A 47912-nucleotide genomic window follows, 5' to 3' on the forward strand; every position below is an offset into this window, starting at 1 on the left:
AAAGCCGGGTGTATGTTTATGAACAAAATAATGCCAATACCCGATAGAAGCAAAATGCAGAATATATATGCCGCAGATTTTTTAATTTTGTTCATTCCCCACCTCTATAAACTCGTTAATCTCTGATCATTTTCATTATTATTCCTGCTTACATAAAAGCACTAACATATTTCAAATAACAAAAATTGGTTCAATACCCAGAAATCTGCAATAATCTATTATGAGCGCACAGTTTTCTAGTGAGGTTGCAGAGTCTTTCAATTGGGTTCATATTCGGGCTGTGCGGTAGAATAAATAGAAATCTTCATCGATGGATCTCTATTCGAATATGCTCAATTGCTTTGGAGAAATCGCCAATAGTTAAACGTTTCAGATTGCTGATTATGTGTGCTCTTATTAGGGAGTATTGATGTCGGATTCGTAGCAATAAATGTCTGGTTAGTGACATAGCTGATTGTGCAAACGAAACCTTGGTATAACCACAGGGAACACAGGAATCGGGCCAAGGGGGCCGCTTATTTCTCTTGGCATTTTTTCCTTCTCTGTTATTATGTATTCCCTGCGGTCCCGGCTAGATAGCTGCCTGAAAAACCCAAGTATGAGAATGCGAAACAGGCATTTGAAAAAGGAGTAAACAGTTTCCTTTAGAGAAATTCACCTGTACACTACAACAGTTTTGGCTGCCATGTCATAGATTCCCTGCTTCTTCTCGGTGAAAATGATAGTCAGGTAACCAATCAAGAACACGCCGGTTATAAGTTTCAGGAAATATCTCAGGAACGATCTTGCAAAAGATATTCTATTGCCTTCAATATCTGTCACTTTTATCCCGACTATTTGTTTTCCTGGAGTTCCCTGATAGGCTGAACTCTCAAACCAGATGTAGTAAAAAGCGGAAATAGCCACGGCAATCAGATCTAATGTGAGATCTGAGATTGGCAAAGTAATAAAAAGTGAGAGTATGCCTGTAGATATGCCATAAATAAAAGAAAAAACGAACACTATTAGTGTATCAAATCCCAAGGCAGTAAATCGTTTCCAAAAGGTTGCGTAAGGTGATGAATCCGAGTTCATCTCAGAAGCAAACCTCATATTCTTACCACAATTGATACATGAAGTCGCAACATCTGCATTTTTTGCACCACAGTTTTGACAATACATTCGAAAAACTCCTGCAAAGGAGTAGAAATAATCTTATATAAACTTTATCATTTTATTCTATGCTTCAAAATAGAATCTCATGTAACCTGTGAGAAATATTCATGTGATATAATAATATTGATTGTCTTGTGTTCCCAAAACATCCCATACCCTGATTCCTGTGTTAAGGGGGCGGTTTTGTGGGGAAGAGAGGAAAGGATTATGGATTTCAGGAGGTTCCTGACACAATGTCAGTTCTGATGTAAATAGCAAATGCAAAACATTATATTTTATTAAATAAATATTAATTGAAGATATTTCTAATCTGTTATCTGAAAGGCGATATTATGTCAAAATACGCAATAATCTTTGCAGCAGTCTTTGTCGGGGCTGTGTATCTGCTTACACAAGAACCACTCGCTGCCCTGGGAGCCGCAATTGCATTATCCATCGGGGTCCTGCTCTATTACAAGAACCTCAACGACAGCTGGAAAGGCACCATTACGGAACTGAAAGAGGAAAAATACCTGCAGAAGGAATATGATTCCAATAACAATGCCACAACTTACGAAGCATACAAGACCTATGCATATATCAGGCAGGACAACGGCAAGGTCAAAAAAATGGAACTCGGCCCGGAATGGAAAGCAGGCGACATTATAGAGAAAAGAAAAGGGGAATACAATTTCAGGAAGCTGAACTGAACTACTCTTTCTGTATTCATGCATATCTTTTTTCCCTAAAGCACATCCCTGCTTCTCTTATTCTCGGCCTCAGGCATATCAGACAGAATCCGGGTAAAACAAAGATTATTACGGAAAGTCTGTAAATAATCATTTAATAACCAAGAGTTACTAAGTCTCAGTAAATAATGAACGGGAACAAGAATATGTTATACAGGACAATGCCAAAGAACGGAGACAAGTTATCAGTGCTGGGTTTTGGCGCCATGCGTCTGCCAATGAACAAGGACGGGAGCATCGATGAGGAAAAGGCCATGGCACAGGTGCGTTATGCAATAGATCATGGTGTGAATTATATTGACACTGCGTGGCCATATCACATGGGGGAAAGTGAGCCTTTCCTTGCACGTGCACTTGCGGATGGTTACAGGGAAAAAGTGAGACTTGCAACAAAACTGCCCCAGTGGATGGTTCAGAAGCATGAGGACATGGACCGCTTCCTTAATGCCCAGCTTGAGAAACTCAATACCGATCATATAGATTATTATCTAATCCACAGCCTGGTGGGCAGCAGCTGGAAAACTATCCGGGATCTGGGTGTTACCGAATTCCTTGACCGGGCAAAAGCCGACGGACGCATCATCAATGCAGGTTTTTCCTACCATGGCGCTGCTGAGGATTTCAGGGAGGTTGTGGATGGCTACGATTGGGATTGCTGCCAGATACAATATAATATCCTGGACGAGAACATCCAGGCAGGAAAAAAAGGACTTGAGTATGCTGCTTCCAGGGGTCTGGGTGTCATCATCATGGAGCCTCTGCGTGGCGGCAGTCTGGCAGGAGATGTACCGTCTGCAGTGGAAGAGATATGGAATGAGGCGGATATCAGGCGCAGTCCTGCGGAATGGGCGCTGCTCTGGGTATGGGATCATCCGGAGGTCACGGTCGTGCTTTCAGGTATGAATGAGCAGTCACAGGTAGTGGAGAACCTGAAGGTTGCTGATATGGCTTATCCGAACACTCTTACCGGGAAAGAGCTTGAGCTCATAGAGAGGGTGGCTAAAAAGTACAAGGAGCTCATGCAGATCGATTGCACCGGGTGTGGATATTGTATGCCGTGCCCTGAGGGAGTGGATATCCCCGGCTGCTTTGAAACCTATAACAAACTCTACATGTTCGGTGATGAGGACAGGCTGAAAATGATGTATGTAGCCAAATTTGGCGGCATCTTCAGGGGCAATGATACTAATTTTGCTTCACAGTGCGTGCAATGCGGAAAATGCCTGGACATCTGTCCGCAACATCTGGATATACCCGCTCTGCTTGGGAAGGTCGCGGAGGAGTTCGAAGGGCCGGGACTGGGAGAGAGGATGGAGCTTGCAAGGCAGCTGTTCATGAAAGAATAAAGGATGGATTTATGAACTACACCATCGAGGAAAAGCTCCCGTCAGTTGAAGAGTACATCCACCTGCGGCAATCGGTAGGCTGGCCCTGCCCCGGCAACAGGTCAATAGAGAAGAGTCTCAGTAATTCCATATATTGCGTTTGCGCTGTTGAGAATGACAGGGTCATAGGTATGTCCCGTCTGGTAGGAGACCACAGTTTTATCTATTTCGTTGCAGATGTCATCGTATTGCCTGAGTATCAGAACCAGGGAATCGGCACCTCTCTGATGGAGCGGATAATGTCCTACCTGAAAGGGAACGTGCAGGAATATTCTTACATCACCCTGATGTCAGCAAAAGGAAAAGAGGCCTTTTACGAGAAGTTCGGATTTTTCAAAAGGCCGACTGGTGATTATGGTTACGGAATGATGGTGGAGCTTTAAGAGGCTAGAGTCCTGTTCCTAGGACCTTGACCTGATTCTTCTTTTCTCCCATAAGGGCAGACATACAAACACAACCCGCACACAGGTATCTTTCCTTTGTCCTTCATCCAGTTGAAGTAGTCTTCACACTTCCTTGCATCATACCTGTACTCCCTGCTCTCACTTTCGACAAAGTCCCTTCCGGTGAAAGCCTTAACAGGACAGATCTTCACGCATTCATTGCAGGTGCCGCACTTGCTCTCTATTCTGCTGCCGGTGGGCGTGAGGGGAGCATCCGTCAGTATCGTTACCCATCTGACTCTTGGCCCGTTCTCCGGGGTTATCAGGAGGCAGCTTTTGCCTATCCAGCCCAGACCGGCCAGGTGAGCACCCAGCTTGTGGGAGAACTGAGCGCAAATCCTTTAGTCATCGATCCTTTCAGATGCCGGAAGAGGCAATGCCCTGTGACCTCTTTCCTGGATATGGCTGCTCAGGACCGAAGCTATCAGGTCGAGCCTTGAATTGATCACGTTATAGGCGTGATGCCTGTAATTAAGGGCCACAGACCTCTCTTTCCTGTGCGGGAGCCTGTCGACTATCGGATCTATCAGTTTTATTCCAAGCGAAACTGCATAAGGGTATGCGCGTAACTCCTTTCCTCCCTGCTCTACGATAAATTCTTCTGCATCTGACAGGTCCGATACACCAAAATAGTAGACGCCATTTTCTTGGGCAATTTTGTTTAGCTCTTCCTGGAGATTCACAAATCTACCTCCAATATGGATGACATTTATTTCTTAATGTTTATATCATTAATACCTACAGCCTTTACAAAGTTTTCTATAAGCAGTTCCCCAAAAAAATAGAGAGGCCTTTTTGAAATGAACTCTTTCAAAGGCCTGTGGATGGAAATTTATCTGGTAATTGTTGAGTTGTGAGCTGAAACAGCATCTGCTGGTTTCAAATCGGAGCCACTTTTTCAGTCCCCGTTCTCTTTCTTCAGATAGGTGAGCGCTTCCTGCGTGCTATCAAAGATAAGGACCTCTTTATTCTTTATCAGTTTCCTGAACTCCTTGTCAATATCCAGCTTGCTCATGACCTTGGGTTGTACCGACGTGATGTAAACCTTCTGTTTCATCTTCCTGCTGGAGTGGATGAAACTTCTCAGCCGCTCAAGACCGGTGGTATCTATGAACGGGACGTAACGCATGCGCAGGATAATGTGGGGTTTGCTGATGCTGATGTGCTCGTTGATCTTGCTCTCAAACACGTTCATGGCACCGAAGAAGAAGGGGCCATTAATTGTATAGACCGAGACGTTCTTCTCAAGATACGGATCTGCAAAGATGGTTGCATTGATTCCTTTTGTCCTGTCGTAGTTCTCCATGCTGTGGATGTCGATGATATTCGTCATTCTGATGAAGAGCAGGATTATTGACAGGAACATACCCATCTGCACGGCAAATACCAGGTCAGTGAACACGGTGAGGAGGAAGGTGGCAAGCAGTACGGCTGTGTCCATCTTACTGATATTCATAATGGTCTTGAACTCGGTCAGGTTGATCATCCTGACAGATACCAGTATCAACACACCTGCAAGATACGCCTTTGGTATGAAAGCAGCTATCGGCCCGAGGAAAAGCAACACTGCCAGCAGGATCAATGCGTGTATGATACCTGACATCTGGGTTTTTGCACCTTCCCTTATGTTGACAGCGCTCCTTGCGATGGCGGCCGTACATGGGATACCTGAGAAAAAGGGCAGTATTATGTTCGCTATTCCCTGTCCCAGTAGTTCCCTGTTGCTGTCATGCCTGGTATTCGTCATACCGTCACAGACAACCGCACAAAGAAGAGCCTCTATGGCACCAAGCAGTGCAATAGTAAGAGCTGCGGGCAGTACGGCCATGACAAGGTCAACATTCAGAGCTATCATATTTATGCTGGGAAGCTCTGTGGGTATCGTTCCGACAAGGGGCACTTCCAGGTTAAGATTGTATGTCAGTACCACTGCCAGGAACAGGGCTATTATGGAAGCAGGCAGACTGCTCAAGTATCTCAATTTTGACAGGAGCCCTGGCAGACGAATCAGGAGCAGGATAGTTCCGATGCATACCAGCACCGCTGTCATGTCTATTATATCAAGCCTTGTGTATATCTCATAGGCAGTTTCCCAGACACGCTCTCTTGCCGGAATGACCATGCCAAGAGCATTGGGTATCTGTCCTATGAGTATTATCGCACCGATACCGCTGGTGAATCCCGAAATAACGGGCAGTGGTATGTACTTGACGACCTTCCCAAGTCTGAGAAGTCCGAAGAGTATCTGGAAAATGCCTGCCAGGAACCCTGCAAGCAGCAGCCCTTCAAGTCCGAAGCTGTGTACTGTTGAAAGGATGATGACTGTCATGGCACCGGTAGGCCCGGTGATGGAGTATCTCGAACCGCCTACGGAAGATGCGAGCATTCCCGCTATCACGGCTGTGTATAGGCCGAGAACAGGTTCGACACCTGAAGCCATAGCAAAGGCAATGGCAAGAGGAAGCGCTACGATGGCGGTAATGAAACCGGCCTTGAGATCGCTGGAGAACGACTCTTTGAAATATCGGGTAATTGTTTTTGTTGTTTGCATTATATCAAGCCAGCTGACCTGAAGTCAAAATTCGACTGATAGAACGCATTAGAGACAAGACCCTGTATATATACTTTGTTACATATGAAAATTTATGATAAACTGCCGTGTCATTATTGGATGGCTGAGCTAGGTCAAACAGCTTTGAACACAGATTTAAACCCTGCTCGAAGGACACAACCTGTTGACCACACATACCTCGCACTTTGGCTTGCGCGCCACACAAACACTGCGCCCATGCAGTATCAGTGTCATGGAGAGCGCCTCCAGTTCTTCTCTTTTTGCGATGGCCATCAGGTCCTTCTCGATTTTCCCCGGGTCCTCGTGCCGGGTGAAGCCCAGGCGGCGGGACAGGCGTTTGACATGGGTGTCCACTGCAATGCCCTCTATCTTGCCAAAGGCCCTTGAGAGCACTATATTAGCGGTCTTGCGGCCCACCCCGGGAAGCTTCAGCAGGCTTTCCATGGTATCTGGCACTTGGCCGTTGAAGTCTGAAAGCATCAGCTGTGCGCTGGCGATGATGTGCTTTGCTTTCTGGTGGTAGAAACCTGTTGAGTAGATTTCCTTTCCGAACTCCCGGATATCTGCGGCGGCATAATCTTCTACGGTGTGGTAATTCCTGAAAAGGGATTGTGTGACGACATTCACCTGGCGGTCTGTACACTGGGCCGAGAGGATGGTAGCCACAAGCAATTCAAGCGGGTTGCTGAAATGCAGAGCTGGAGCCGCGCTGGGATATTCCTTTTTCAGCAGCTCAAAGATACGGTCAAAGTTGTCAGTATTGTCAGGCACATTCGTCGGGAGCTCAGAAGTCATGCATCCATATAGGAAACAATAGTTCTTATGATTTTTTCAGAACCCTCTTACTTCCACTCGAAAATAAAATAATAATGTATTAATAGAAATTCTCTGAATGGCATGTAGAATAAAGTTGATCTAAAAAAAGTAGTAAAGAAGAGCGGGTCGATTACAACCCGAACTCTTCAATGTTCTTATCCGCAAGAGCCTGTATCTTTGCAATCTCTTCAGCCCCGCCTTCCATAGTAAAGAGATGTTTGAAACGGCGCTGCATCTTTAGATATTCCTCGACAGGCTTTTTATTATTGCCTATCTTGCGTACCTTGGTCATTTTGCCGTCTTCCACTTCGAACAAAGGCCACAGGCCTGTCTGCACAGCCATCCTGGCGACTTCGACAGTCTTGGAAGTATCGAATCCCCAGCCAGTTGTACATGGCGCATGGCAGTGTATGTATGTCGGGCCTTCGATCTCGGTCGCTTTCTTGACCTTGGCGATCATGTCCTTGGGGTATGCAAGGGACGTTGTGGCAACATAAGGTGAACCGTGCGCAAGGATTATTGCAGGCATGTTCTTCTTTGGCCTTGGGTTTCCAAAAGAAACCTTACCTGCAGGACTTGTAGTTGTGGAAGCGCCATAAGGGGTGGCTGCACTTCTCTGCACACCTGTGTTCATGTAGGCCTCATTGTCTATACATACGTAGGTGATGTTATGCCCTCTCTCAAAGGCACCGGACAGGGCTTGCAGCCCGATATCCATGGTAGCACCGTCGCCACCCATTGCGATAACTTTTGTGCCCTGTTTGCCAAGAGCTTTAAGTCCGGCCTCTATGCCTGAGGCAACAGCACTTGCGTTCTCGAAAAGTGAGTGTATCCAGGGTATATCCCAGGAAGTCTCAGGGTAGGGAGTTGTCATAACTTCAAGGCACCCGGTGGGGCTTACTACAATACAGTCCTCTCCGGCGCCCATGAGGGTGAACTTTGCGGCCATTGCATCACAGCAGCCTGCACATCCCCTGTGTCCCGGGGCTAACAGTGATATTGATTTCATATCAGTTCCTCCTTCAGGTCAGTGAATTGGCTTTCTATCTTGATACCCGATCTCATTACTTCTTCTGCATCAGATACGATCTTTTCAATAGTGCTCATGGGTATGTCACGTCCGCCCTGGCCTATCATGTAGCCGATAACAGGAACATCGATATCGGTGTTGTAAAGGACCGATTTAGTTTCAATGAACAGGGCGCCTGCATTCATACCAAGCGAGATGTTCTTGTCAAGCACAACAACTACCTTAGCATCCTTAATGACATTCATTATGTCCTGGGCCGGGAAAGGTCGGAAAGCCCTGACCTTGAGCAGTCCTATCTTAACGTTCTTCTCCCTGAGGCGGTCAATGACATCCTTGATAGTTCCGATAATGGAGCCCATAGCCATTATTATGATGTCTGCGTCCTCGGTCTGGTATTCATCGATAAGCCCTCCGAAGTACCTGCCGTACATGTCGTAGAATTCGTTTGCGACATCCTCTATTTTCTTGAGTGAGTTCTGCATGGCACGCTCCTGCTGGTATCTGAACTCAGTGTAGAAGTGCGGGTCTGCGAATGCACCGAATGTCATGGGATTCTTCGGGTCAAGGATACGCTCCGGCCTGAAAGGTGGCAGGAACTCGTCAGTGATATCCTGTTCAAGGAGCACCAGAGGCTCATAGACATGTGAAAGGATGAAACCATCCATACAGGTCATTGAAGGCATCATTATATCCCTGTCTTCGGAAATCTTGAAAGCCTGTGCGGTCATATCGGAAATTTCCTGAATGTTTTCGGCGTAGAGCTGGATCCATCCCGTGTCCCTCTGGGATATGGAGTCCTGGTGATCATTCCATATGTTGATCGGAGCACTGACTGCCCTGTTTGCAACTGTCATAATTATCGGAAGTCTCATACCGGCCACGTTGAACAGAACCTCGTGCATGAGTTCAAGTCCCTGGGACGTTGTGGCTGAGTAGGACCTTGCTCCGACTGCTGATGAGCCCACCAGTGCTGAAAGTGCTGAGAACTCAGACTCCACGTTGATGTACTCGCAGTTTGGTATCTCTCCATCTGCCATGAACTTGGAAAGATCTTCCACAATATGTGTCTGTGGGGTGATAGGATATGCGGAGATTACATTTGGCCTGCAGGTCTTGACTGCATGTGCAACAGCATAGGAACCTTCGACAACGACCATGTTTTTCTTATCCGTCTTCATTTCATGAGTCATTATTTTTCCTCCAGGACCATTGTGATAGCGCTCTTGGGACACTCGTTGGCACATATACCGCATCCTTTGCAGTAATCATAATCAAATTCGAAGTAGCCGTCTTCTCTTGGTTTCACTGAACTGTCAGGGCAAAGCAATTCGCATAACTTGCATTTTATGCATTTGTCGTAATCGTAGACAGGCTTGAAGGTCCTCCATCCACCGGTCTTATTGACCCTGCTGGTACCTGCCTCACAAACGGCTCCGGGAACTATTTTCACTTCTGACCCTCCATCATCTTGTACGCTTCCATAATCGCCTGTGCGTTCCTATCTCCGACTTTGCCCGGGAATCTTTCCCTGACCGCTTCCATAATTGACTCGGGTCTTATCTCACCCGTGGCACCGGCAAAAGCGCCAAGCAGCACTGTGTTAACGATTGGCATTCCAATGATATCGAGTGCTATCTTTGTAGCATTCACTGTCATTATCTTTGCCTTTGTATCAAGCTTGAATGTTTCCGGATCAAAGTCACTGTTAATAATAAGGATCCCATCAGCCTTCAGGCCACTGGCCACATCGACAGATTCCAGTAATGTGGGGTCCTGTACGATTACGTAATCAGGCTCGTAGATCTGGCTTCTAAGTCTTATTGGAGTATCATTTATCCTGGTAAAAGCCTGGACAGGTGCTCCCCTTCTTTCCACTCCGAAAGCTGGGAAAGCCTGGCTGAACTTATTGTCCGCAAAAGCAGCAACAGCTAAAAGCTCAGCAGCTGTGACCGAACCCTGACCTCCCCGGCCGTGTATTCTTATTTCTTTCATTGTAGAACTCTCCATACTGGTATGATGACAAATCAGTGATATGGCAAGGCAATTTTTTGGAAGTTGCTCTCTTCAAGCTTCCGCACAATGACAGTTTTTAGGCAATGTGACTTCCTGCACATCTTTTTTTCGCCATCTGTCGCCAAATGCCATGTTTAATTGTGTACAATCGATTAATGACTATTTAGTCTTTCGGTAATTTACAGCGTGAATTTAATTAAAATCATTTTTATTTATATAAGGTTAAAAAGACAATAATAAATTTTCATTATGCATCGGCACACATTTCTCTCACACTTTCTATGATTCCTTCAATATCCTTTGCATCTGCAATCCTGTTCCTGATGTTCTTACCCCCGCGAATTCCCTTTGTGAACCATTGGGCATGAGACCTCAGATTGACCGTATCTGTCAGATCATATTCCTCAAGAAGTTTCAGGTATTTCTCAAGGTCCGCAGTCCTCTGACTGCACTCATTATATTCCAGTATTTCCCCTGTCTTCAGGTAGTGAGAGATCCTCCTGAAGAGAAAAGGATTCCCCATTGCCGCCCTTCCTATCATAATTCCGTCACAGCCGGTGTACTCAAGAGTTTCTCTTGCAGATGTCTCATCAATGATATCACCATTGACGATAACAGGTATGGCTACTTCGCACTTGATTCTCTTAGCATATTCATGGTTGGCTTTTCCGGCGTACTGTTGCTGTTGTGTCCTGCCATGGACAGTTATTGCACATGCACCTGCTTTCTCGATAAGGCCTGCTATCTGTACCGTTCTCTCTATATCTTCCAGCACGCGTATCTTTGCTGTTACGGGCGTGGAGACTGTTTCGCAGAGCTCCTTCACGATACTGTATATAAGTTCAGGTGATTGTAACAGGGCTGCCCCGGATCCGTCTTTTACGAGCAAATGGGCAGGACAGCCGAAATTGACATCTATTATATCGGGCTGGTATGTTTCCTCTATCTTCAGGGCTGCCCTGGATATGATGTCAGGAGAATTGCCGAATATCTGTATCCCGAAAGGCTTCTCGTCCTTACAGCTTAAACCCCGGCTGAAGGCTTTTGAGCTTTCATGGATAACAGCATCAGAACTTATCATTTCTGAATAGGTCATTGATGCGCCGTAGTTCCTGCACATCAGGCGAAAAGGAATGTTTGTAACATTTGCCATGGGGGCAAGAAAGATATTTCCGGGAAAATGCACTTTTTCTATCTTCATGCGGTCCTTCTTGGTCCTTTATTTTTTCATAGTAATGTCATTTGTAACAGTTTCATGACAAGATCGCAGAGTATCTGTGAATGTTGTATCGATGGGGATACTAATATATAAGTAGAATGTATGGGAAAAGACCTATACAACAGGATATCGAAAAATTCTTTTACAAATTACTATCTACAAATTATGACAGGTTATTAAATGACGAAGATTTTAGCTTTTGTAGGTATGCCGGCTTCAGGAAAGTCAGAGGCATCTTCTGTATTGCGCAATAAAGGTATCACCGTGATAAATATGGGTGATGTCATTCGGGAGGAAGTAGTGCGCAGGGGCCTTGAACCGACGGATATGAACACAGGAGGTATTGGCACCGAGATGCGTGAAAAGGAAGGCCGTGCAGTGGTAGCCAGACGCTGTGTCCCGAAGATCAGGGCTACAGGCGAGGATCTCATTGCTATAGACGGTGTAAGGAGTGTTCCTGAGGTCGAATGCTTCAAAGAGGCCTTCGGAAATGATTTCACACTGGTTTCCATTGATTCCGACCTTGATACGCGCTTCATGCGGGTGAAAGCACGTGGCAGGAGCGACGATATGCAGGATATCAGTGCCCTGAAAGTGAGAGATGAGCGCGAACTTGGCTGGGGTATGGGAGAAGCTATGAAAATAGCTGATGTGGTGATCACCAATAATGATACCTTGGAAGAATTCAGGGAAAAGATCGCAGCACTGGTGGGACGGGCACAATGATAAAAACCACAGTTACGGCAAAGGCCAATCCAACTGAAGACAGGGAAGTGGTGTATGAAGCTATAAAGAAGATGTTCCCGGAAAATGAGCCCATCTATGAGGAACTGTCCGAGCACAGCGGCACCTTCTCACTGGTAGGCGATATTCATTCTCTTGTGAATATCCATTATCAGATAAGACAGGAACAGATCATCGACACGGCACGCACCCAGTTGTCCAAGAGCGTTTCAAGAGATGGGAAATCGACCTTTTTTATCCTCAGCAAGCAGGTGGCTACCGTAGGGCGCCTGAATTTTCCTGCACAGAAGGAACCACTGGGTTCAATAGAAATAAGCATCGAGGCAGACTCACCTGAAGAGCTTGTGAGGTTCTTTGACTGGCTGACGCCTCCCACGGAGAACGGCATACCCGATTTTGAGTTAGATATAACAAGTGTTTGAGGCTTACTGATCATGAGGATAAGGAACCTGAGCTTCTCAACCCGTTCGATTGTGGGCCCGTCCTTTGAATGGGTAGCTGAGCTTGAGGATATGGGTTATTCCGGCTGGGAGATGGTCCAGGAAGGCTCCCAATGCCTGACTCCCGGGAATCTCGGACACGTCCGGAATATCCTGGAAACCACAGGCCTGCAGCTGAGTATCCACCTGCCTTTTTCCGATATGAACCTTGCAAGTCTCAATCCCGGCATCCTGGCTGAGATCATGCGCCAGATGCAAGGTCACCTGGAACTTGCTTCCGGCCTTGCCGGGATTGCCGTACTGCACCCCGGCTACCTTTCCCCATACGGTGCAAGACTGCCTGAGAGATGCTGGCAGACAAGCATATCCTCCATGCAGGCCCTGTGTGATTTTTCAGCGGATCTGGATATTGTTATTGCTATTGAGAATATGCCAAACCTCCCCAAGATATTTGGCAAATATCCCGACGAGATGGTGGATATGATCGACCAGGTGGACAGGAAGAATGCAGGCATGACCCTTGACCTTGGACATGCCAATACCATGGGTCTGGTAGACGAGTTCCTTGAGAAGTGCCTGGATAAGATAAGCCACGTGCATATCCATGACAACCATGGCAGCCATGATGAGCACCTTCCTCTGGGACAGGGCAGCATCGACTGGAAAATGGTCATGGAAAAACTTTCCGACTATAAGGGACTCATGGTCACTGAGATGAGCAGCCTTGAGGAAGGTGCACAGTGCATAGAATATCTCAGTAACATCAGTTAATAAAAAAATTCACCTGTTAGCTTATTTGTTCTCCTCTTCCAGCCTGCCGTGCCTTCTGTCTATCTCATCCATCATATCCAGCATCTTACGTACGGCTGTCCTTATGGCATCTGCCTGGGATACGAATTTCTTATCATTGCCGACATGACGGTTGAGGTCGTCAAGGAGTTCCTGAGGAATATCAAGACTTACTTTTGGCATGTTCTCACCTTTTTCAAGAAAATAAACCACATTGAACTGATTGGATTTAATGCTTTAGCAACCACGTTCAGAGATCATAGTAGGAATATCACTAAAGAAGAAAACAAAGAATGGAATAAACAAAAATCTAATACAAATCTGATACTGTGTATTATAATTTTAATGCGAGCCGGAAGGGAGTTGAACCCTTGGCCTACGGATTAAGAGTCCGTCGCTCTGCCTGGCTAAGCTACCGGCCCGCGTTGAATAACTAACTGAGCGAGACTTCCATACGTACTTTCCTCATATATACGTTTCGGTGAAGATGAATGAGGCATGAATTTCAAACATGCCTCACCACACACTTTGACAGTCCGATGATCTCCACCATGTCACTGTTGTCGGGGCTCTGCACTATCATCTGCCCTTTCTTCAGGTATGGGATGCGCTTCTCAAACTCTTTTTTGACCTTCATTGTACCGATGGCTGCGTCATTGCTGAGATTAAGGATGATACGCGTGTTAATTTGCTTGAAGACGGTATCATCGATGTCCTGTGGATCCTGGGTAATAAGGAAAAGTCCTAAACCTTCCTTTCTGCCCTGGCGGGCAGCATCGGCAAACTTGGAGATGAGTTTCCTTGAATGCTCACCGGATGCGCCGGCAAGGTAGCGGTGGGCCTCGTCAAGGCCCAGGATTATGGGCGTTTCCTTGACCGCAGCATCTCCGGATGTGCTCAGTTTGTTATCCACTATCGTGCTCATCAGGGTGAGTGTGATCAGGTCGCGTATCCGGGAGCTTGTAATGTATTCTGTTGGGAAGACGCTTACCTGGCCCGGCTTGAATATCTGGCCCAGTATCTCGCTGATAGGTCTTGCCGGCTGGTCGAACACCCTTGCAAGGGTGCGGTTCTTCACCCTGCGGACAATGCCGTCAAAGGAGGATTCGTGTATCTTACCGCTTTCCACGTAATGGTCCCTGGTTCTGTCGTCCCCGATAAAGTCTGTGAAGCCGTTGTAAGTGTGCTGACCAGTCTTCTTGAAGTAATCGTCCAGCAGCAGGTCAACACCAACGTACTGGAGCTCGGTCATGCCCACCGGTGCAATAAGCCATGAATTGTAGCGTACCATCTCAAAAGGTATAGTGAACTCTACCTGCTCCGCTCTAGACCTGCCTTTATAAGCCTCTCCATCCACCTTTGCAACAAAGGTCCGCGTGTTTTTGCAGGCCCCGAAATTAACCTTCTCTGCCCTGAAAATGAAATTATCATCTGTGGCCAGCTCGGGATTGTCTTCGAACATCTGGGAATATTCATCCTGAGGGTCCATGATAACAAGACAGGGATTCTTCCTTTCCTCTGAGCCCCGCAGTTTGTACCTGTTATCATCGTTCATGAACTGGCGCAGGATGTTCTTCGTAAGGAAGGTCTTTCCGGTACCGGTACTGCCACAGACCAGCATGTGCCTGAATATCAGGGGATCGCCCATGGAATAATCGTTCCTGAGATAATAAGGGACAGTGGGCGGTACTGCATGGGTTTTGACAAGCTCCCCGCCCACGCTCAGGTGTCCAAGGAATATTCCTTCCCCGGGAATGTTAAGCCCGGTCTGTATCTTGGCCTTCTCGGTAACGGGCATTATGGGTGTGTTAGGACGCGGTATCCTGTCCCCCATCCTTCTTGCAAGGAAACTGCCATTCTTTGTTTTCTGCTCGTAGAGTATGCATATAGGATCAAGACAGGCCAGGAATTTGTAGTCGACTTCGTCCGTATCGTTGAACTGAAGCATTCTCCGTGAGTGGATCTCAGTGGCATCATCCACTGAATATTCCTGGACGTATTGCAGTTTCCATATCCTGGCAAAAAGATCCTCGTCTCCGTAAGGTACTATGACATAGGTCCCAAGGCGCACGTTCCTGCGACAGGAAGTTGTGATATATCCTGTTATCTTTGCCCCGGTGTCTGTTATTTCCAGAGGCTCAAAACCGGTTGTGATAATCCCAAGAGCGCTTTCGGATCCATTGCCTGATGCACTTTCTGTGACACTGTCGCAGGGCTCATAATCCTCAAAAGGGTGCTGTTTATCCTCAACGGGAAGATTTTTTTCCCCGGAATTGTTTTCATTGGTCCTTATAACCACTTTTGTTGTTCCGGTGCCGCTGCTGACCCTGGAAACAAAAGAAAGTATATCCTCATCTCTCATCCGTTTTGCCCCATCTTATATCGTTATAGGTTGTGTCTATCCTTGAATTCCTGAATCTGTCTATTATCAGGCGTTTCTCAGATATCTGTATCTTTGCCAGGGAATCAGCCTTTGCCAGGGTCCTTGGTATGCCGTTCAGTGCTATGTCATAGAGTACTTTTCTTGTGATAAGGTTCCTCATTTCCTCGTCCTTCACAAGGCCGTAGGGAGACTCTATCTTGAATATCGTGTTCATGGAAGGCACCAGGACCATAAAGAACGCAAGTGCATAGTCCTCTGCAGGGAACTTGTGGTTAAGCTTATCCCTGACAAGAGGTGATGTGGCATTCAACATTTTCTCATAGAACTGGTTTGGCTGCATGAACCAGTTAGTATACATTATATATTTTCTTGCATCAGAGCCCCTCATGCCTGCTCTCTCCGGGGACAGCGCATTCTTGAAGAATTGCGCATCCAGCAGCCAGGGCAGATCAAGTTCCTTTTCCTGTTTTTTCAGGGCCTGCATCACCTGCATGTCCTCGGGGTTCTTGACAAAACCCACCAGAGGCCTGCGCTTTTCCATGTGGTGATCCATGATGTCAATGTAGTTCTGCATGATCTTCGTGCAATGGGGATCGGTGCGTACCTGAATATCTTCCGATGGCACAACCATCCAGTACATCAGTCTCTTGGGATATATGGGGCCGTCCATTATGAAGAAACTGCCATCCTCCATCCGCTCACGCATCCATAATATATGCTCGGATTCGCAGAGATACAAAGCGATATCATGCAGCATATCGTTGACTTTCTTATTCAGTGTACCCGGCTGGATGCGTATTATCTTCTTGCGTCCCGCCCCGGAATCGAAATATTCCCATCCCGGGATAGTACTGATCGCGACCTTCTGGCTGGCAGTGTATGTAGCTGCCACTATGGTGCGCATATTATGTGTATCCAGGTTTGTAGGTGTCGATGTCATGGCGCAGTGACAAAAATCAACGTACAGTCCGTTATCGAATGTTTTTGCGGTCGTACTTCCACTGTCACAGGCATAACAGATATTAAAAGGGTCTTTGGAGCCTGTCATCCTTTCGATACTTGCTCTCCCTCTTTTCACTTTTCCGATGGCCTTAAGGATGATCTTGCCGTCGTACCTTAGTTCCTTAAGCAGTCCCAGGATATCGGATACAGAATCATTGTCATCACTCTCAGGATCCTCCTTTTTAAGACAGGAGTCTATACGTGACACAAGATCATGCATCTCTTTTATATGAACCGGCTCAAGGGTCATGGAATAGGATAGTTTCCGCGTAGTATAATATCATTGTGGCCCGGCAGGTGGATATTCCTTTCAGGGAGGTGTCCGGGTGAGATTGTAAACTTAATTTAATATTTTTCATCATTCCATAGTTTTAATTTAGCTCCATTAAGTGCTCTTCTCTAAAAACAAATCAAGTTAACTTACTTGCTGATAAAGTCCATTTTTTAAAAACTCTTATATAGGAACCTTGATAAGATATATCAGTTATAAACACGGCTTCTATATGTCATTCTACAGAAGCCTCATAGATAAAAGAGGTTGTAGTTATGCAGAATTATCAGATATTCCTTTTATTGATGGTGATTTACCTTCTTGGTCTTATCTCCATCGGATTGTACTTCTCAAAAAAACAAAAGTCTGTGACTGACTTCTGGCTTGCAGGGCGCAGGATAGGCTCGATAGCTATAGGTTTCTCAGCGGCATCCTCGTGGATGACAGCAGGTGGGATACTTGCTGTCATTGGCCTTTACATGGTGCTGGGTATGGGCTCCATCTGGAGTTTTGTAGCCCCCAACATCCTGGCACTACTGCTGATAGCCCTTCTTGTAGGTAAGATTAAGCATCTGCCTGCCATCACACAGCCGGAACTCCTCGAACAGAGATATAGTGGTGCACTACGTGGTCCTGTAGCTCTCATTATTGCAATCGTGATGATTCTCTTTGCTGTTGCAGATATCAGAGGTCTTTCACTGGTTCTGGAAATATTCTTCGGTATGCCACCTATCTATGCTGCTGCAATCGTGGCTGTTGCTATCTCCCTGTATGTGACCCTGGGAGGCTTTTCAGCTGTGGTATGGACAGATATGGTCCAGTTCGTCTTGCTCTCTACCTTTGCGCTTATAATGGCTCTTGTTGTGGTGAATGCGGCTACCGCCGGCACTGCCGAAGCTCCGGCGATCAGTGCATCCGAGCTCTTTGGAACTGTTTCTTCCGATTGGTGGAATCCGCTCATTATCGGTATACCTGCTGTGATGATCTTTATCTTTGCCATTATTCCGGGATGGGTAACAGAACAGGACCCATGGCAGAGGATCTGGGCTTCCAGGGATGAGAAAGCAGCACGTAACGGTATGATACTGGGTTCGTTCCTGATATTCCTGGTCTTTGGTGTGGCATGTACGATCATAGCTATCGGACTTAGCTATCTTTATCCTGAGATCCCTGCATCGTTTGCAGATATCGGCATGGGTGCCATGGCGCAGGCTGAGCCGGCACTGCTGTTCTTTATAGTTGAGAACCTGTCTCCTCTTGCACTTGGCCTGGCAGGTGTGGGTCTTGCTGCAGCAGCAATGTCTTCCGCAGATACCTTTGCAACATCCGGCGGCTCATGTCTTTCCCGTGACATCTACCAGCGGTTCATAAAGCAGGATGCAACAATGAAAGAGATGATGGCTGTCAACAGGGTCAGTGTACTGATAATTGTGCTAGCGGCAACATTCTTCTCATTCTACATCACGGGCATCATAGAAGCCATCCACATTGCGACCTTCATTGCCAGTGCTTCCTACTTCTTCCCGCTCATGGGTGGCCTTTACTGGAAGCGTGCAACAACGGAAGGTGCTATGGCAGGACTTATAGTAGGAGCAGTCGCACAGATATCCTTTACTATAATCGACTACACAAGCACTCCTTTACAGTCCATAGCTTTCCTTGCACCTATCAGCCCGTTGCTATCAAACCATGGTGTCATTCTTGGTATGCTTCTCAGCGGAGTAGCATTCTTTGGTGTCTCGCTTGCAACCAAGCCTTCAAGCCTTGTGAACCTGGCTCCCTTCTTTGCTGATGAGGCAGAGAAGCTTATCAAAGAAGAGATCACTGTCCCGGACTCCGACACCCAGTACAAAAAGCTTCTTGGCAGCCTTGAAAAGGAGATCACCGGTGACCGTGCCAGCCTCAAGCTCAACCTCGAGGCATCTGCAACCGTCAACTGGGAAAGGTTTGTGAACGAGCTCAAATCCGTGCACCCCTCCTGGGTCACACCCACAGGTGTCAATGCTGTATACTGGCTGACAAAAGGCGATATGCTTGCATGTGTCTCCCTTAGCCGCGGGCACACGGAAAAAGAGATATGGTTCTCTTCAGAACCAAAGACAAAAGATGTGGAAGATGCCTCAAAGGAATTCTTCACAGCTTTCAAGCAGGTTGCCGAGGCTCTTGACAATATCGGCATTATGCTGACACTGCCAAAGCCCCAGGAAGCCTGAATTAAGCACAGGAATGAGTTATGCTGCTTTGGAGGCCAGTCCTCCAAAGCTCTTATCTGTTTTTAGCCTGCCAGTTTTAATTCCCCAGATATCCTTCCTTTTTCCAAAATATCTTACATCGGTAAGTACTTCTATTGTTGACCACATAATATTTTCAGGTGGTATAGTGGAAGTACAAAATATTTTTTCTGATAGTGAAATGACTGGTGAGCACAGCAAGAACATCCGGTCCATGGAGGAAGAGTTCGACAGGCTGTCCGGTAAAGAGAAACTGGATGTGCTGGAACTGCAGGGCATTATGTTGCAGACGGTTTCCAGACATACGGATATATGTTCCCTGAAGCACAGGCCTGTAAAACCTTTAAGGACAGCAAACGAGATCATCTCAGGAATGTCCCCGAGATCCCTGGATTATTCCCAGCAGTGCATCAATTATTTTGTAGCAAGGATAGCTGAAAAGGCCAAGCGGTAAAGTCCTGCTGCTCCCAGGGATTTGATGATTTTGTAATGATGCGAAGCAAAAAGAGGTAATGTCATGGAAGCAAGGATTAATTTGATCACGATATGGACAGACAGTATGGAGGCAATGAAAGGGTTTTATGCCAATTCGTTGGGATTTGAAATCGCAAACGACCTCGGGAATTACGTTGAATTCAAGAATGAAGGTGTCAGGTTTGCTCTGTGTATGAGAGAATCCATGTACGAGTATAGTGTGGAATATAAGAAACAAAGTGTCGGTCAGTCTTTTGAGCTGGCTTTTCCGTGTAAGGGTCCTGATGATGTGGACAGATCGTATAAAGATCTAATTGCAAAAGGCGGAAATCCTGTACAGGGGCCACAAAATATGCCATGGGGCCAAAGAGCGGCATTGTTTTCGGATCCTGACGGAAACATACATGAGATCTTTGCAGATATGGAATAACTGTAATCTTCAGGCGCCGTAATTTCATCAGTCAAAACTTATAAGTGAAATACAGGACAATCAACCTTTCATGACAGGGATACTTTTTGACGACATCGGCAGTTTTCCCCTGCCTCAGGGCAGATCCAAAGAATGGATAAAGGAGAGCTTCTCCGGGGGAAAGAATAATGAGGAATTGTTTGCGGTCATCAGTGATGCCTTCAGGCAGAAAGTGGAAGCAGGTGTGGATGTGCCCACTTATCCACAGTATCAGGATATGAACGAACAGTTCTTCTCTGTCATAAGGAATCCGGAGAAGTCAGAAGAGCCTTTCAAAGTAAAGCAGTCTGCTGCCCGCATAATGGAGCTTGAGGCCATTGAGGCGGTCGCCAAAGAGTACAGGGAGGAGCACGGCAAAAAGCCGGATGTGCGTGTCTGTGTCACTGGTCCCCTGGAACTCTATCTCAAGGAATTCGGCGGCACCGAGTATACGGATATCCTCGATCTGTTGGCAGAGAGCGTGGACCGTTTTGTCAGTAATTCCATCTCTAATGCCCGCAACTTCAACATAAGGACAGTCTCAATAGATGAGCCCAGCATAGGCATCAACCCGCAGGTCATGTTCGATAACAATGAACTTATAAAGGCAATGGATATCGCCTGCAGGTCCGCGAAGAAGGGGGGGTGTGATGTGGAAGTGCATCTGCACTCGCCCCTTCACTACACCCTCGCATGCCAATCTGATAACATAGGGGTCGTAGGCGTGGAATCCGCGGCAACACCATCTTATCTTGATCTTATAGACCGCAAGGAGCTTGAGGACAGTGACACATTCCTGCGCGTGGGCATTGCCCGCACTGATGTTTTCAACCTTGTTGCCACCCTCAACGAAAAATATGACACCAATGTCTGGAAGGACCAGGCCCACATGACGGATATCGTGACACAGATGGAAACCCCTGCAGTGATCACAAAGAGACTGGAGAAAGCGTATTCCATGTTCGGTGAATGCATCAGGTACGCAGGTCCGGACTGTGGTCTTGGTTCATGGCCAGGCCAGGGGATAGCTGCACAATTGCTGAAAAATGTGGCAACATCGATGGCCGGTTTTAACAAAGGGCTGTAATTCTTGGCTAACAGGCCAGTTCACAGTAAATCCTACTGTTGTTCTAAACCGGGAGGTTTTCGACGATCGCGTCAAGTTCCTTCATTACTATGTCCACGATACCTGATGTCAGATGAGCCTCGATGTATGCAGCAGCCAGCAGTATCATAATAATAAATGCAGAAATCTTCCACAGGTATCGGGAAGTGAGATACAGTTTGGCAGTTGCAAGGACCTCGGATACATCTCTCTTTAAACTTTCAGGACTGTCCCCGAGAAATAATCCTTTGCCTGTCACTTCAAGGGACTGGACCCGGGCAAATCTGTAACCAAGTGCTGCAGCCAGTAATATTGCAGGTATCTCAATGATGCCGTGAGGCACTATAGATATGAAGAAATAGATTAGATTGTAGTTTATCCCGATAAATATTCCTTTGACCCCGAACAGTTCATAGCCTGTTAGAAACCCGTTGAAAAAGAAGAAGGCCAGCAGTATCCCTATGAGCAGACCGTTAACTATCATTATCATAAAGGGTATCGTGTATGGGAGCATATAGGCGAACATCCGGTAGTCTTCCCGGGTATATCCACAGTATTTCCAGACACCTTCTTTTGCAGGGTCACTTATTTCGGGATAAGGGAAATCATCATCCAGACGATGTGCAAGTTTCTGGAGCAGTCTGTTAGCAGGCATCAACACCCTTTCAAAAGCAATTGAAAAAGATGCGTATATACGGTTATTCGGCCTGAGCCGGATATCTGATGCCATCAGGAGGTGAATAACTAGGAACAGACCTGTACCTACGGATGCACTCAGGGCAGCTATAGTATTGAATATAAAAATGGCCCACATCGGACTGATGTACTCGGCGGTTACAACAACCTTGGCTGTTGCGACAGTGGCTGTGGAAGCTATAGCCTCGCTCACCGGGGCAGGCTCTGCTACGATAAACATGAAGGTGTAAAGAAGCATACTGCAGATGAATGCAGTCACCACTGACAGAGAGAAGGTCTTTACCGACCACAGGAGGTCTTTATACCTGATGGAGAAACAATGGCTGGTGTTGTCTGTCATGTTTATGCAATTAATAGGAGTATTTACGGGCATATTTATTTAAGTACGTTTTTATAAAATCCAATCGATGCATTAAAATATATTGCAGTTTTATAATACTCATAAAAGTATATTATCCTACTTATATACAGAGGTAGTATCTATGAGAATACCTACAGGAATAGAAGGATTTGATGATCTGGTACAGGGCGGTTTCCTGTCAGAAAGGGTCTATGTACTGAGCGGCCCGCCCGGCAGCGGGAAAACCACATTTGGTGTACAGTTCCTTGCACATGGTGCTTCCAGGGGTGAGGTCGGGTTATACGCGACACTGCTTGAATGTCCGCAGAACATCATCAATGACATGTCCAATTATGCAATAAGCATTGCTCCTCTCATCAAAATGCAGAAACTTCTCTTTGCAGATCTTGGTCCAAGGATGGAGTACGGATACATGGACGAGATGAACGAATTTGTGACAACGGACTATAACATAGGCCGGGCATCCATTGAAAGTGAGGCTCCGTCTCCTTCCATGGTCTTTAAGGAAATAGCTGCATACGTTTCAGAATATGACGTCAAGCGCCTTGTCATTGATTCAGTATCAGCCATAAGGTTCACTACAAACGATTTCTCCCTTCAGGAGAAGGAGATGAGCAGGTTCATACGCAACCTCAAGAAACTTGGCTGTACTACCGTACTGCTGTCTGAGATGACAGATCCGACTGCGTATTCCACAGAGCAGTTTGCCGCGCATGGTGTCATTTTCATGCACAATTTCCTGTATGACAAGACAATGACACGTGCCATCCAGGTAATCAAGATGCGTGGTACAAGGCATGATTGCAACATGCGCTCTGTAAGTTTTACGGAAAAAGGCCTGAAGATCGAAGGTTATCTGGAATGATGGTGTCCTATGGTCGCACTATTCAAAAAAGAAAAGCATAGTAAGGTAATATCCGAGGCCGACAGGGCTCATCTTGCTGAGGTTTCCCGGAAACTTGGGTTTGAAGTGGGTTACCACAGGCACTCGGAGATAGGTTGGGTCCAGGAGCAGCTCACAAGGCTTTATGGATTTGCCGATGAATATGATCTCCGGGATTTTGCACGTGAGAATTATCTACGTGGGAAAGAAGAAGGATCAAAGGCAAAAGAAAGAGACACTAAATCAGGATTAGCGGGTTCTAGTGTGGACAGCAGGACCGAAGATACGCCCGTGGCCTTTTCGACGGATCGCCCGGCTACAAATGCACCTGCATCCTTTTCAAGAAGTGACTCCGGCTATAAGGTCCAGAGAACGACTATAGAAGCGTCCCCTGCTGCAATACAACAGCCCACTATGGTGGACCTGCCGGAAAACGTGAAGCTCACAAAAGCAGTTGAAATGCCTTCTATGCTGGAAGGCTCCAAACACCTTCTGCCCAAAAAGTAGTTTACTGGCTATATCCGAAGGCAACGAATCTCTGCTTGCCATCAAGATTTGCCAGGACGAACCTGTCATTTTTGCTATATGCTAGTTCCTTTGTACCTGCCAGTTCCAACAGGTACTTTTTCCCGGGCTTTGCTTTTTCCACATTTTGTCCTTCGTATTTTATACTCTTCACTTTTAGCGGTGCCGATTGCAGGCCAACGTAGGCGTGAAGCATATCCCCTACTGCAAATTCCTTTGATAATTGTGAAAGGGTACACTCAATAATGAGGTCCTCCGAAACATTTTCCCCTGCGGACAGGATAAAACCTCTGTCTATATCTTTTGACTGTACGTTCTTGAGGGCAAGACCGACCCTTGCACCAGCCGGAGCTGTCTTAACGTCAACATCATGCATCTGGATGGAGCGGATCTCCAGGTCCTTTTTGGCCGGATATGCAACCATCTTATCCTTGGCATGTATGGTTCCCTGGGAAACGACTCCCAGCACTACGCATCCTATTCCGGTGACATTGAAGGACTGGTCGATGACAACCCTTGCCGGAAGACTGTCCAGGTTCCTTTGCTCGGAGTCCACCATGTCTCCCATGGAGAAGATCAATTCCTTGAGCTCTTCCATGCCCTCAAAGCTGGTTGTGGAAACGGTATGGTATTGCCAGTTCTCAAGCGTTGTTCCTTTTGTTATTTTTTTGAGTTTTTCTTTCATTTCCTCAAGCGCCAGAGGATATGACAGATCTGCCTTGGTCTGGACAACAATGCCATGCTTATACCCTAAAAGGTCAAGGGAAATGATGCATTCGGCTGCAAGAGGGTCAAGTCCCTGCGGTGGTATACAAAGCAGAGCTATGTCTGAAAGGTTAAGTGCTGTCAGAAGGGATTTCACGGATGCCGGATACCCGGTAGCATCAATGGTTGTGAGCACCCGGTCGTTCTTGGCATAGTCATACATCGTGATGTCAGTAACACTGCCCTTTTTGCCCAGTTTCCCGGCAAGAGTGGTCTTCCCGCTCTTCTCACTTCCAATGATGGCAATTTTAGTCATGTGATAATCCTCCAGTATGGTCTTACGAATAAATGTTTATGCATATATTTCTTTTTCACGACCAGAGCTGGCCTTCGATTATACCAAGAGTCTTATCTGTCGTGCTCTTGTTCATCTTCCTGATCTTGACCACGTATTCATCCCCGATAGGCTCTGGTGAGCCGAAGATGACATCAAGACCAAGCCTTTCAAGATACATTCTGAATTTGCCGATAGTGCTCACTTCTCTCACTCTTATTTGCACATCCTCCCATAGGCGCTCGCCTTCCTGCACATGCATAATCGATTCTCTCATGGGCATGAGTATGCTTTCACCGAGCATGAGGCATCTTCTTTCAAGATCTTTCTTGCTATCGTTCCATTCCACTGATTGGAAACCTTCTCTTACAACTCTTGCAAAGAGGTAATCCTTACCAGATTCGTTATAATACCTGAACCCATGGCGCAGATCCGCGCAATTAGTTTCTGAGGTTGTGTATTTCAATGGTTGCAATACCATTGCAGGATCTTTGATTATTACGCCTTCACGTTCCTTTTTACCCAGTTCCGGAATTATATCCCGTATCCCTTTAGCAGCTTCAGATACTGCGAACTCGCCAAGAAGTTCGACTTGGGTCAAACCATAATCCGCAGCAAGAGACCTTCTCTCATGAACTGGCAGGGGAATCCCTTCCTTGGACCGGATGTCAAAAGCAAAGAACTCGAGCGAATCAACTTCATAAATATGCTTTGGTACATAGGGATTATCAGGTCCCACCATCTCACCGTAGACCACGTATTCAGGATGGTCTTTAAAAATATCATGTTCAAGCAGGTGGTTGGCACGCTCGCTGGAGTATGGGCAGACGTGGCCACTGCGAGTAAAAGCAATCAGTTCTCCTTTATGTTCGATGACACGGACATTGTAGCCATTCATCTTCTCTTCAACAACAACAGTATCAATACTCGCAAAATGGCTCTTGATGGCAGGAGCAAGCATAATGGCCCTTTTAATCTTCGGGAAGCCCTGCACGAACTCAAAGCCATTCCCTTTTTTTACCAGTACACTGCCTTCATCAATTTTTCCCACACTGCTGCTGAACCGGAAAAAATCCTCATATTCTCCCCACTCCTGCAGTAGCACCTTCTTTTCAAGAAGTTCTGAACATCTGGAAGGCGACAGGTCTAAAGCCTCTGCCGCCTCTTTTATATCCATTTCAGTCCCATTGTCCATATATTTTCTTCAGGCACTGCTTACTGCGCAAGCCCGTTGACAATGTTTCTCCTTGTAACAAGCCCTACCATCTGCTCCTCAAGGTTTACGACTGGCACGCCGCCTATATTCTCATCAAGCATGAGTTTTGCGACATCCTTTACGGGAGTATTGGTATAGACGGTCTTTACACCCATTTTCATTATGTCTTCGACAATGAGGTTCTTGATACGTGCATCCTGCTTGTTTCCATCTACAATGTCACGGAAGGACCTCATTGCTTTAGCAATGTCCTTCTCTGTGACGATACCTACCAGTTTGTCATCATCTATCACAGGCACTCTTCCAATATCATTGTCAAGCATGAGACGCCTTATATGGCTCACACGGTCAGCAGGGTTTGCGACAATAGGGTTCTTTTGCATCACTTCAGCCACATACCCCTTCAGGTCGTTATTCCTGAGAAGTTCTGTCGGAGTAACCCAGCCAAGTACTTTTTCGTTCTCTACTACGATCATCACTCCGCCGTTGCGTGCCATGAGAGTGACGGCATCCGTTACCTTTGTATCGGCTAGCACTTTTACATAATTATCAGAGACTGCTGTTGCAACATGCAGGGCAGAGGCAGGCATGCTTCCCTTCTTGCGGGTCCCGAGCTCCTTTGTAATGTTCCTCATGGTGAGCACGCCCATGATCTTGTTATCATGTGTTACAAGAAGACGTCTTGTTCCTTTCTTCTCCATGATGTCAAGTGCATGAGAGATGGTGGCTGACTTATCAATATTCACAGGTTCTGTCATTATGTCTTTTACTTCCATAATTCTTCCCTCTATGTATCAGATTCTTTATGCTCTTACATTTTTAGCTTGTACACTTCTGTTCCGGCGTCTATTGAGCGGCCCGAAGTATGTCTTTTCTGCCTATCATGCTCACGATCTCATCCCGATTAACAACAGGAAGGCTGATAACATGCTCATCCAGCATGACCTTTGCAGCATCTACCAACAGGTCATCGACAGCTACGCCGGATGGCAGCTCCATCATAATGTCTTCGGCTACAAGGGGAACATCTTTGATGTACCTGTATGTCTTCTGGCCGGCGGGAGTAGATCTGCGTGCCATTTTTATGCTCTTTGATTGCATATTCCCTTCATTATCTACCATGATGTTCAGTGCCACGCTGCTTGTAGTGATTATCCCGACTGCCTCGTTGGAATCATCAGTGACGATCACCCTGTTGACTTCGTACTTTTCCATTTCCTGGACAACATGGTTTATCGTGTGGTGCCTGTGCACAAAGATAATGTCATCGCCCATCACATCCGATACCCGCATTTTAATATCCGGTTGTTGGGATACATATTTCATGATGTCTGTACCCGTAACTATCCCCACAATATTATCCTTCACAACCACAAGTGAGTTGATGCCGTTCTCAAGCATCAGGTTGCTTGCCTGGGATACCGAAGCATCCGGGTAGATGGATATGGGAGCATCATTCATTACCATATTAACCGGGATCTTGTCTATCGGTCTTCTGCGCCACATAGGTTCTGCCTGTGCAAGCTTTCTGCTCAGATCGGTCTTGGTGACTATGCCAACCATCCTTCCGTCTTTGGCCACCACAAGGGTGCTTATCTTATGCTTCAGCATTAGGTTTCTTGCATGTGCCACGTTCTCTTCCGGTGCTATAGTGAATACCGGTGAACTCATAATGTCTTCAACATTCATGGTGTTCCTCCATCTAAATGTTTTGAATTCCTTATTCTTTCTCATATCGCGCGCAGAAAACACCGACATTGGTTTTGAAGGTGCTTCTTATATCATTTTGTTCATGCACTGACAGGCAGATCCTTTCTCATCGATCCTGTTAAGGGCCATGACAGATCCTTCCCAGACAGTTTGATCCTGGGATTGTTTTTGATTTACAACAGTACGACCTCCAATATTCTCATTAAGTATGATCACACGAGATTAGATAGCCACAACAGATTCAGTGCATCAGCAGTTGCCGGCATGCTTCTCATCTTTGGGAATATAGTTAACTCTCCGGAGTTTCTTTATCTATTGCTTAAACCAGCATTATCAGGCAGTTTGGTATCTCATGTGCTTTCAAATGGCTAATTCCTTGAGCAGACTATCGGAAATTAATCAGATATCTGGCGTATAATATTGCACTGTCTTGTCAACGGCAATCCAGACATCAGATAGTTCCTGTGGTCCCGGGCCAGCGGCCTTTGCTAAAGAACACTTTTAGCATGCATTTGAATAACAATGCCTGTCTAAGCATGTGCTTTTTGTAAGCATGAATAATACTGCTTTTCCTGTAAGGTCCGCAAAGCTACTTTCCATTGCTTTAAAAATCGATACATATCTTTTTCCATCATATATCGGGACAGACATTCATTTCACCAGCTTTCTTGTGTCCTTATTTTCTGACCAGTATCAAACTAGTCATAGTAACCTTCTTCCTCACTGCAGTCCTCGCACAAGTTGAGCCCGTTAACCTCTGTCAGGTTGTCAGCCATGGCCCCGCAACGCTGACAGATGCCACGTTCTACATCGGTCTCCCTCAGGAAATCTCCTTCACGGTGCAATTCGATCAGGTTCTGGAGGATAGTATTCAATCCCGGTGAGATTGCCATGATATCCCGGTATGTGATCATTCCCAGTACTACGTTACCATCCATCACTGCGAGCCTGCGTATGTCTGATTTGACCATGAGCTCAGCTGCTTCGATTATTCCAGTAGAGGGTCTGATGGATATTATCGGGGACGACATTATGCTCCTGGCATCCATCTCTCCGGGCAGCCTGTTCCTTGCAACAGTCTTGGAAACAACATCCTTCTCTGTGATTATACCGATAATGTCTCCCTTATCCACCACAATAACACTGTCCGTATTACGGTCAGTCATCTCCCGGGCTACTTCAAGTACAGTAGTGTCAGCATCTATGACAAAAATATCCTTTGCCATCAATTCTTTGACAGACATCTCGTTTTGTATCTCTTTTATCGAGACGTCGGTTTCCAAATCCCTCTGCGTGTTCAAGACCCTTACCTTCCTTTAAAGCCAGGAGTAAAGAATTGGTCACTAATAGTCCACAGTTAAAATGTCGAGTTAATTGTATTTATAGATGTTCATGCACTTCTTTACATGGTAAGGGTGTTGAGAAGGAAATAATAACTATTCCGCCGGTGCAAAATAAGGAGGCAGGAGGCATAGGAACAAGGTTCAGGCAGATATTATCAATCAGGAATGCTCTCCATAAATATTTATGGAACACCCAGTCCTGGCCGGTGTTCCATCAGGCAACCGCCGAGTCTCTTGATCAAAGGACTATTATCCTTGTCCGGTTTCCTGCGCTGAGCTCGATCTCATCATTGAAACCTGATTTTGAGAAGGCATCGATTATCTCGATTTCTGTGTCAATATCAACCTCATCTATAAGGCCGGCATGCTCGCCCCAGAGTGCTATCCTTATCCTGCCGGTATCATCGGATACATAGATGTTTGAGACGCTGTTCTCGGTACCGTCATCGCGTGTGAAATCCCGGCGATCCCCTATCCCGGAGACAGATCCCTTGACAGAGTATGATTCTCCTGGTATTATGTCGGATATGGGTGTGAAGTTCTCTGAGTAGTCGACCTCCTTGTCTGTCTTCTTCAGAATAGTACGGTTACCTACCTGCACTTCGACCTGCTGGCTGAAGTTATTCTCCCGGGCGTAAGCATTGATTATCTCAATGGAGTCGTTGATGTTTAATTCGGGGAGCAGGTCTGTTTTCTCGTCCCATAGGGTGACTCTGATCTTCCCGGTGTCGTCTCCTACAGTTATATTCGAGACCCTGCCTGTTGAGCCATCCTTGCGGTTAAAGGTCTTTATATCGGCTATATCAAGTACCCTGGCTTTGAGGTTAATGTCACCCATGCCATTCTTTATATCTGTGATCTTAGTAGAGGCAACAGAGGCTTCAATCTTTTCATCTGTCTCGCACAACACTCCATTGTTACCTATATTCACTTCCACACCGGAATATCCTTCTTTCACATAACCGCTTATCTGGAATGTCTGTCCGACCGTGATATCCCCTGTCTTCACAAGATCCGCCTTATCGTCCCATAGTGTCAGGCGTATGGAACCTGTTTCATCAGCAACGAGAAGATTTGCAACTCTCCCGATGGTGCCGTCATTACGGTTGAACTCCTTGGCCGGGAATACGGACATGACCTTGGCAATGAGCCTGACATTTCCTGTGCCGGGAGTGATATCTGCTACTTTTTGTACCTCATTTCCGGCGCCTTCTCCACGTGTGTCACCGGCTCCAAGGTCATGTGCGACAAGCATTGCTGCCGTTTTCGTATCACATAGTCCGCCCATCTGGTTCACTTTTTCCCCTACCCTTTCCAGGAAGTCCTCCTGGCTGATGGTCCCGCTAAGCTCTTGCTTTTTGTAAATTTCTATAATTTCATCCATGTTAATACCTGAAAGACTTAGATACACAATACATCTTAAATCATTTGTTCTACATTGAGGTTAACTGCTGGTTTAAGTGAACTGTGCATAGAAGTCATTTTAACAACTTATATTAATTATAAGATATATCTGACAGATATCATGATCCGTAAATGTATACAGCATGGGTACTTCAGAGGTGATGTCTGCCCGGAATGCGGCGAAGAAGGACGTTATGTGCTGGATGATGACCGGGAAGAGAGACTCGGAAGATTTATTTCCGGTGCATTGAGGCATTTCCCGGAAGACATTGGCCTGGAAATGGACCAGCAGGGCTGGGTTGATATGGATGTGCTTTGTGACATTATGATGAAGCGCTACAAATGGGGCACCATGGAGCGCCTTGTGTCTCTGGTAGAGTCCGACGTGAAAGGCCGCTATGAGATAGACGGGTCTTTTATCAGGGCGCGCTATGGCCATTCAGTAGAGATCGATCTTATATCGGATTATCCTGAGAATGAACTTCCGTACCTCTACTATGGTGTAAGCCAGGAAGAAGCGGACATGCTTCTTGAGAACGGGATCACTCCTATAAGGCAGTGTTATGTACATCTGAGCAGGTCACTGGAAAAAGCAATGCAGGCTGCTTCTATTCATACTGACAACCCTGTGATATTTGAAATTGATGCTACATCGGCACAGGATGACGGAATCGATATTGTGGTTGTTAATGAGGATATTGTGCTTGCAAAGAACATCCCTTCAGAGTACATAAGCATCGCTGATGCTCAGGAATGATCATTGTACGTAAATTTCGAAGATCTTATCCCTTCTTTTTATGCCGAACCTGACATCAAGGAATTGCTCAGTGACCCATATATTGGTTGTTGTGTGATCTGACAGGGCAACAGTTGTGAAAGAGCCGCTGCCTGCAAGTCCCATGTAAGGTATTAGCTGGTCTGCAAGATGCTGGTCAACAGCCGCATCTGACTCCAGGCATGTTATCATTTCCTCTGCAGCCCTGGCTCCTACCTTCTCTGCAGGCAACCCTTTTTTTCCAATGGAGACTGCACCCTTGAAGCCGGACCACAGGGTTATCCCGCTTCCAGTGGAAACATATTGAGAAACTTCTGTCCGGATATCACACCCATATCCCTTTTTATCCATAATCTCTTTTGCAGATGCAGCCTGTCTCTGCGCTACATGTTCGGGCAGCCTGGAGCTATGGGAGATGCCTGAAACATCCATGTCCTCTCTGACGAAATCATATCCCCTAAGCCTTGATGGCTCGATTGTCAGCTCTATAAGCCCTCCTCCCCTGGGGTAGTATCCCCTGCTGATAGTTTTCAGTTGTGAGATATAGCCCATTCTTGACAGGGCCTTGAAAGTCACATTCTCAAGATAGTCTATAGTAGGGGACCATATGACATCAGTCCCTCCCTTAATCCGGAGCCTGACGGTACCGCTTGAATAAGCGGCAGCAGGCATGATACTCTGGATAAGCAATGGAATGCTCCCGGCTGTACCAATGTCTATTTCGGTACTTAACCCCTTTATTTCCAGTGGAGTGAATGTGATCTCAGTTGAACCAGGGAAGAGGCCTCCTACCTTTGCATCACATAAGAGGGCGGCCGCTTCTATCGAAGTGAGATGCTGCATCTTAAGCCCGGGCTGGGGCCTTGCTTTGCGGATATTGGTAACAGTTACTTCTTCCCCTATCACTGCCGAGAGGGATACAGCAGTCCGCAGTATCTGTCCTCCTCCCTCTCCGTATGAGCCGTCGATGATTATCATTTCCGGACCTTTGACATTTTCCGGAGTGCACCTTTTGCTGCATAGGTGAGCGGATCTACAAGTGTTCCAAGTGGTGGTGTGTAGCAAGTTTCCATGTTAAGTATTTCGTCCACTGTAGTTCTTTTGCTGATAGCAAGGGAGAATCCGTCAATCCTCTCTTTGACACCCTTGCCGCCGATAGCCTGTGCTCCTACGAGAATCCTGTTCCTGAAAAGAAGTTTGATGTACAGTTGGGTTGAGCCGGGATAGTATCCTGCACGAGTGGTGCCCGTAGCAAGGCCACTTACTACGTCTATTCCATTAAGGCGAGCTATCCGGGTGGTAATTCCCACTGTACCTACTTCCAGTTCACCGATGAGAGCCACCCATGGGCTGATCACCGGACCGAAGCTGCTCTGCTCATCTATCAGGTTATCCCGTATCACTCCTGCCATTCTTCTTGCTGTGCTTGCAAGCTGGCTTAACATAGGTCTGCCTGTTATGAGATCCTGAAGTTGTACGCACTCTCCCCCACAGTAGATATCATGATCAAAAGTTCCGTTAGTTAGCTTTACCTGCAGGTCGTCGTTGACAATAATCCCTCCTGTGGGGCCTATTGCTATCCCAGCATCAGCGGCAAGCTTTGTTTCAGGATTTACCCCTGCGGATATTATGACCACGTCAGCCGGAAATTCCTTTTCTCCAATGGTCACGGATCTGACGCTACCTTCCCCATTGAGAGCTTGCGGGGTATAGTCGGTAAGTATCTGCACTCCCAGAGACTCAAGGTGTTCCCTGACTATATCCGCCATATCCGGATCGATATTGTGTGACAGCAGGGAACTGCTCCGGTTGATGAGGAGTGTATTCAATCCTCTTTTAGAACATGCCACAGCAAGTTCAGCTCCTATTGCCCCTCCTCCTATTATTGCTACACTGGATGCTCTCTGAAGGGCTTTCTCAAGCCTCATGCCGTCTTCAAGGGTACGTACAGTGAATACATTTTCCAGTAAAGCTCCACTTTTGAGCTTTTCAGGGATGGACGGAGTGCTGCCTGTGGCAATCACAAGCTTGTCAAATCGATATTCTTTTCCTTCAGCAAGGACCGTGCGGGATGCAAGATCAATAGATTCGACCACGGTGCCTATCCGGAGGTCTATTCCTGCTTCCTCGAAGAACTCTTTGTTCCTTTGAAGAAGGGAATTGAAACCGCTGATCTCCTTTGCTATTACAAATGGTATGCCGCACTGGCTATAGGATGCATGGGAGTCCGAAGAGAATACGAGGACATCATGGTCACTATGGCGTTTTACACTTGTTGCCACAGCCAGTCCCACTGCCCCTCCACCTATAATTATAAGTTTTTTCCTGTCAGCTGGATCTCTGTCATTCATATTGTTACAAAGGCAGTTAATTTATATGATAGTTCCTTGCATGAGAATCTTTCTGTCCGATCTCTCACTGCACCTCGCTCAAAGAATGTGAAAGTATTCTGGCCGGAAGACTAAATCAAGTTCACTTGCTTTATTAGTTTCAAAGGCTTCCCTGCCCGTGTTACCCATAAGTTTATAAGAGTTTGAATGATATTACTTTATGTAACCGTCATGTTATGGTTGCAATCCATGCTTGAAATTCGATCAAGATCACAGAAATGCTCTTATGCAAGAGTATTTCCACTAATGCAAATATAGTTTAATCATAATCCTTATTCATTACATGTAAAACCTATCTCACAGATAAAGGAGTAGCGAAAAATAAAGGTACAAGGCATAGTAAAGATTGATTGAGAATCAGATAAGGGGTTTGGAAAACTGCTAATCATGTCTGCCAGAAGATGTTTGAGTGGTCAGAGCAACGGGCTGGTGCCCGCGGGAAATTGCTTGCTACATATCGGCACACCTATTAGAGGATGTAGTCTTACGGTCATACCTAACACTGCATTTTATAACACCTGATTTATATTTTAAATCACGGATTCCCTTCCTGATGTCATTACTGCCTGTCCCCAGTACATGTAGTGTAGCGGGTAGTATTCTATTTTTGCATTGGGCTGAAGGCTTGAGAGGCTTTCGACGATACGCATATCATCATAAACTTTAGGAGAATCCAAATGCAAAATGCAGACACTACTAAATATATCATTCATTCAAAGATCAGCGCTGAAGGAATAATCGAACGTCCCGATATTGTAGGTGCGATATTCGGCCAGACGGAAGGGCTGCTTGGTTCTGACCTTGACCTGCGCGACCTTCAGAAGACAGGAAGGATCGGAAGGATCGAGGTTGTCGTAAGTGCCAAGGCCGGGAAGACCAAGGGTACTATCCTTATCCCTTCAAGTCTTGACAAGGTCGAAACTTCCATTCTGGCAGCTTCCCTTGAAACCATTGACAGGGTCGGTCCCTGCAGTGCAAAGATAGAGATAACCCAGATGGAGGATGTCAGGGCCACAAAGAGGCACCAGATAATCGAGAGGGCAAAGTTCATCCTTACAGGCATGTTCGATGAGAACCTGCCGGAGTCCCAGGAGATTGCAGACCAGGTGCGCCAGTCTGTAAGGGTCGAAGAGATGGAATACTTCGGAAAGAACAAGATTCCTTGCGGTCCTGCAGTATTTGATTCTGACGCCATTATAGTTGTGGAGGGCCGTGCTGATGTACTCAACCTCCTTCGTTACGGTATCAAGAACACAATCTGTGTGGGAGGCACTAATGTACCTCCTGAAGTTGCGGAGCTTACCAAGAAGAAAGAGACAGTCACAGTCTTCACTGACGGTGACCGCGGTGGCGAGCTCATTGTCAAGGAATTGGTCCAGGTCGCCAATGTAGATTACATTGCACGTGCTCCTGATGGGAAGAGTGTTGAAGACCTTGTGCAAAAAGAAGTCATAAGAGCGCTCAGGCAAAAAGTTCCTGTTGAACAGGTGCTCGATAAGTATAGTATAAGGGATTCTGAATCAGATAACGCATCCCACATGGCACGGCTGCCAAAACGCAAGGAAAGAAGGACCTCTGATATAAAAAGGATAGTTCCGGCGGAAGTTCCAAGGGTGAGTCCCACTGAAGTAAAAAGGATAAGCCCCGTAAAAGTGCAAAAAGCAGATGAGAAAGAGTCTCAGCCTATTGCAGAGAGTGAGAGGTCACCACAGTCCCGTGAGAGACCCTCTGCCGAGAGGTCACAATCACGTGAGAGAGCACCTGCCCGTGAAAGGCCGCAATCCCGTGAAAGAGCACCGTCCCGTGCAACTCAGGGTGAGAGGCCACAGTCCCGTGAGAGGTCACAGCCCAGGGACGATTCGGAACCATCTGCCGTAAGGCCTGAGATTGCAAATAGATCATCTCCTATAGGCAGTAAGTTCAAGCCTCATGCAAACGACCTCATAGGCACTTTCAGTGCCCGCTTCCTGGACGGGAAGGATAAGGTTGTCAATGAGACTGCGGTCAGAGACCTTGTGAACACTCTCAAGGATTACCAGAATGAGGTAAAAACAGTTGTCTTCGATGGAGTTGTCACGCAGAGAATACTTGACATAGCAGCTGACAAGGGGATAGAGAACCTTGTGGGTGCAAAAGTTGGAAGCGTTACCAAGAGGCCTGCATCAGTAAGAATATTCACAGCAGATGCATTATAATTCTATCTTGCGGTGCCAGTACATGGCACCATAATCTTTATTTATTCTTAATGTTATTATTTCTACAGTATTCGTATTAATAACCATATATAATCATTAATCATTTACTTTTTTCACATATGTTTATCTAATATATACTCGGCAGTCTCCTGCCGGGAAAATGTCTTTATTTCGCATATCGCAAATATAGTCCGGTTGAGATTTTATACTGTGACGGATGCACAACAGAGTGCTCCTGAAGGTTGGTACTATAAGTTGGTTGGTTGATATGCACAAGGATGAGTTGATACAATTACACACATTAATGGCTCAAATCAAAAGGCATTTTGAGTACATGGGTATAGATTACAAGTTCAGCCACTATGATTCGCTGTCTATAAGCCCCTTACATGTTCACAGGAGCAAAGCAGAGCATAAGCACGCGATATTTGTGCTGGGAAATGATCTGGCTTCTGTCCTTTCAAAGGATGATCTTTCAGGGATGGGGCGCACTTCTACGAGGATGCAGGAGCTTGCCCAGCGGGCTGGTATTCATCTTATGAAGAGCACCTGAAGTATCTATATGATATCTAGCCTGTAAACAGACTTAACTGTCCGGAATGGGACTGTATGTAAAAAGCTACCTGTTGCACTTCTTGTAACAGGGGTCAGTCTTTTTTTCATAACAATTCCGTCCTCGCCATCTGAGTAGTAGTTATGCTGGATCCAGCAGGGGATAAAGCCTATCTTTTGATAGAGCCTCTGTGCCTCATAGTTGCTCAGTCTGACTTCCAGGCTGGCAAAGGACAGCATTTTTTCCCGGAAGATGTGTGTAACGGTATCCAGTAAACGCGTGCCGATGCCATAACCCCTGTAATGCTCTCTTACTGCAAGTGAGAATATCCTTCCCTCTTCGCCGGATATCTGATAGCCGACCACAAAACCTGTTATATGTTCCCTCTCCTCAGCAACCAGGAAACATTCACTGTTCATTTCATAGAAGCTCATATAGATGAAAGGGTTATGCTCGGCAAATGCCTCTGATTCGATTTCAAGTACTTCTGAAAAATCATTGGGCTCAAAGTTCCTGACGATCATTTACCTGTATAATCTCCCCTTACTTATCTGTTCTTACAGTTTTTTAACATGGCGCAGATCCACTGCAACTCCTCTGCCGGATCTCTGCATTTCCATACCGCTCATCACAGCTCTGCCCACACACAGGGCTTTTTCGCCGCATATGAACACTTCATCGCCAGGTCTTATACGCGGGTCCGCTTCGAGAACTCCCGGAGCCAGCAGGGAACCTTTCGGTACAAAGTCATCTATCTTTACCTGATAATTTCCAAAGGGCACCATAAGTTCCGTTCCTTCGACAGTGACAGCAAGCGTGCCGTATTGGGGTATGAGAGTAACAAGCTGTTTCTTTCCGACGAATATCTGATACTTGGGATAAGGACCTTTTACTACCGAGTCCGCAGGTACGAGAACACTGCCTGCTCCCTTTCCGAACTGGTAATCGGCTATAGAGCGTATCATGTCCTTCTTTCTTTCCTCTACGTTGCGGGACCTTCCGTCGCTGTGCTTCTCTACTTCTTCTTTCAGTCTTCTGAGAGCCTCATGGGAGCTGACGTTGCCGGAACCTGTGAATATCATCTCGATGCCCAGTCTCCGGGAAACTGTTTCGCATATCTCCCTGTAAGCATCTTCCACATGGGCGATGATAGTTCTGTACTGATTCTTTGTAAGGTACTTTTCAAGGCAGCCTGCCACCCATTCCTTTTCCTGTGCATCCCAGTGTCCAGTGACTGCTGTATCGTAATGTGCGGCGGGGTATGTCAGTTCCAGTTCCCTGGGGACTATGCCGATAGGTGATGTGATAATAACTTCATGGACATACCTGCGATTACTTCCGATAGCATTGATGAACCTCCAATGGGAGTTTGAGATTGAATAGGGCTTCTTAGCCGAGCAGGGCAGCAATACCAGTATGTCAGCCTCAGGAGGAGTGTATCTTTCAAGGACACGTGTGGCAAAACGCACGATTTCCACTCTTGATAGTGACTCTGTGCTGTTTGCCAGCATCTCATTGGACCTTGCAATAGGATTGTTCTCCTCTGCGTAATTATATTCGCTGTCAGCCAGTCGAAGTAAGGCAGTAAGCCAGGGGCGTGTCCTGCACTGTCCTTCAACATATTCCCTCAATGTGCCGGCACGAATCTTTTCCCTGACAAGGGCAAGTTCACTTTCCTGTGCATTGAGGTTGTGCATCTCAAGGATCTTTGCACGCTGCCTCCTATCCTGGGATTTCAGTTCATCGGCAGTGGTGCCAGTACATGCCACGCATCTGCAGGGCAGTTCAGCAAGGGCGTCAAGGTGGAACCTGCCTGCAGATGTAAGATAGATGTCGCTGTGTGCCGCAATTATAGCTTTAGTGTTGTCCAGGATATCTATACCCAGGTAAACAAGCAGTGCAACATTCTCCGGAAGGCAGATATTGGGCGTGTAAATGGCGGTATCGGGTGCAACATCTCTTTTCATCTCAAGCAGCATGTTGAAGAACCGTCTTGCATTGTTCTCAAAACATCCTGCTCCCTCCATTACGTAGAGGTCGCTCTTTCTGATACCCTGAGAATGTCGATAGGTGGTCCCGGTGGGACCTGTTATGTCAAAATCAAGGCCCTTGACAGCAGAGTTTGCTATATCGTCAGGGACCTCAGGAGGGAACGATTGGTGAGGGAGGATGATGAGCGCGTTCTCTCCCGCAGCATTGCGTATTTTGTTAAGTTCTTCCCGGGCTGCTTCTGTTGAGCCGAGTTTCCAGAGGGAGCCAGCATCAACTATGGGGCTTTCCGGGGAGCCCAGGGTCCGGCTGTCCACTATAAATGGTGTCTGGATGGTCTTGCCCAGCAGCAGTTTCCCAATCCTTGCAGCTCCATCGCGTTGCTGTACCTCAAAATATCGTGTCATTGCTGCCTAATGGGTGTAGATAGATGTAAAGTTTTGCATTCACCAACAAGTTTAAATCCTTCATACTTAGTAAAAACTGATTCCATGCAAAAGACCGATCTACTGGACAAACTGCAGGAGATTGTGGGGAAAGAAAGAGTTTCCGCATCTGCTGCCGAACTTTATTGCTATTCGTTCGATGCTTCCCAGGTAAGGGGAATGCCTGAATTCGTTATCAGGCCAACTACTACTGTACAGGTATCGGATGTAGTGAGGCTCGCCTGGGAAAAAGGGATATCGGTGACTGCACGTGGTGCTGGCACGGGTCTTGCGGGCGGCTCTGTTCCGGTAGAGGGTGGCATTGTACTTGACATGTCTTCAATGAATAAGATACTTGAAATGGATTTTGACAATCTTCAGGTGATAGTGGAGCCTGGCATCGTCCAGGAGAAACTGAACCTGGCCCTTGAGCCATATGGTTTCTTTTTCCCTCCTGATCCGGGCAGTTCTGCAATGTGTACCCTTGGCGGGCTTATAGCCAACAACGGAAGTGGCATGCGTTCTGTCAAGTATGGTACGACCCGCAACTACGTGCTTGGGCTTGAAGTGGTTCTTGCGGACGGCACTGTTATCAACACAGGTTCAAAGACAATAAAATCAGTGGCAGGATATTCCCTGACCGATCTCTTCGTCGGCTCTGAGGGAACACTTGGCATTATCACAAAGGCAATACTGAAGGTACGTGCCCTGCCAAAAGAGCGTTCAGTGCTGCTTGCTTCCTTTGAGAACCCCGAGCTTGCGGGTAAGGCAGTGGTAAAAGTGCTGTCCTCAGGAATAGTACCTTCTGCATGTGAGATCCTTGACAGTAATATAATAGATGCAATTAACACCTATGACCCGAAGGTAGGGCTTCCCCAGGCAGGAGCTATCCTGATGTTTGAGATGGACGGGACAGAGAGTGCAGTGCGCGAAGGCATTGCCATGATAGAGGATGCCTGCAGTTCACTGGCTACAGGCATCAGGGCCGCGACCAACAAAAAGGAAAGGGAAGAGATATGGGCGGCAAGAAGGCTTGTCGGTGCGGCGGTATCAAGGCTTGATCCCATGCGTACCCGCGTATATCTGGGTGAGGACATTGGCGTTCCTATAAAGGAGATTCCCAAGATGCTTCATAAGGTCCGGGAGATATCCGAAGAGTTTGACCTTCCTATCATGACCTACGGGCATATCGGCGACGGAAACCTGCACACAGGAATGTGCATTGACATGCTTGACAATAAAGACTGGGACAAGCTGAACAAAGCGGCCGATAAGATACATCGCACTGCTATCTCCATAGGAGGCACTGTAACAGCAGAACATGGCGTTGGCGGTGCAAGGGCGGAATACCTCGAACTGGAACTTGGAAAAGCCTTTGATGTGATGGTACTTATCAAGAAAGCCCTTGATCCCAAGGGGATACTCAATCCCGGCAAGATGGGGGTCTGAAAATGACAGAATCTGATATGCGTTCTATATTGAAGTGTGTCCGTTGCGGAACCTGTCGATCCGTATGTCCCATATTTGATGTGGTCGGCTGGGAATCGTCAAGCTCCCGGGGGCGCATGCTTATAGCCCATGGCGTCTCTCAGGGCCTGGAAGTGGACGAGGGTGTGCTCAATAGCCTGAACATGTGTACCACCTGTGGTATCTGCGAGCAGTTGTGCCCGTCAGGTGCAGCTCCTCCTAAAGTAGTGGAACATACAAGGCACCAGCTGGTACTGCAGGGCAAAATGACCCAGGCTCAGAGGGATATCGCATCCCAGGCCAATGAACTTGGCAATACTCTTGGTGAGACCGGGGAGCGCATGGCATGGCTTGGTGAGTCCCGGGCGGATGTGAAGGAAAAGGCCGACTATGTTTATTTCGCAGGCTGCCTGGGCTCCTACAGGTACCCGGAACTTGCCAGACGCACATTCGATATTCTCAAGAAATTCGGTGTGACAGTCCTGAAGGATGAAGTATGCTGTGGCTCTCCTCTCCTGAGAACCGGCTCTGGCCCCCTGGAGCTTGTCTCAAAGAACCTGGAGCAGATCAAGGCAACAGGCGCCCACACCATAATCACAGGATGTGCCGGCTGCTATACGACTTTGAGAAATGATTATCCGGATAACCTCGAGGTTGTCCATGTTTCCGAATTCCTTGCAGAGCACCTGGCTGAGATGGATCTGAAAAAGCTCGACCTGAAAGTGTCCTATCACGACCCCTGCCATCTGGGAAGGTGTAACGGCGTATTCGATGCGCCAAGGAATATCATAACCAGTATCTGCGACCTTAAGGAAATGAAGAACATCCGTGAGAAGTCCAGGTGCTGCGGTGCAGGCGGAGGCGTGCTAAAAGGCTATCCTGAGCTGTCCCAGGAGCTATCAAAGAAACGCGTGGAGGATATCCCTGAGGGAGTCGACTATCTTGTCACTTCATGCCCACTCTGCAGGACAAATCTCAAGCGTGGCGGCCCGAAGGTAGAAGTACTGGATATAATCGACCTGCTGGAAATGGCAATGAAGTAATTGCCCTCCTCTTTTTCCGGTTTTCAATGTCAAGCTGGCCAAGTATCGTTCAGTATCATTTTTATCAGTTTAAGTTTTACTCTCCTTGGCATATGGGAAGGCTTTTTGGTCTGCCCATGTTCATCCTCCAACAATTAAGATGATGGATAACCAACTCTTTTCTGCCCCAGTACTCAATTAATATATTTAGTGCTGTATACTGTTGGTTTTAGGTTATTCCATCAGCCACATGTCAAAAAGGGTCTTACGTCGATTTATGGGATGTCCTTTTTCCACTTCGTGCCAATAATTAAAGCAGCAGCAGCGATCAATATTCCAAATCCCGGCAGTGATGCTACCGGCTGGGCGTCTTCCGTATCCGTGCTCTCATTAGCCTGCTCATTTTGCGGAGCATTCATTATCTGTTCTCCACTCTCCTCATTTCCTTTTCTATAAGACTCCATAAGATCATCATAACCTGAAAATTCAGCATTCTCCTCCCTGGAATCTTCATACCCGTTCATTTCCCGCAGCCCGGTGTAATTGACATTGAGCCTGTTAGTCACAAGCGTGGTCGGGTATAGCCCGCCGTCAATATCAGCTCCCAGAACATCGTATACTATGGAAGAACCGTCTTCTGACCAGTAGACCCCATACATCTCTGCGCGGTTCCATTCCATAGGTGTATGTTTCGTATTTTCCTTATAGAAAGGAAGAAGCTCCCTGTGGATGAGTTCATTTGAATCCACCGACATGATATCAAGGGCATACTGAGCGTTCCTGCCGTCTCCCAGATGAACTAGTTTTGGTGCTGCATACATCCTGCTGTCAGGGGAAAAAGCAACAGCATAGCAGCCCATAGTGCTGATGTCCTTTATTCTGACCTCTCTGGGCCTTTCAGGTTTGCTCAGGGCATAGTCCTCGATACCCATATCAGAATTGACATAATATATCTTGTAAAATACGGAGCAATTGCCGTCGGGACTGACAGTAGTCCTTGGAGTTAACTCGTCGTTCAGTTTAACCGATGAATGTTTTCCATCCTCACTCTGCCTGGCCATCTCATGCATTTCAATGCTTTCAGGGTTTGTATATGACATCGAATAGAATTCATCTTCCCCTATATTCTCATCTATACTGGTCACAGGGCTCCCCATCGCAGAAGCAACCTGAAGAATAATAAAAACTAAGCTGATTATCCCCACTACCAAATTCAAATGCATACCTCCCACTTATCGTACAGTTCTGAATGTACAATGATAATGTGCGCGAATGTATTAAAAAAGTAACGTTTTTATTCCTTCTTATTTAAAGGCAATTGCATTTTTATTTTGTACAGGAAGATATCGTGCCATATCAGCCGGCTGCACTGCAATGGCACTTCGTATCGTTACCATCCGCTCCTGGGTCCTTTTTCCGAGCTTCTCGGGATCAGGCAGTTCCATGTGTTACCCACAAGGTCCAGCCTTCCTGTGCGCTTTAAGCCTTCATAGACAAGAGTATGGTTCCCCGGTTCCCTGTAATGCAGCATGGCGCGCTGAATGCTCTTTTCTTTCTGGGAGGTTGCGACGTAGACCTTCTTGCCTGTGAAAGGATCCAGGCCTGTATGGAACATGCATGTAGCGACTGTCATGGGGGTCGGGGTGAAGTCCTGTACCTGTCTGGTATACCTGCCGGTGTCGCGGATGTATTCGGCGGTGGCGATCATATCCTCAAGGGTACAACCGGGATGCCCTGAAATCAGGAAGGCAACAAGGTACTGGTCCTTGCCAAGCTTCCTGTTTATCTCCTTGTATTTCTGCTCGAATCTCTCAAAGGTCTTCCTGTCAGGTTTTTTCATGACAGCTGTGACCCTGTCGGAATAGTGCTCGGGTGCCACCTTGAGCTGGCCGCTGACGTGATGGGCGCATAGTTCTTCCATATACTGCTCGTCAAGCAATGCCAGGTCGTAACGCACACCATAGCCCACGAATACCTTGGATATGCCGGGCAGTTCCCTGAGCCTTTGCATCAGCTCTATCAGTTTACTGTGGCTGGTGTTCATGGACGGACAGACCTGCGGGTAAAGGCACAGCTTGTTCTTGCACGCTCCGGAGCTCTCCCATTTCTTGCAGTCCATGCCGTACATGTTTGCTGAGGGACCGCCAAGCCCGTTAATAGTGCCGTTGAATCCCCTGATATCCCTGAAGCTTTCAGCTTCCCTGAGTATCGACTCGATGCTGCGGCTGCGTATCATGCGTCCCTGGTGCATGACTATCGCGCAGAATGAGCATGAACCAAAGCAGCCTCTGTGGGTGGTGATAGAGAATTTAACCATATCCAGGGCAGGTATCTTTTCCTGGTATGAGGGGTGAGCCTCCCTGGTAAACGGCAGTTCGTAAACATGGTCGAGCTCTTCCTGGCTTAATGGCCTCATAGGCTTGTTCTGCACGACCACGGTCTTTGGGTGCACCTGGATTATTCCGTGCCCGCAGACTGGATCCTGTTCCTCGAAGGCCGTTTTGAAGGCTTTTGCGTAGATTGCCTTGTCCTTTGAAACTTCCACGTAGGGAGGTATCTCCATATATTCGCTGAGAAACTCCTCTTTCTTTTCCTTCCAGCTTTTGATGTCCATCTTCCAGACAGTACCGTCAACGTCAGTGATCTGGCTGGCAGGTGTGCCATTTTTTAACCTGTCGGCAATGGCAAGCATCTGCAGTTCGCCCATACCATATACCAGCAGGTCCGCGGGCGCATCGGCGAGGATGGACTGGCGCACCTTTTCAGACCAGTAGTCATACTGGGCAAAGCGGCGCAGTGATGCTTCTATGCCTCCGATGATAACGGGAACATCGGGATACGCTTCCTTGAGCCGGTTGGTGTAGACAATACATGTCCTGTTTGGCCTCAGCCCGGCTTTGTTGCCAGGTGAGTAAGCATCATCATGGCGTAGCCGTTTTGATGGAGTATAATTGCTTACCATTGAGTCGGTGTTCCCCGCGCTTACGGCAAAGCAAAGGCGCGGTTTTCCAAGTTTAGTGAAGTCTGCAATATTTTCCCACCCTGGCTGTGCAATAACACCAACCTTGTACCCGGCATCTTCAAGCACCCTGCCTATGATGCTGGTACCAAACCCGGGGTGGTCTACATATGCATCGCCTGTGACAATGATAATATCAAGCTCTTCCCAGCCTTTCCTCCGTACCTCATCAGGGCTCATAGGGAGGAATCGGGGAATATAGTTTTGTCCAGTGGTCCTTTCTTTTCTTGCCATAGTGTATCTTAAAATCCTAATTAGAATCTTAAAAAGCCCCTGGACATCTTCAGTGACATCCCGATCTGGCCGTTCACATCGTCAGAGGTGCTGATGCCATGTCCGGGGTAAAGTGTCTTTACATCAAGCTCTGTGAGCTTGCTTATGGATGCAGTCAGTGCGGAGGGATTACCTCCCTCAAAATCAGTGCGTCCGATGCTGCCGTCGGGAAACACAGTATCTCCGGAGAACAGGCTCTTTGATGCGGGCTCATAGAGGCAGATACCTCCGGGTGTGTGGCCGGGCGTGTGTATAACTTCCAGCTCCTCGCCTTCTCCTATTTTTATTTTCTGGCCGTTCTCAAGCAGTATGTCCGGCTCAATATGAGGTGACCTGCGGCCAAAGAGGGATGCTGCATTAACATCATCATTTTTGAGCAGGGGCGCATCATCAGTGTGAATGGCTACTTTTGCACCGCTCTTTTTTGCTATCTCCTCTGCAGCAGCTGTATGGTCGAAATGGCAATGGGTAAGTATGATAAGCTCAATTTCTTTGATATCTATTTCCTTCTCAATGGCAGCTATGAGTGCAGATGTGTTAATTCCGGTGTCTACCAGTACCTTTGCATTAATGAGGTACGAATTGGCATCGTAAAGTCCGGCGTTGAAATGTTTGACTTGCATGTTAGCTTAAACTCCTGAATATGAATGATATTAATGATATGGTGTCAATGGGGTAATAATAGCGAGATTCAGATGCCAAATACCCTGCGTGTATTTCGAACTGTCGATATGGCCACTTCGGATGCATCTATTCCTTTCAGGGCAGCTATCTGCGGAACTGAGTCCGCTACGAATGCAGGCTCGTTCCTGCCCTTCCGGGGTGACAGGTAGGGACTGTCCGTTTCTATGAGCATGTTATCAAGGGGCAGATGCTTTGCTATTGAGCGATGATGTTCGGAGAAGCAGACTAGTGTTGGAACAGATACAAAATGACCTGCGTCCACGATCTCCCTCATAGTTTCCAGGGAGCCTCCGTAGCAGTGGAATACTACGGTATCAAGGTCATGGCTAAGTTTGAGGGCGATATCTTCGGCCTCCCTGCCGTGGATAACAAGTGTCTTGTTGTACTTGCGGGCAATGTCTATGACCTGCCGGAATACTTCTATCTGCCGCTGACGGCCGCTCTCTGTTTCACAGTAATGGAAATCAAGTCCTGCCTCGCCGACTCCCACAGCCCTGTCAATGTTCCTTTCTATCTGAGAGAGTATCTGGCTGATCTTCTCATCACTGGCATCCGGGACCATCTGGGGATTGAGCCCTAAGGTAGCGTGGATGAAGTCGTATTTTTTTGCAAGCTCAAGTGAGGCTATATTGGTACTGTAATCCACTCCGGAATTTATCATTGCGATGATGCCTTCCTGCCTGGCTCTTTCAATTGTTTCTCCGCGGTCACGGCTGAACTTGGGAAAATCGAGGTGGCAATGGGAATCAATTATTTCATATTGCATATATGGGCCTTCAGTTTCTGGTAAGTTATTGACAGGATATCTGCCATTAAACCATATATAAAAAAGTACAATTACTCTTATCCTTAAGGCTTTTCCGGGATAAGAGTATAACTCTTAAATCATTGCTGCCAGTTTACTGCATGCTCCATAGCTTTTTCTTTTCAAGCAGAAGATTGATTGCTGTTACGAGTGCGTCCACTGAAGCTGTCACGATGTCAGCACTTGCAGAGTGCGCAGTAACCACACGCCCTTCTTCATCCTCTACACCAATAGTGACCTCTGCAAGAGCATCTCCGCCACCGGTGATAGCCTCTATCCTGAAATCGCGGATCTTTATTTTGGTGTAACCATCAAGCATGCTTGCGACTGCCTTGAGTGAGGCATCGATGGGTCCCACACCAAAGTTTGAGGCAGTGACTTCACGGTCGCCTACGATAGCTCTCACTACTGCTGTTGGCGTTGTGAGGTTGCTTGTCATGACTGAGAACTCTTTGAGCTTGATGGTCTCATGCCCGAGGTTCTTGCCAAGGACTGCCGAGGCTACGGCGTGAAGATCGGCGTCGCATATACGCTTGCCGCGGTTTGCAATTATCTTTATCCTGCTGAGTATTTCGTCCAGCTGTTCTTCGGTAGGCTGGATGCCGATATCGCTCAGGGTCTGTTTGACCGCATGCTTGCCTGCATGTTTCCCGAGTACTATGCGGCGTTTGTGGCCAACCATTTCGGGTGTCATAATGCCCGGTTCGAAGGTGTCGGATTTTTCAAGTACTCCATGGGTATGTATACCGGACTCATGAGCGAATGCATTATCCCCTACGATGGGGGTGTTGGGAGGCATGTGTATACCTGTGAAATTCTCGACCATCTTCGAGGTTTCGAGGAGGTATTCCGTGTTGATATTGGTCTTCGCACCGTATATAGATTGAAGGCACATGGCTACCTGTGCAAGATTCGCATTGCCTGCACGTTCGCCAATACCGTTGATAGTTACCTGGACCTGGCTCGCGCCGGCTTCTACTGCCATGAGGCTGTTGGCGACTGCAATGCCAAAGTCGTTGTGACAGTGGACGTCAATGGGAATGGTGACTTCTTTGTATATGTTCTTGATAAGCTCATACATTCCGGATGGTGACATTATTCCTACCGTATCGGGAACGTTAATTATGTCGCATCCTGCTCCTTCAACGGCTTTGTACACTTCTATAAGATAGTCAAGATCTGTTCTGGTGGCATCCATTGCAGAGAACATGCATTTTACACCGTGGTCTTTGATGTATTCCACGGCATTCACAGCCATGGTAACAACCTCTTCACGGGTCTTTTTTATGGTGTGGATTCTCTGTATGTCGGATGTTGAGACAAAAGTGTGTACTACGTCTACACCACAGTCGATACATGCGTCAAGGTCTTTTTGCAATACGCGGGCAAGACCACAGACATCAAGACTAAGTCCTTCGCTGGCAATAGCTCTTACATTCTGCTTTTCCCCTTCTGATGAGATGGGGAATCCGGCCTCGAGAACGTCTACTCCGAGTTTGTCGAGTTGCCGTGCAATCCTGAGTTTTTGCTCATTGGTAAGGGATACGCCAGGTGTTTGTTCACCGTCGCGCAGTGTCGTATCAAAAATAGTCTTATGTTTGCCTATAATCGGTTCATCGCTGTAAAAAGCGATCCCTCAGTTGTACGGTTGAATTCATGGTAATCATTCCGGCTTGTAATTGATTCTATATAAAGTCTCTGTTAATGTATTTAGGTTTCTATAATATAAGGTGACAATTCGTGCCACTAGCTTTTTTACTCACTGTCTGCCATATTATTGGCTACTTTTGCATTCATGGGGAAGCCTTTTATATGAACGTGCGCTTGTAGTGCTGCTCTCAATCACGAGATGGATGTGGCTTTGTGCCATTATCAGTCTTTGAGAGACTT

General features: G+C 46.8%; 50 protein-coding genes and 1 tRNA gene. 18 read left to right on the forward strand and 33 right to left on the reverse strand.

The features are described from left to right. Positions 1-654: 654 nt before the first annotated feature. Positions 655-1161 carry an RDD family protein gene (locus QZZ22_RS11095; RefSeq protein WP_292464859.1) on the reverse strand — a complete coding sequence of 169 codons (507 nt, stop codon included), beginning with the start codon at positions 1159-1161 and terminating at the stop codon, positions 655-657. A gap of 326 nt (positions 1162-1487) precedes the next feature. Between QZZ22_RS11095 and QZZ22_RS11100 the strand changes: the two genes are divergently transcribed. The 3 genes from QZZ22_RS11100 to QZZ22_RS11110 all read left to right on the forward strand — a co-directional run bounded on the left by QZZ22_RS11100 (position 1488) and on the right by QZZ22_RS11110 (position 3651). Beyond that, positions 1488-1844, forward strand: coding sequence for a hypothetical protein (locus QZZ22_RS11100; protein WP_292464861.1), 357 nt, complete (start codon positions 1488-1490; stop codon positions 1842-1844). Between the two features lie 185 nt (positions 1845-2029). Continuing rightward, positions 2030-3229 carry an aldo/keto reductase gene (locus QZZ22_RS11105; RefSeq protein ID WP_292464862.1) on the forward strand — a complete coding sequence of 400 codons (1200 nt, stop codon included), beginning with the start codon at positions 2030-2032 and terminating at the stop codon, positions 3227-3229. An 11-nt stretch (positions 3230-3240) separates the two neighbouring features. Continuing rightward, complete coding sequence (locus QZZ22_RS11110) at positions 3241-3651, forward strand: GNAT family N-acetyltransferase (protein WP_292464863.1); 411 nt, start codon at positions 3241-3243, stop codon at positions 3649-3651. Here QZZ22_RS11110 and QZZ22_RS11115 read toward each other — a convergent pair. After that, entirely contained in the window at positions 3648-3863 is a 216-nt protein-coding gene (locus QZZ22_RS11115; RefSeq protein WP_292464864.1) for a 4Fe-4S dicluster domain-containing protein, read from the reverse strand. The genes QZZ22_RS11110 and QZZ22_RS11115 overlap by 4 nt on opposite strands. Before the next feature lie 22 nt (positions 3864-3885). Between QZZ22_RS11115 and QZZ22_RS11120 the strand changes: the two genes are divergently transcribed. Further along, positions 3886-4017 (forward strand): hypothetical protein, encoded by a 132-nt coding sequence (locus QZZ22_RS11120; RefSeq protein ID WP_292464865.1) that lies wholly within the window; start codon positions 3886-3888, stop codon positions 4015-4017. A 35-nt stretch (positions 4018-4052) separates the two neighbouring features. On the opposite strand, the gene QZZ22_RS11125 is transcribed toward QZZ22_RS11120, so the two are convergent. The 8 genes from QZZ22_RS11125 to dusB all read right to left on the reverse strand — a co-directional run bounded on the left by QZZ22_RS11125 (position 4053) and on the right by dusB (position 11343). Further along, positions 4053-4394, reverse strand: coding sequence for a hypothetical protein (locus tag QZZ22_RS11125; RefSeq protein WP_292464866.1), 342 nt, complete (start codon positions 4392-4394; stop codon positions 4053-4055). 215 nt (positions 4395-4609) lie between these two features. Further along, positions 4610-6262 carry a SulP family inorganic anion transporter gene (locus QZZ22_RS11130; RefSeq protein WP_292464868.1) on the reverse strand — a complete coding sequence of 551 codons (1653 nt, stop codon included), beginning with the start codon at positions 6260-6262 and terminating at the stop codon, positions 4610-4612. A gap of 156 nt (positions 6263-6418) precedes the next feature. Next, on the reverse strand, positions 6419-7078 hold the full coding sequence (gene nth / locus QZZ22_RS11135; protein ID WP_292464869.1) for an endonuclease III: 660 nt from the start codon (positions 7076-7078) through the stop codon (positions 6419-6421). A gap of 151 nt (positions 7079-7229) precedes the next feature. Beyond that, a complete protein-coding gene (porB, locus tag QZZ22_RS11140) occupies positions 7230-8108 on the reverse strand; it encodes a pyruvate synthase subunit PorB (protein ID WP_292464871.1) in 879 nt (292 codons plus the stop codon). Beyond that, positions 8105-9319 (reverse strand): pyruvate synthase subunit PorA, encoded by a 1215-nt coding sequence (gene porA, locus QZZ22_RS11145; protein ID WP_292464873.1) that lies wholly within the window; start codon positions 9317-9319, stop codon positions 8105-8107. Before porA ends, porB begins: the two co-directional genes overlap by 4 nt. After that, positions 9319-9579 (reverse strand): pyruvate synthase subunit PorD, encoded by a 261-nt coding sequence (porD, locus tag QZZ22_RS11150; RefSeq protein WP_015053683.1) that lies wholly within the window; start codon positions 9577-9579, stop codon positions 9319-9321. Before porD ends, porA begins: the two co-directional genes overlap by 1 nt. After that, on the reverse strand, positions 9576-10121 hold the full coding sequence (locus QZZ22_RS11155) for a pyruvate ferredoxin oxidoreductase subunit gamma (RefSeq protein ID WP_292464875.1): 546 nt from the start codon (positions 10119-10121) through the stop codon (positions 9576-9578). Before QZZ22_RS11155 ends, porD begins: the two co-directional genes overlap by 4 nt. Positions 10122-10389: 268 nt before the next feature. After that, positions 10390-11343: a tRNA dihydrouridine synthase DusB gene (gene dusB / locus QZZ22_RS11160; RefSeq protein WP_292464877.1), complete on the reverse strand. Its 954-nt coding sequence runs from the start codon at positions 11341-11343 to the stop codon at positions 10390-10392. Between the two features lie 198 nt (positions 11344-11541). On the opposite strand from dusB, the gene QZZ22_RS11165 reads away from it, so the two are divergent. Genes QZZ22_RS11165 through QZZ22_RS11175 form a run of 3 tightly spaced genes read left to right on the forward strand, consistent with a single transcriptional unit; the run spans position 11542 to position 13316 of the window. Next, positions 11542-12087: an AAA family ATPase gene (locus QZZ22_RS11165; protein ID WP_292464878.1), complete on the forward strand. Its 546-nt coding sequence runs from the start codon at positions 11542-11544 to the stop codon at positions 12085-12087. Next, positions 12084-12527, forward strand: coding sequence for an RNA-binding domain-containing protein (locus QZZ22_RS11170; protein WP_292464880.1), 444 nt, complete (start codon positions 12084-12086; stop codon positions 12525-12527). Before QZZ22_RS11165 ends, QZZ22_RS11170 begins: the two co-directional genes overlap by 4 nt. Before the next feature lie 12 nt (positions 12528-12539). Continuing rightward, positions 12540-13316, forward strand: coding sequence for a sugar phosphate isomerase/epimerase family protein (locus QZZ22_RS11175; RefSeq protein ID WP_292464881.1), 777 nt, complete (start codon positions 12540-12542; stop codon positions 13314-13316). Between the two features lie 21 nt (positions 13317-13337). On the opposite strand, the gene QZZ22_RS11180 is transcribed toward QZZ22_RS11175, so the two are convergent. The 4 genes from QZZ22_RS11180 to QZZ22_RS11195 all read right to left on the reverse strand — a co-directional run bounded on the left by QZZ22_RS11180 (position 13338) and on the right by QZZ22_RS11195 (position 16969). Further along, entirely contained in the window at positions 13338-13517 is a 180-nt protein-coding gene (locus tag QZZ22_RS11180; protein WP_292464882.1) for a CopG family transcriptional regulator, read from the reverse strand. Between the two features lie 165 nt (positions 13518-13682). Beyond that, positions 13683-13756: transfer RNA gene (locus tag QZZ22_RS11185), tRNA-Lys, on the reverse strand. Between the two features lie 83 nt (positions 13757-13839). Beyond that, entirely contained in the window at positions 13840-15696 is a 1857-nt protein-coding gene (locus QZZ22_RS11190) for an ATP-binding protein (protein WP_292464884.1), read from the reverse strand. After that, entirely contained in the window at positions 15686-16969 is a 1284-nt protein-coding gene (locus tag QZZ22_RS11195; protein WP_292464887.1) for a DNA double-strand break repair nuclease NurA, read from the reverse strand. The genes QZZ22_RS11190 and QZZ22_RS11195 overlap by 11 nt, the downstream gene beginning before the upstream one ends. Before the next feature lie 296 nt (positions 16970-17265). Between QZZ22_RS11195 and QZZ22_RS11200 the strand changes: the two genes are divergently transcribed. After that, the gene (locus QZZ22_RS11200) at positions 17266-19203 is read left to right on the forward strand and encodes a sodium:solute symporter family protein (protein ID WP_292464889.1); all 1938 of its coding nucleotides are present in this window, start codon (positions 17266-17268) and stop codon (positions 19201-19203) included. A gap of 18 nt (positions 19204-19221) precedes the next feature. On the opposite strand, the gene QZZ22_RS11205 is transcribed toward QZZ22_RS11200, so the two are convergent. Further along, positions 19222-19350 carry a hypothetical protein gene (locus QZZ22_RS11205; RefSeq protein ID WP_292464891.1) on the reverse strand — a complete coding sequence of 43 codons (129 nt, stop codon included), beginning with the start codon at positions 19348-19350 and terminating at the stop codon, positions 19222-19224. A gap of 19 nt (positions 19351-19369) precedes the next feature. On the opposite strand from QZZ22_RS11205, the gene QZZ22_RS11210 reads away from it, so the two are divergent. From QZZ22_RS11210 to QZZ22_RS11220, 3 genes are all read left to right on the forward strand, one after another. Continuing rightward, positions 19370-19675 (forward strand): hypothetical protein, encoded by a 306-nt coding sequence (locus QZZ22_RS11210; RefSeq protein ID WP_292464892.1) that lies wholly within the window; start codon positions 19370-19372, stop codon positions 19673-19675. A 63-nt stretch (positions 19676-19738) separates the two neighbouring features. Then, positions 19739-20125: a VOC family protein gene (locus QZZ22_RS11215; protein ID WP_292464894.1), complete on the forward strand. Its 387-nt coding sequence runs from the start codon at positions 19739-19741 to the stop codon at positions 20123-20125. Between the two features lie 70 nt (positions 20126-20195). Continuing rightward, entirely contained in the window at positions 20196-21230 is a 1035-nt protein-coding gene (locus QZZ22_RS11220) for a methionine synthase (protein WP_292464895.1), read from the forward strand. A gap of 43 nt (positions 21231-21273) precedes the next feature. On the opposite strand, the gene QZZ22_RS11225 is transcribed toward QZZ22_RS11220, so the two are convergent. Further along, positions 21274-22284 (reverse strand): stage II sporulation protein M, encoded by a 1011-nt coding sequence (locus QZZ22_RS11225; RefSeq protein WP_292464897.1) that lies wholly within the window; start codon positions 22282-22284, stop codon positions 21274-21276. Between the two features lie 142 nt (positions 22285-22426). Between QZZ22_RS11225 and QZZ22_RS11230 the strand changes: the two genes are divergently transcribed. After that, positions 22427-23170, forward strand: coding sequence for an ATPase domain-containing protein (locus QZZ22_RS11230; RefSeq protein ID WP_292464899.1), 744 nt, complete (start codon positions 22427-22429; stop codon positions 23168-23170). A 9-nt stretch (positions 23171-23179) separates the two neighbouring features. Continuing rightward, complete coding sequence (locus QZZ22_RS11235; protein WP_292464901.1) at positions 23180-23695, forward strand: hypothetical protein; 516 nt, start codon at positions 23180-23182, stop codon at positions 23693-23695. A 1-nt stretch (position 23696) separates the two neighbouring features. On the opposite strand, the gene QZZ22_RS11240 is transcribed toward QZZ22_RS11235, so the two are convergent. The 7 genes from QZZ22_RS11240 to QZZ22_RS11270 all read right to left on the reverse strand — a co-directional run bounded on the left by QZZ22_RS11240 (position 23697) and on the right by QZZ22_RS11270 (position 30405). Continuing rightward, entirely contained in the window at positions 23697-24734 is a 1038-nt protein-coding gene (locus QZZ22_RS11240; protein WP_292464903.1) for an EF-Tu/IF-2/RF-3 family GTPase, read from the reverse strand. A gap of 55 nt (positions 24735-24789) precedes the next feature. Next, a complete protein-coding gene (locus tag QZZ22_RS11245; RefSeq protein ID WP_292464905.1) occupies positions 24790-25947 on the reverse strand; it encodes an RNA ligase in 1158 nt (385 codons plus the stop codon). Positions 25948-25967: 20 nt separating this feature from the next. After that, on the reverse strand, positions 25968-26744 hold the full coding sequence (locus tag QZZ22_RS11250; protein ID WP_292464907.1) for a CBS domain-containing protein: 777 nt from the start codon (positions 26742-26744) through the stop codon (positions 25968-25970). 70 nt (positions 26745-26814) lie between these two features. Beyond that, positions 26815-27657, reverse strand: coding sequence for a CBS domain-containing protein (locus QZZ22_RS11255; RefSeq protein WP_292464909.1), 843 nt, complete (start codon positions 27655-27657; stop codon positions 26815-26817). 522 nt (positions 27658-28179) lie between these two features. Then, entirely contained in the window at positions 28180-28329 is a 150-nt protein-coding gene (locus tag QZZ22_RS11260) for a hypothetical protein (protein ID WP_292464911.1), read from the reverse strand. 47 nt (positions 28330-28376) lie between these two features. Continuing rightward, positions 28377-28979 carry a CBS domain-containing protein gene (locus tag QZZ22_RS11265; protein ID WP_292464913.1) on the reverse strand — a complete coding sequence of 201 codons (603 nt, stop codon included), beginning with the start codon at positions 28977-28979 and terminating at the stop codon, positions 28377-28379. 280 nt (positions 28980-29259) lie between these two features. Continuing rightward, positions 29260-30405, reverse strand: a complete 1146-nt coding sequence (locus QZZ22_RS11270; protein WP_292464915.1) for an OB-fold nucleic acid binding domain-containing protein — start codon at positions 30403-30405, stop codon at positions 29260-29262. Between the two features lie 141 nt (positions 30406-30546). Between QZZ22_RS11270 and QZZ22_RS11275 the strand changes: the two genes are divergently transcribed. Further along, positions 30547-31182, forward strand: a complete 636-nt coding sequence (locus tag QZZ22_RS11275; protein ID WP_292464918.1) for an RNA 2'-phosphotransferase — start codon at positions 30547-30549, stop codon at positions 31180-31182. Here the strand turns inward: QZZ22_RS11275 and rtcA are convergent, their stop codons facing one another. The 3 genes from rtcA to QZZ22_RS11290 all read right to left on the reverse strand — a co-directional run bounded on the left by rtcA (position 31183) and on the right by QZZ22_RS11290 (position 34267). Further along, entirely contained in the window at positions 31183-32178 is a 996-nt protein-coding gene (gene rtcA / locus QZZ22_RS11280; RefSeq protein WP_292464920.1) for an RNA 3'-terminal phosphate cyclase, read from the reverse strand. It abuts the gene before it with no gap. Further along, positions 32175-33551: an FAD-dependent oxidoreductase gene (locus QZZ22_RS11285; protein ID WP_292464922.1), complete on the reverse strand. Its 1377-nt coding sequence runs from the start codon at positions 33549-33551 to the stop codon at positions 32175-32177. The genes rtcA and QZZ22_RS11285 overlap by 4 nt, the downstream gene beginning before the upstream one ends. 569 nt (positions 33552-34120) lie before the next feature. Then, on the reverse strand, positions 34121-34267 hold the full coding sequence (locus tag QZZ22_RS11290; RefSeq protein ID WP_292464924.1) for a hypothetical protein: 147 nt from the start codon (positions 34265-34267) through the stop codon (positions 34121-34123). Here QZZ22_RS11290 and dnaG point away from each other — a divergent pair, their 5' ends adjacent. Together dnaG and QZZ22_RS11300 are read left to right on the forward strand one after the other, a co-directional pair. Next, positions 34268-35785, forward strand: a complete 1518-nt coding sequence (gene dnaG, locus QZZ22_RS11295; RefSeq protein WP_292464925.1) for a DNA primase DnaG — start codon at positions 34268-34270, stop codon at positions 35783-35785. 268 nt (positions 35786-36053) lie between these two features. Beyond that, positions 36054-36338, forward strand: coding sequence for a UPF0058 family protein (locus tag QZZ22_RS11300; protein ID WP_292464943.1), 285 nt, complete (start codon positions 36054-36056; stop codon positions 36336-36338). A gap of 5 nt (positions 36339-36343) precedes the next feature. Here the strand turns inward: QZZ22_RS11300 and rimI are convergent, their stop codons facing one another. Both rimI and arcS read right to left on the reverse strand, forming a co-directional pair. Beyond that, a complete protein-coding gene (gene rimI, locus QZZ22_RS11305; protein WP_292464927.1) occupies positions 36344-36862 on the reverse strand; it encodes a ribosomal protein S18-alanine N-acetyltransferase in 519 nt (172 codons plus the stop codon). A 33-nt stretch (positions 36863-36895) separates the two neighbouring features. Then, a complete protein-coding gene (arcS, locus tag QZZ22_RS11310) occupies positions 36896-38734 on the reverse strand; it encodes an archaeosine synthase subunit alpha (RefSeq protein WP_292464929.1) in 1839 nt (612 codons plus the stop codon). 84 nt (positions 38735-38818) lie between these two features. On the opposite strand from arcS, the gene QZZ22_RS11315 reads away from it, so the two are divergent. Continuing rightward, positions 38819-40201 carry an FAD-linked oxidase C-terminal domain-containing protein gene (locus QZZ22_RS11315; RefSeq protein WP_292464931.1) on the forward strand — a complete coding sequence of 461 codons (1383 nt, stop codon included), beginning with the start codon at positions 38819-38821 and terminating at the stop codon, positions 40199-40201. A gap of 2 nt (positions 40202-40203) precedes the next feature. Further along, positions 40204-41262, forward strand: a complete 1059-nt coding sequence (locus tag QZZ22_RS11320; protein WP_292464933.1) for a (Fe-S)-binding protein — start codon at positions 40204-40206, stop codon at positions 41260-41262. A 254-nt stretch (positions 41263-41516) separates the two neighbouring features. Here QZZ22_RS11320 and QZZ22_RS11325 read toward each other — a convergent pair whose 3' ends face one another. The 5 genes from QZZ22_RS11325 to QZZ22_RS11345 form a co-directional block, all read right to left on the reverse strand. Continuing rightward, positions 41517-42458: a hypothetical protein gene (locus QZZ22_RS11325; protein ID WP_292464935.1), complete on the reverse strand. Its 942-nt coding sequence runs from the start codon at positions 42456-42458 to the stop codon at positions 41517-41519. A gap of 173 nt (positions 42459-42631) precedes the next feature. Further along, positions 42632-44440 (reverse strand): YgiQ family radical SAM protein, encoded by a 1809-nt coding sequence (locus tag QZZ22_RS11330; RefSeq protein ID WP_292464937.1) that lies wholly within the window; start codon positions 44438-44440, stop codon positions 42632-42634. A 74-nt stretch (positions 44441-44514) separates the two neighbouring features. Next, complete coding sequence (locus QZZ22_RS11335) at positions 44515-45156, reverse strand: MBL fold metallo-hydrolase (protein WP_292464939.1); 642 nt, start codon at positions 45154-45156, stop codon at positions 44515-44517. 68 nt (positions 45157-45224) lie between these two features. Then, positions 45225-45983, reverse strand: a complete 759-nt coding sequence (locus tag QZZ22_RS11340) for a TatD family hydrolase (RefSeq protein WP_292464941.1) — start codon at positions 45981-45983, stop codon at positions 45225-45227. A 133-nt stretch (positions 45984-46116) separates the two neighbouring features. Then, complete coding sequence (locus tag QZZ22_RS11345; protein WP_292464945.1) at positions 46117-47628, reverse strand: 2-isopropylmalate synthase; 1512 nt, start codon at positions 47626-47628, stop codon at positions 46117-46119. Positions 47629-47912: the final 284 nt, after the last annotated feature.

Origin of the sequence: Methanolobus sp. (genome assembly GCF_016278365.1) — an archaeon.
Classification (GTDB): Archaea; Halobacteriota; Methanosarcinia; order Methanosarcinales; family Methanosarcinaceae; genus Methanolobus.

Bases quoted from the DNA above. Each gene is read 5' to 3' on its own strand.
- QZZ22_RS11285 (WP_292464922.1), bottom strand. From the start codon at position 33,551: ATGAATGACAGAGATCCAGCTGACAGGAAAAAACTTATAATTATAGGT.
- QZZ22_RS11225 (WP_292464897.1), bottom strand. From the start codon at position 22,284: ATGACAGACAACACCAGCCATTGTTTCTCCATCAGGTATAAAGACCTC.
- QZZ22_RS11275 (WP_292464918.1), top strand. From the start codon at position 30,547: ATGATCCGTAAATGTATACAGCATGGGTACTTCAGAGGTGATGTCTGC.
- QZZ22_RS11340 (WP_292464941.1), bottom strand. From the start codon at position 45,983: ATGCAATATGAAATAATTGATTCCCATTGCCACCTCGATTTTCCCAAG.
- QZZ22_RS11250 (WP_292464907.1), bottom strand. From the start codon at position 26,744: ATGGAAGTAAAAGACATAATGACAGAACCTGTGAATATTGATAAGTCA.
- porA (WP_292464873.1), bottom strand. From the start codon at position 9,319: ATGACTCATGAAATGAAGACGGATAAGAAAAACATGGTCGTTGTCGAA.
- QZZ22_RS11155 (WP_292464875.1), bottom strand. From the start codon at position 10,121: ATGAAAGAAATAAGAATACACGGCCGGGGAGGTCAGGGTTCGGTCACA.
- QZZ22_RS11095 (WP_292464859.1), bottom strand. From the start codon at position 1,161: ATGTATTGTCAAAACTGTGGTGCAAAAAATGCAGATGTTGCGACTTCA.
- arcS (WP_292464929.1), bottom strand. From the start codon at position 38,734: ATGACACGATATTTTGAGGTACAGCAACGCGATGGAGCTGCAAGGATT.
- QZZ22_RS11235 (WP_292464901.1), top strand. From the start codon at position 23,180: ATGGTCGCACTATTCAAAAAAGAAAAGCATAGTAAGGTAATATCCGAG.
- QZZ22_RS11105 (WP_292464862.1), top strand. From the start codon at position 2,030: ATGTTATACAGGACAATGCCAAAGAACGGAGACAAGTTATCAGTGCTG.
- QZZ22_RS11215 (WP_292464894.1), top strand. From the start codon at position 19,739: ATGGAAGCAAGGATTAATTTGATCACGATATGGACAGACAGTATGGAG.
- QZZ22_RS11245 (WP_292464905.1), bottom strand. From the start codon at position 25,947: ATGGACAATGGGACTGAAATGGATATAAAAGAGGCGGCAGAGGCTTTA.
- QZZ22_RS11335 (WP_292464939.1), bottom strand. From the start codon at position 45,156: ATGCAAGTCAAACATTTCAACGCCGGACTTTACGATGCCAATTCGTAC.
- dnaG (WP_292464925.1), top strand. From the start codon at position 34,268: ATGCAAAATGCAGACACTACTAAATATATCATTCATTCAAAGATCAGC.
- nth (WP_292464869.1), bottom strand. From the start codon at position 7,078: ATGACTTCTGAGCTCCCGACGAATGTGCCTGACAATACTGACAACTTT.
- rtcA (WP_292464920.1), bottom strand. From the start codon at position 32,178: ATGATAATCATCGACGGCTCATACGGAGAGGGAGGAGGACAGATACTG.
- QZZ22_RS11205 (WP_292464891.1), bottom strand. From the start codon at position 19,350: ATGTGGTCAACAATAGAAGTACTTACCGATGTAAGATATTTTGGAAAA.
- QZZ22_RS11200 (WP_292464889.1), top strand. From the start codon at position 17,266: ATGCAGAATTATCAGATATTCCTTTTATTGATGGTGATTTACCTTCTT.
- rimI (WP_292464927.1), bottom strand. From the start codon at position 36,862: ATGATCGTCAGGAACTTTGAGCCCAATGATTTTTCAGAAGTACTTGAA.
- QZZ22_RS11220 (WP_292464895.1), top strand. From the start codon at position 20,196: ATGACAGGGATACTTTTTGACGACATCGGCAGTTTTCCCCTGCCTCAG.
- dusB (WP_292464877.1), bottom strand. From the start codon at position 11,343: ATGAAGATAGAAAAAGTGCATTTTCCCGGAAATATCTTTCTTGCCCCC.
- QZZ22_RS11300 (WP_292464943.1), top strand. From the start codon at position 36,054: ATGCACAAGGATGAGTTGATACAATTACACACATTAATGGCTCAAATC.
- QZZ22_RS11175 (WP_292464881.1), top strand. From the start codon at position 12,540: ATGAGGATAAGGAACCTGAGCTTCTCAACCCGTTCGATTGTGGGCCCG.
- QZZ22_RS11195 (WP_292464887.1), bottom strand. From the start codon at position 16,969: ATGACCCTTGAGCCGGTTCATATAAAAGAGATGCATGATCTTGTGTCA.
- QZZ22_RS11100 (WP_292464861.1), top strand. From the start codon at position 1,488: ATGTCAAAATACGCAATAATCTTTGCAGCAGTCTTTGTCGGGGCTGTG.
- QZZ22_RS11270 (WP_292464915.1), bottom strand. From the start codon at position 30,405: ATGGATGAAATTATAGAAATTTACAAAAAGCAAGAGCTTAGCGGGACC.
- QZZ22_RS11240 (WP_292464903.1), bottom strand. From the start codon at position 24,734: ATGACTAAAATTGCCATCATTGGAAGTGAGAAGAGCGGGAAGACCACT.
- QZZ22_RS11330 (WP_292464937.1), bottom strand. From the start codon at position 44,440: ATGAGCCCTGATGAGGTACGGAGGAAAGGCTGGGAAGAGCTTGATATT.
- QZZ22_RS11190 (WP_292464884.1), bottom strand. From the start codon at position 15,696: ATGAGAGATGAGGATATACTTTCTTTTGTTTCCAGGGTCAGCAGCGGC.
- QZZ22_RS11230 (WP_292464899.1), top strand. From the start codon at position 22,427: ATGAGAATACCTACAGGAATAGAAGGATTTGATGATCTGGTACAGGGC.
- QZZ22_RS11130 (WP_292464868.1), bottom strand. From the start codon at position 6,262: ATGCAAACAACAAAAACAATTACCCGATATTTCAAAGAGTCGTTCTCC.
- QZZ22_RS11165 (WP_292464878.1), top strand. From the start codon at position 11,542: ATGACGAAGATTTTAGCTTTTGTAGGTATGCCGGCTTCAGGAAAGTCA.
- porB (WP_292464871.1), bottom strand. From the start codon at position 8,108: ATGAAATCAATATCACTGTTAGCCCCGGGACACAGGGGATGTGCAGGC.
- QZZ22_RS11170 (WP_292464880.1), top strand. From the start codon at position 12,084: ATGATAAAAACCACAGTTACGGCAAAGGCCAATCCAACTGAAGACAGG.
- QZZ22_RS11320 (WP_292464933.1), top strand. From the start codon at position 40,204: ATGACAGAATCTGATATGCGTTCTATATTGAAGTGTGTCCGTTGCGGA.
- QZZ22_RS11315 (WP_292464931.1), top strand. From the start codon at position 38,819: ATGCAAAAGACCGATCTACTGGACAAACTGCAGGAGATTGTGGGGAAA.
- QZZ22_RS11260 (WP_292464911.1), bottom strand. From the start codon at position 28,329: ATGTCTGTCCCGATATATGATGGAAAAAGATATGTATCGATTTTTAAA.
- QZZ22_RS11255 (WP_292464909.1), bottom strand. From the start codon at position 27,657: ATGAATGTTGAAGACATTATGAGTTCACCGGTATTCACTATAGCACCG.
- QZZ22_RS11180 (WP_292464882.1), bottom strand. From the start codon at position 13,517: ATGCCAAAAGTAAGTCTTGATATTCCTCAGGAACTCCTTGACGACCTC.
- QZZ22_RS11110 (WP_292464863.1), top strand. From the start codon at position 3,241: ATGAACTACACCATCGAGGAAAAGCTCCCGTCAGTTGAAGAGTACATC.